This window comes from Azospirillum sp. VT-I1 (assembly GCF_055698305.1).
In genome coordinates, this window is sequence record NZ_CP168803.1 from 698,657 (window position 1) to 755,430 (window position 56,774).

Sequence of the window (56,774 nt, forward strand, 5' to 3'; positions counted from 1 at the left end):
AGAGGCGCCATGAGCATGTCCGCGCAAGCCGATCCCGGCTCCATCCCCGGCCTGCGCACCGGCCGAGGCGCTGCGCCCGAGGTGGTGTTCTACCAGCTGAACGCCAAGGTTCTGGAGCGGAAGGAAGACATTCCGGAGGATGCCAAGCAGGTGGTCTACTACTCGCTCGCCATCGGGCATCACATCGGTGTGTTCGACTGCTTCAAGCCGGCCTTCCGCTGCACCACCGCGGTGTTCGACCGCGTGCTGGAGACGCTGAAGGACAATGAGGAGGCGCACCGCAAGTTGTCCGGCCTGCTGCGCTTCGGCGAGATCACGGTGGACAGCACCCACACCCGGCCGCTGATGACGGCCATCGAGGCGGTGCTGCCGACCGCCCCGCCCGACGTGGCGGCATGGCTGGACCGGCTGCGCACGGCGCTGGACGCCATCCGGCGCGAACCCGCGATCTATCTGATGGGGAGACGGCTGTCATGACCGATGTCGTATTCACGGTGGGGAACGTCCTGCGCGGCGACGACGGGGCCGGCCCGCTGCTGGCCCAGCTGCTCGACGAGCAACCCGCCCCCGGCTGGACCGTGGTGGACGGGGAGGATGTCCCGGAAAACCACACCCACCACATCCGCTCGCTGGCACCAAAGCGGGTGCTGATCGTCGATGCCGCCGACATGGAGCTGCCGCCGGGCGAGGTCCGCCTGATCGGGCAGGACAGCGTCGCCGAGCAGTTCATGGTCACCACCCACGCCATCCCGCTGAACTTCCTGATCGACAGCCTGCGCGAGACCGTGCCGGAGATCCTGTTCCTCGGCATCCAGCCGCAGGACACCAGCTTCTTCGCGCCCGTGACCAGCACCGTCCGCCATTCCGTGGAGGCCGTTCACGACCGGCTCGTCCGCGGCGAGGGCTTCGAGGTTTACGAGACGGTGGGCTGACACCAGTACCCCGGAGCGTTCGCGGCATCCCGTTTTCGCAGCGCTCCGGGCATTCAAGCAGACGCCGACGGCGTCACCGATCGGCGCTGAATTGCCGGTCGCCCCTCCCCCTGCACGACGAACCCTTGCACATCCGTCGGCGGGTGCCGGGACAGACCGTGTCCGGACCAACTCCACACACGCGGAGGAACCCCGTCATGGCAACGGATCCTGCATCGAAAGACACACCAGTGCTCGGCATGGACGCCTATTCGCCCGCCGAGATTCAGGACAAAGTCGAAAAGCTGGGGGTGAAGAAGGCGACGATGCCCTTCCTGCCCAGCTTCATGCTGGCGGCGGTCGCCGGCGGCGGCATCGGGCTGGGTGGCATGTTCTTCGTCATCGTGCTGGCCGATCCGGCGCTGAGCTTCGCGGTCCAGCGGGTGCTGGGCGGGCTGGTCTTCTCGCTCGGCCTGTCGCTGGTCATGGTCGGCGGGGCGGAGCTGTTCACCGGCAACTGCCTGATCGTGATGGCGCGGGCCAACGGCCAGATCAGCACGGCGCAGGTGCTGCGCAACTGGGCGACGATCTGGATCGGCAACGCGGTGGGCGCGCTCGGCCTCGTCTTCCTGATCTATATGTCGCATCACACCGAGATGAACAACGGTGCCATCGGCGCCGCCGTCCTGAAGCTCGCCATCGGCAAGATCGCGCCCGACGCGGTGACCATCTTCTTCAAGGGCATCCTGTGCAACCTGCTGGTCTGTCTGGCGGTCTGGCTCGCCTATGCCGGCCGGACGGTGACCGACAAGATCGTGGCACTGACCCTGCCGGTGGCCGCCTTCGTCGCCGCCGGGTTCGAGCACTGCATCGCCAACCTGTATTTCCTGCCGCTGGCCTATGTGCTGAAGCTGACGGGCCATGTGCCGGCGGGGCTGGACGTGTCGATGATCACGGCGGGCGGCATCCTGCACAATTTGCTGTTCGCCACGCTCGGCAACATCGTCGGCGGGTCGGCCTTCGTCGGCGGCGTCTATTGGCTGATCTACCGCAAGGGGCTGGGCGGCCTGACCCCGCTGCCGTCGCACAAGCCGATGCCCGTGATGGGACGGCCTGCAGCGACGCATTGACGGAAGGCGCAGTCCCGGGGGGCCGGCGCGCATGCCGGCCCCCGCGATGTCACGCCGGGGTGGCGACCCGCGACGGCACGGCATAGACGGTGAAGCGGCCGTCGCGCACATAGGCGACCACCCCCACCCCGACCGTCTCGGCGAAGCCGACGCACAGCGAGGTGGGGGCGGAGATGGCGGCGATCAGCGGGATGCCGGCGGCGGCGGTCTTGTGGACCATCTCGAAGGAACAGCGGCTCGACACCACGACGAAGCCGCCGGTCGGGTCGATGCCGTCGCGGGCCAGCGCGCCGACCAGCTTGTCGAGCGCATTGTGCCGGCCGACGTCTTCGCGCACGGCGACCAGCTGCCCGTCGGGACGGGCGAAGCCGGCGGCATGGACGGCCCCGGTCTGCCGGTTCAGCGTCTGCCCCGACGGCAGGGCCGCCACGGCGCGGCGGATCGCGTCGGGCGCGATGCGGGCGGTGGAGCGGATGGGGTCGAGCGGCCGCAGGGTCTCCGCGAAGCTGTCGGTGCCGCAGCGCCCGCAGCCGGACCCGCCCATCAGGTTGCGCTTGCGCCGCAGCAGCGCCGCCAGCCGCTCCACCGGCAGTTCCATGCGGATGCGCACGCCGTCCGTCAGCTCGTCGATGGCGGTGATCGCCAGTTCGTCGGCACTGCCGACGATCCCCTCGCTGAGCGAGAAGCCGGTGGCGAAATCCTCCAGGTCGGTCGGGGTCGCTAGCATGACCGCGAACAGGTCGCCGGCATAGACCAGCCCGACCGGCACCTCGTCGATGATGGTCTCCTCGCGGTCGTCGGTGCCCGATCCGGTGCAGACGGTCGCCGGAACCAGCCGGACGCCGTGACGCGCGGGGGTGCGCCAGGGTGAAGGGCGCGGAGGTCTGGGCCGCGCAGGCGGTTGCATGATCCATGGTGTGGCAGAGCCCCTGGCTGCGATGAAAGGGGGATGAGGACGAGCGCCGGCCGAACGGTCCGCCACAGCGTACCGTTATAACGCCGGACTTGGAGCATTGGTCCCGGCGCCACGGCCGGGCCGGCGCCCGCACCACGATCTTGCGCCGGTGCGCGGCGGAACGACATGCGACATTACGGCTCATCGCCAATATTTATCGCAGAAACCCTGAATAGACGCAGGTTATCGGACGATCCATTATTCTTATCGGACGGATATTCATGTTTATTTTCGTGTATAGATATCGATTTGTGATTTGCCACACTTCATCCATGGTGATATCTGTCTTGATGTCGACCTCAAGACAGATCCGCCATTTCACGGTTACTCCCACCATCGGGATCCCGAATCCACCGGGTGGAGACGGACGATGCATGAGCTTTCATTGTGCGAACGGTTGCTGGAGCTGCTGCAGGAGGAATCCCGGCGGCACGATTTCCGGCGCGTCACGCGGCTCCGGCTGGCGGTGGGGCAGTTCGCCTGCGTCGATCCGGACGCCCTGCGCTTCGCCTTCGACGTGGTCCGCCGCGACACGCTGGCCGAAGGGGCGGCGGTGGACATCGACCGGCCGCCGGGTCTCGTCTGGTGCCAGGACTGCGCCTGCGAGCGGGAGGTGCCGTCGCGGCTGGCTCCCTGCCCGGCCTGCGGCGGCCGGCGCCTCAGCCCGCGCGGCGGCGACGACCTGACCCTGGTCGAACTGGAAGTCGCCTGACCGCCGGGATGCCCGGCGTCGGAAGGAAGGAGCGCCGCCATGTGCCTTGGAGTTCCGGCCCGGATCCTCGCCGTCGCCGATGCCGGACGGATGACCGTCCTCGCCGAGATGCTGGGCGAAGAGCGGGAGGTGAACCTCTCCTGCCTCGCCGGCCCGGATGAGCCGCCGTCCGCCTGGGTGGGCGGCTGGGTGCTGGTCCATCTCGGCTTCGCCCTGTCCCGGATCACCGAGGCCGAGGCGCTGACCACCCTCGACATGCTTCGCCAGCTGGACGAGGCGGAGGACGGGCTGGGGCATCTGAAGGCGTCCCTGATCGGCTGACCCCGGCAAGAGAGCGAAGCCGGCATTCACAGGAGATCTTTCGCGATGAACAGGTTGCTTTCCGCCGGCCTCGCCGGCCTTCTCACGGTGGCGCTGGCCCTGCCGGCGGCGGCACACACCGGCCATGCCGGACATGCGATGTTCCAGGAGGGATTGCTTCACCCGCTGAACGGCATCGACCATCTGCTGGCCATGGTCGCCGTCGGCATCTGGGCGGCGCAGAATGGCGGCAAGGCCGTCTGGCTGCTGCCGGCCTCCTTCATCGCCATGCTGGCGGGCGGCGCCGCGATCGGCATGGCCGGCGTCGAGCTGCCCGCGGTGGAGGCCGGGATCGCCGCCTCCGTCGCGGTGCTGGGCCTGCTGGTGCTGCTGAACAAACGGGTGCCGGTGGCGGCGGGCATGCTGCTGGTCGGCGCTTTCGCCGTCCTGCATGGCCACGCCCATGGGGCGGAGATGCCGCAGGCGGCCGACCCGGTCCTCTACAGCCTGGGCTTCCTGCTGTCGACGGCGATGCTCCACGCCGCGGGCATCGCCATCGGGCTCACCCGCCATATCCCGCGCCTGCTGTCGGCGCGGCGTGCCGTGCGGTAAGACGGCCTGCATAAGCCGGTCCTGCCATGGACCTGCTAGGAAAGCCGGGGGTGGGCGTGCGCCGACCTCCCGGCCTTTTCCGTGCCCGGATAATGAACATCCTGTCGCAAGGGATCGGGAGGCACCAGCCGCCCGCCATTCTCCCGCAGCCCTTCCGCCAGCTCCACCGCATAGGCGGCGCCGTCCAGCAGCATGGCGGCGGCGATGACTGCGAGATGCGCCGGGGGGATGTCGCGGCGGAAGCGGATCGCCGGGTCCGGCTCCATCCCCTCGCGGCGGCGCGCGAGGTAGCAGGCGGCGGCCATGGCGAGGGGCACGGCCGGAACCATGTTCTGGATGCCGTGCATCTTCTGCTCCACCGGCGGGACCGGCCGCCGCGCGATGGCATAGCGCAGGTCGGCCATCATGGTCGCCTCGTGCGACAGCAGGCCGGCGGCCATCAGCGCCAGGCTGCGCGGATTGGTCTCCAGCAGGAGCAGCGCCAGGCCGGGCATCGCCGCCTGCCCGGACATGACGATGTGCATCAGCGATTCCTTGGCCCCGGCCGTGTGCTGGATGTCCATCCGGCGGTGAACGATCCAGTCGGCGAAGCCGGCAAGCGCCCCCACCGGCAGGAGGCCATAGGCGACGACATCGCGCATCGCCCGGTCCAGCGCTTCGGCCGGCAGCGCGGATGTCGGCAGCGCGGGCGCCGGGGGCGCGCGGACGGCCGCGCCCGGCCGGCGGGACGCCGCCCCCGCTTGAGGGCGAGGCCGGCACCGACCGCCGCGGCCGACAGGGCCACCGCGGACAAGGTGGTGGTGAGAAGCCCCTTCATCCGGTCTCCTTTCCCAGAAATGACGGCTTCACGCGCACCGTCACGGGCCGACGTCGCCGTCGGCGTCGTTGCCGACCACGTCGTCCTCCGTCATGCCGAAGGCGGCACCCGGATTGCGGTCCATCTCGGAGGCGATGTCGTCGTCTTCGCCGATGTCCTCCTCCGCATCGCTCAGGGAATCCTCGTCGGCGAGCGAGTTGTCGGTGGTGTGCATCCAGCTGTTCTCGTCGGCCATCAGATCGACGATCTCCTCTTCCGGCTCGTCGGCCTCGACCGCTTTCTGATGACCACGGATCAGGGTGTCGCGCAGCTCCGGCAGCGACAGCTTCTCCTCCGCGATCTCGCGCAGGGCGACCACCGGGTTCTTGTCGTTGTCGCGGTCGATGGCCAGCGGCGCACCACCGGCGAGCTGGCGCGCGCGCTGCGCCGCGACCATGACCAGATCGAAGCGGTTGGGGACCAGGAGGACGCAATCCTCGACGGTGACACGGGCCATTCGACGGACACTCCGGACAGGTGACGGGCTTTGAAAACCGGTGAAAGGGCCGGGATGCCGGCCCCTCCCCCTCAACAGCTCCTCCGGCCCATGGCGCGGCCATTCACTGGTCGTATCGCAAAGGGGGAGTACCGGCCTGCCCCGTCGGGGCAGCGGCCGGCGCGCCCGTCCGGGAGCGGGAGCGGTACCCATCACGCCGTTGCGGACGAATGCCTCCCGCCGCTGTTCTTGTTCCTGTCCTCTCCCCTGTCGCCACGGTTCATGCCCACCGCCCCGATCTCCCTCACCGGCACGTCCCAGCAAGACAATCCCGATGCCGGCCGCCTCGCCGAGGAGCTGGCCCGCAGGGAAAGGCAGCATGATCTGCTGGCCCGCTTCGGCATGGCCACCCTGAAAAGCACCGACATCGGCACGCTGCTGCAGGAGGCCACGCGCCTGTGCGCCGAGGGGCTGGGGACGGAGCTGTGCAAGGCCCTGGAATGGGTGCGGGACACCGACGGCGATGATCCGCCCGACGGAGACCGCCTGCTGGTCCGCGCCGGCGTCGGCTGGCACCCCGGCGTCGTCGGAATCCGGACGGTGGGCGCCGACCTCGCCTCCCCCGCCGGCTATGCGCTGAAGACCGGCGAGCCGGTCATCTCCAACGATCTCGGCACCGAATCCCGCTTCCGCTGCCCGGCCCTGCTGGCCGAGCATGGGGTGAGGAGCGCCATCAACGTCATCATCCGCGGCGAGGGCGAACCCTTCGGCGTGCTGGAGGTCGACAGCCGGCAGGACGGACGTTTCGACGCCGCCGACGCCGCCTTCCTCCAGGGCTTCGCCAACCTGCTGGGCGGCGCCATCGACCGCGCCCGCGACGTGGAGGAGCGCCGCCGCACGGAAGCCCTGCTGCGCGAGAACGAGGAGCAGTTCCGCAGCCTTGCCGACCTGATCCCGCAGCTGACCTGGATGGCGGACGCCGGCGGCGCGATCTATTGGTACAACCAACGCTGGTACGATTTCACCGGCACTGCGCCGGGCGAGACGGAGGGCTGGAACTGGCGCATCGTCCACCACCCCGACCATGTCGAGCGCGCCTCCGACGGCTTCTTCCGCGCGATCCGTGCGGGGGAGCCGTGGGAGGACACCTTCCCGCTGCGCCGGCATGACGGGGAATACCGCTGGTTCCTGTCGCGCGCCGTGCCGGTGCGCGGCCCCGGCGGGCGGATCCAGCGCTGGCTGGGCACCAACACCGACGTGACCGAGCAGCGCCGGGCCGAAGCCCGCGTGGTGGAGGCGGAGCGGCGGCTGCAGCTGGCGCTCAACGCCGCGCGGATCGGCGCATGGTCGTGGAACCTGGACGAGGACCGCATCGAGGCCGACGCCCGGCTGCGCGAGATCTTCGGCTTCACGGCGGAATTCCCGCCCGACCGGCCGCTCTGCGGATCGGACGTGACCGGCCGCGTGCATCCGGACGACCAGCCCCACATCCGGCAGATCATCGAGACCGCCCGGCGGGAACGCGGCGAATATGACGCAGAGTTCCGCATCCTGCAACCGTCGGGCGAAGTGCGCTGGGCGGTGGCGCGCGGCATCGTCACCGACAGCACGCCCGAGCGCAGCCTGAACCTGATCGGCGTCACCTGGGACACCACCGACCGCAAGCGGGCGGAGGAGCGGCTGCGCCTCAGCGAGGAGCGGTTCCGCTCGCTGGTGGAGGCCACCGCCGCCATCGTCTGGAACACGTCGGGAACCGGGCGCTTCGACGTCCCGCAGCCGAGCTGGAGCGCCTTCACCGGCCAGAGCTTCGAGCAGTTGAAGGGCACCGGCTGGACCGACGCGATCCATCCCGACGACCGCCCCCACACGGCGGAGGCCTGGCGCGCGGCGCGGACGGGGCGGACCGTCTACAAGGCCGAACACCGGCTGCGCCGCCATGACGGCGTCTACCGCGACATGCTGGTCCGCGCCGTTCCGCTGCTGGACGGCAGCGGCGCCGTGCAGGAATGGGTCGGCGTCCACACCGACATCACCACCCGCCGCCGCGCCGAGGAGGCGCTGCGCGAGACGGAGGAACGCTACCGGCTGGCGGCACAGGCGACCAACGACGCCATCTGGGACTGGAACCTGTCGTCGGGCCGCATCCACTGGAACGAGGCGGTGCGCACCCTGTTCGGCTATGGCGAGGATGCGGCGGAGACCTCCGCGTCCTGGTGGATGGACCACATCCACCCCGACGACCAGGATCATGTGGTGACCGGCATCCATGCGGTGATCGATGGCGGCGGCACCCGCTGGAACGACGAATACCGCTTCCGCCGCGCCGACGGCAGCTATGCCAGCATCCTCGACCGCGGCTTCGTCCTGCGCAACGCCATCGGAAAGCCGCTGCGCATGATCGGCGCCATGCAGGACATCAGCACCCGCAAGCGGGCGGAGGAGGAGCTGGAGGCCGCCCGCCTCGCCGCGGAGGAGGCCAACCGGGCCAAGAGCCTGTTTATCGCCAACATGAGCCACGAGCTGCGCACGCCGCTCAGCGCCGTCATCGGCTACACCGAAATGCTGGAGGAGGAGCTGTCCGACCTCGGCATTGACAGCATGCTGCCCGACCTGGAGAAGATCGAGGCCAATGCCCGCCACCTGCTGAACCTCATCAACGGCGTCCTCGACATCTCCAAGATCGAGGCCGGCAAGATGGAGGTGCATGGCGAGGACGCCAACATCGCCGAGCTGACCCGGGAGGTCGCCGCGACGGTCGAAGCCCTGGTGTCGAAGAAGGGCAACCGGCTGGCCGTGCAGGTGGCGGACGGGCTGGGGCGCATGCACACCGACGTGGTGAAGGTGCGGCAATGCCTGTTCAACCTGCTGAGCAACGCCGCCAAATTCACTGAGAACGGAACCGTCACCCTGTCGGTGGAGCGCGCCGCGGACGGCGCCGGGGCGGAAGCGGCCGGCATGGTGGTCTTCCGCGTGAGCGACACCGGCATCGGCATGACGCCGGAGCAGGTGCGCCGCCTGTTCGAGCGATTCATGCAGGCTGACAGCTCCACCACCCGCCGTTTCGGCGGCACCGGGCTGGGGCTGGCGATCACCAAGGCCTTCGCCGACATGCTGGGCGGGGAAATCGCCGTCGATACCGCCTCCGGCACGGGCACCAGCTTCACCCTGCGCCTGCCGGCCGACCTGCGGCACGGCCGGGCGCCGGGCCACTCCGATCCTTCGCCGGTAACGGTCGACCAGACAGCACCGGCGCCGTCCGCGCGCGAGACGATCCTCATCATCGACGATGAGCAGGCGATGCGCGAACTGCTCGCCCGCTTCCTGCACCGCGAGGGCTTCGGCGTGGCGCTGGCGGCGGATGGGCCGACCGGCCTGTCCATCGCCCGGCAGATCCGGCCGCGCGCCATCCTGCTGGACGTGATGATGCCGCGGACCGACGGCTGGTCGGTGCTGTCGGTGCTGAAGGCGGAGCCCGATCTGGCCGACATCCCCGTCATCATCATCTCCTCCCGCCGGGAGAAGGGGCTGGCCCTGTCGCTGGGCGCCGCCGACTATTTCACCAAGCCGGTGGACTGGCAGCGCCTGCACCGCGTGCTGAGCGGTCTTCGCGGGCAGGCTCCGGGCACCGCCCTGGTGCTGATGGAGGCCGACGAGACGCGCACCCTGCTGGGGGCGGAGCTGGGCCGCGACGGCTGGGACGTCCGTGACGCGGCGACGGAGGAGGAGGCGTTCCGCCAGCTTGCCGCCGCCCGGCCGACCGTGATCCTGCTGGACCCCTTCATGGAGGCCATGGACGGCTTCGCCTTCCTCAAGGCGCTGTGCCGCAATCCGGACTGGAGCGGCATCCCCGTCATCGTCATGGCCCCCCAGGCGATGGGGCGCGACGAGGCCGAGGAGCTGCGCGGCCGGGTCCGCGACATCATCCCGATGGCGGAGGACGGATCGGAAGGAATGATCGAAGAGCTGAAGGACGCGATCGCGCGCCTGCGGCCGGCCCCCGGCGGGACCGGGGACGCCGCCGGCGCGCCGGGAGGAAGCGGAGGAAGCGATGGCTAAGCTGCTGCTGGTCGAAGACCATGAGGAAATCTGGGACTTCCTGTCGCGCCGCCTGAAGCGGCGGGGCTTCGAGGTGGTGCTGGCCTTCGACGGCCGGCAGGGGGTGGAGATGGCGCGCAGCGAGCGGCCGGACGTGATCCTGCTCGACATGAACTTGCCGGTCATCGACGGCTGGACCGCCGCCCGCGAACTGAAGGCCGGCGGGGAAACCGCATCCATCCCGATCATCGCCCTGACCGCGCATGCCATGTCCGGCGACCGCGAGAAGACTCTGCAGGCCGGCTGCGACGACTACCATCCCAAGCCCGTCGACTTCTCCCGCCTGCTGACGCAGATCGACACGGCGATGCAGCGTCCGGCCGGGGCGGCAGGGGAGTGAAGCGATGACGGACATGCAGAAACCCGGCCTGCTGAAGCGCCTGTTCGGCGGCTCGCCGGACGCTCCCTCCCCCGCCCCGTCTTCCGCCGCCGCATCCGCGGGCGTTCCCACCGCCGAGACCGAGGGGGACGCCAGCCCGCTGGGGTCGCGCCTCGGCCACCGGCCGGTGCTGCACGAGATGCTGGCCCGCCAGATCCTGGACGCCCATCTGCGCAACCGCCATCAGCTGCTAGACCGCGCGCCCTCGGACCTGCGGACCGCCAGCCCGGAGGAGGCGCGCCTGCTGGTCCTGGCCATGGCCGCCGCGGCGCACGCGAACGGCGACCTGGACGGCATGGAGCGTGGCCGGATCAGGGGCAAGCTGCGCAGCAGCCCCCTCGACGACGAGGAGCAGCGCGCGCTCGAACAGTCCATGGAAGAACCGCAATGCCTTGAGGAGCTGGTCCGTCAGGTCGACAGCCCGCGCATGGCCGCCCGCTTCTACGCCGTCTCGCTGGCGGCGGTGGACAAGAACGCGCCGATCAACCGCTCCTACCTGCGCTATCTCGCCCAGCGCCTCGGCCTGCCGGCCGATCTCGTGGTGCGGCTGAACCGGCAGATGGGGCTGCGGCTGTAGCCCCGCCGGTCAGACGTCCTGCCCGCTGGCGCTGAGTTCGCCCAGCGCCTTGCGGATCGTGTCGGTGTCCAGCAGCAGCCGGCGCGACACGTCGCTCAGCGTCAGCCAGCCGACGACCTGCCCGCCCTCGTCCAGCACCGGCAGGCGCCGCACATGATAGGCGCCCATGATGTCCATCGCCGTGGCCAGCGTGTCGGTGTCGCGGCAACTGAAGACGGAGCTGGACATCACCTCGCGCACCCGGACCCGCGTGGTGTCGCCACCCTCCGCCACCACCCGGAACAGGATGTCGCGGTCGGTCAGGATGCCCAGCAGATCGTCGGCCGAACCGACCGGCAGCGCGCCGACGTCCAGCTCGCCCATCAGCGTCGCAGCCTCCTGCACGGTGGCGTCGGGCGAGATGAACTCCAGCGCTTTCGCCATGATCTCGGAAACCAGCACGGTCATGTTCCTCGTTGGTCGGACCAGTCTTCGGGTTAAGGGCCGGTGGGCGATGGGCAACATCCGGCCGCGGGGCGTTGTTCCTCCCTCAGCCTCCTCCCTCAGCCGCCGAGCGGCCAGACCATCACGATCAGCCAAGTCCCCAGCGTCAGGATGAGCAGCGACAACGGAACGCCCAGACGGGGATAGTCGCCGAACCGGTAGCCGCCCGGCCCCATCACCAGCGTGTTGCACTGGTGGCCGATGGGGGTCAGGAAGTCGCTGCCGGCGCCGACGGCGACCGCCATCAGGAAGGGATCGGGGCTGAGCCCCAGCTGCTGGGCGACCCCGGCGCCGATGGGCGCCATGACCAGCACCGTCGCGGCATTGTTGAGGAAGGGCGTGACCGCCATCGCCGCCGCCATCACCAGCGTGACGCAGGCCACCGCCGGCAGGCCACGCGCGGCGTCGGCCAGCAGGGTGGAAATCACCTGGGTCGCCCCGGTGCTCTCCAGCGTGCCGCTGACCGGGATCAGCGCGGCCAGCAGGATGATGATCGGCCACTCCACCGCATGATAGGCATCCTCGACGCTGAGCACCCCGGTGACGACCATCGCCGCCGCCGCCGCCAGGAAGGTGACGGCCAGGGGGGCCAGATGAAGGGCGACGACCAGCATGGTCACGACGACGATCCCGACCGGCACCCACATCGGCCGGCGCCGTCCCAGCTGCAGGCGGCGCTCCGCCAGCGGGATCAGGTTGGCGTCGGCGAGGGCATCGGGATAGCGCTCCGCCGGTACCTGGAGCAGCAGCAGGTCGCCTTCCCGGAACACCACATGGTGCAGGCGCTGGGCGATCCGCTCGCCGGTGCGGCTCACCGCCAGCAGGCTGAGGCCGAAGCGCCGCCGCAGGTCGAGACGGCGGTCGGAATGACCGGCGAGCGGCGAGTCCGGCGTCACCACCGCCTCCACCGCCAGCAATTCGCCGCCCGCCTCCTCCAGAACGCCCAAGGGCTCCAGCGAAGCGGCCTGGACCAGACGCTGCAGGGCGGGCGCATCGCCCTCCAGCACCAGGATATCCTCGGCCAGCAACACCCAATGCTTGTCCGGCACATAGCGGCGGAACCGCTCGCGGATCAGGCCGATCACCTGGGCCTCTCCCTCCACCAGGGCTTCCATGTCGCGGATCGTGCGGCCGACGAAGGCCGATTCCGCCGGCAGCCTCATCTCGCTGGCGTAGTTCTCGACCGCGAAGGTCTCCTCCGCCGACCGCGCCCCGCTGCGGTCCTGGGGCAGCAGGCGCCAGCCGAACATCAGGAAGGCCAGACCGGCCAGCGTGATTCCCAGCCCGACCGGCAGATAGTCGAACATGGCGAAGGGCTTGCCGAGGATTTCCTCCCGCACGCGGGACACGATGATGTTGGGGGAGGTGCCGACCAGCGTCATCAGTCCGCCCATGAGAGAGGCGAAGGCCATCGGCATCAGCACGCGATGCGCTCCGGTGCGGTGCCGCCGCGCCAGCTGCATGGTGATCGGCAGGAAGATGGCGAGCGCGCCGATGTTCTTCATCAGCGCCGACATGAAGGCGACCGTTCCCGACAGGAACGCGATCTGCTTGGTCGGCGTGTTCAGCTTGGCCGCCACCGGACGGACCAGCGCATCGATCACGCCCGACCGGGCGATGCCGGCGCTGACGATCAGGGCGGAGGCGATGATGATGACGATGTCGTCGGCGAAACCGGAGAATGCCTCCTTCGCCGGGATCAGCCCCAGGAAGACGCCGGCCAGCAGGGCCAGCACCGCCACCACGTCGTAACGCAGCCTGTTCCAGACCAGCATCGCCACCACGATGCCCACCAACGCAAAGGCCATGAACTGCTGCAAGGTCATCGAAGATCCGTCTGTCGGTGTCGCCGGGAAGTAACCCCACGACACCCGACGGCGTTCCCGAAGCTCCGGCGGTACGGCGGTTGCGCCGTCCGAGCTTATCCGACGGTCCGGGAAACGGGACCCGGCTACCGTCGCAAGGCCAGTACCACCAGCCCCATCACCGGCTCTCCGCTTTCGTAGCGCAGCCGCTCATGGTCGCAGCGCAGCAGCTCGAATCCGGCGCCGGCCAGCGCGGCGCGCACGTAGGATTCGGCATGGGCGTAGCGGCCGTGGGTGGCGACGCGGTGCGGGCGGCCGTCCTCCGCCGCAAGCTCCTCGACCGTGAAGGCCAGCCGGCCGCCGGGGCGCAGCGCCGCACGGGCCGCCGCGAAGGCCTCGTCCAGAACGCCGAAATAGCAGAAGACGTCCGCCGCCATCACGAGGTCGAAGGCCCCCGGCACGCCGGCGAGGAAACCGACCAGTTCGGCCGCCTGCAGGTCGTCGTAAAGGCCGCGGGCACGGGCGCGCTCCAGCATGCCTTCCGACAGGTCGACGCCCACCAGCCGCCGGGCGCGTGGCCGCAGCGAGGCCGCGCACAGCCCGGTGCCGCAGCCGGCATCCAGCACGTCCAGGCCGCCGTCCGCCGCCTCGCCCGCCAGCAGCCCGGCCAGCAGGGCGGGCGCCCGGTAGTCCAGCTCCGCCAGCTTGCGGTCGAACTCCTCCGCGAACAGGTCGAAGGTCTGGCGCACATAGTCGTCGGGCGCGCGCGGGTCGGCCTCCTCCCCGGCGATGGCGGCGCCGATATGGCGGGCCAGCGGGTTGCTGGGATGGTCGCGCCGCCATCGCCGTGCAAGCTCCGCCGCCTCCTCCGTGCCGCCCTGCTCGTGCAGGAGATAGAGCACGGCGCCGAGATTGTCGTGGGCGTCGGCCCAGTCCGGCCGCAGGGCCAGCGCCCGCCGGTAGCCCACCGCCGCTTCGCCGAACCGGTCGAGGTCGCGCCACAGGTTGCCGCGGTTGTTCCACGCCTCCGCATGGTCAGGCCGCAGGGCCAGCGCCTGCCTGAACGCGTCCTCCGCCTCCGCCTGCCGTTCGGCCTGCCGCAGGACGGAGCCGAGGTTGTAGTGGGCCATGCCCTCGTCCAGGCCATGCGCGACGGCGGCCCGGTAGGCGGCGGCGGCCTCGTCCAGCCGGCCTAGCGCACGCAAGGCGTTGCCGTGGTTGTTGTGGGTTCCCGCCTGCGTCGGGTCGGCGGCGAGCGCGCGGGCGTAGAGCGGCTCCGCCCCCGCCGGGTCGCCGGCCGCCGCCAGCGCATCGGCCTGCCGGCTGAGCCGGACCGCCGGCGGCAGGGCGCCCGCCCCCAGACCGGTCCTCGGACCGCCGCGCAAGGACAAGCGTGACCCGGCCATAGCCTCTTCCCCCGCCATCAGACAATCGTCGATATCAATGGCATCTTTACCGTGATCCACCGATGATGGCACTCCCTTTGAGGGGGCGGACATCTGGGACGGGGCGGAACCGTGGCGAAGGACACCAACAGGCTGGCGCAGGCGGTGGCGCACCATCAGGCCGGGCGCCTCGCCGAGGCGGAGCGCGGCTACCGGCAGGTGCTGTCCGCCGATCCGTGGCACGCCGACGCGCTGCACCTGCTGGGCGTGCTATCCCTGCAATCCGGTCGCGCGGACGAGGCGGTCGGGCTGATCGGCAAGGCGCTGCAGCGCTCCAAGGGCGTTCCCGACTATTGGGACAATCTGGGCAGCGCGCTGATCGCATGCGGGCGCGCGAACGAGGCGGTCCAGGCCCACCGCAACGCGGCGGCGCTCGACCCCGGCGGAGCGCAGCGGCGGCACAATCTGGGCAACGCCCTGGCCGCCCTGGGCCGCCGCGAGGAGGCGGAGCGGGCCTTCATGCTGGCGCTGGCGCTGAAGCCCGACTATGCCAAGGCCTGGTACAATCTCGGCAGCTGCCGTGCCGCCGGCCGCCGCCATGCCGATGCGGCCGTCATGCTGGATCGCGCGGTCCGGCTTTCGCCCGGCATGATTGAGGCGCACAACAACCTGGGCGACGCGCTGGCGATGACCGGCCGGCTGGACGAAGCGGTCGCGCAGTTCCGGCTGGTGGCGCAGCTCAGGCCCGACGACGCCACCGCGCACTACAATCTGGGCGCCGTCCTGCAGCAGAAGGGCGCCTATGAAAGCGCAGAGATCGCCTATCGCCAGGCGCTGAAACGCAACCCGCGCCACAGCGCCGCGCTGAACAATCTGGGCAGCGTGCTGAAGCGGCTGGGCCGCCCGGATCAGGCGGAGCTGTGCCACCGGCAGGCCCTGGACCTGCATCCGGACTTCGTCGAGGCGCGCTACAATCTGGGCAATGCCCTGCAGGCGCAGGGGCGCTACGAGGAGGCGGCCGCCTGTTTCGAGGACGCGCTGGCGCAGCAGCCCGAACTTGCCACCGCCACCTGCAGCCTTGCCCTGTTGGCCCTCATGCACGGCGACCTGCCGCGGGGCTGGACAGGGTACGAGCGGCGCTTCGCCGCCGGGGAGGCGGCGCCCGACCGCCGGATCGCCGCCCCGCGCTGGCAGGGCGAGCTGCTGCGCGGCAAGCGCCTGCTGATCTGGCGGGAGCAGGGGGTGGGGCACGAAATCCTGTTCGCCTCCTGCTATCCGGACGTCATCGCCTGGGGGGCGGACCGGTCACCATCGAATGCGACCCGCGTCTGGTGCCGCTGTTCCGCCGCTCCTTCCCCAAGGCGACGGTGCGGGCCGAAAGCTGCACCGGTGACGCTTTCGGCGCCATCCCGCGGGAAACCGTCGAGCCGCCCGACTGCGACCTTCAGGTCCCGGCCGGCGACCTGCCGCACCGGCTGCGCGAAAGCCTGTCCGCCTTCGAGCCGCAAGACCCCTGGCTGGTGCCGGACCCGGCGCTGACGGAAGGCTGGCGCGAGCGGCTGGCGGCATTGGGACCGGGCCTGCGGGTCGGCATCGGCTGGCGCAGTCAGGCGATGACCATCGACCGCAAGGCCGCCTACGTCATGCTGGAGCACTGGGGGCCGGTGTTGGCCATCCCCGGCGTGGTGTTCGTCAACCTGCAGTACGGCGACTGCGAGGCCGAGCTTGCGGCGGCGGAGGAGCGCTTCGGCGTGCGCATCCACCGTTGGGACGACCTCGACCTCAAGGACGATTTCGACGGGGCGGCGGCGCTGACGGCCAACCTGGATCTGGTGATCTCGCCGGCGATGTCGGCGGGCGAGCTGGCGGGTGCGCTGGGGGTGCCGGTCTGGCGCTTCGGCCATCGCGACTGGACGCAGCTCGGCACCGGCGTCCGCCCCTGGTTCCCGACCATGCGGCTGTTCCAGCCCAACCCCGGCGAAGCGCTGGAATCGACGATGCGGGCCATCGCCCAGGCTCTCCGCGCCGCCTTGCCGGAAGGGGCTTCGCCGCAGCCTGTACCTCCCGCCCCGCCGGCGCCAGAGCCAGAGCCAGCGCCCGTGCAGCCTCCACCGGCCGATTTCGACGCCCTGCTGAACCATGCCGTCGCCCTGCACCGCGCCGGCCATGCGGCGGAGGCGGAGTCCGCCTACCGCGCCGCCATCGCCGCCGATCCCGCCCGCGCCAACCCCGGCCATGCCGATGCGCTCCATCTGCTGGGGCTCCTTCTGCACCAATCGGGACACAGCGCCAACGCCCTGGTCCTGATCGGCGAGGCACTGCGCATCGACCCCGTCTTCCCCCATGCCTGGAACCATCTGGGCCTGATCCACGAGGCGGAAAAGCGGCATGACAAGTCCTCGCGCGCCTTCGCCCGCGCGCTGGCGCTGCACCCCGCCTTTCCCGAGGCGCTGACCCATCTGGGCCTCGTCCATCAGAGCGGCGGCCGGGTGGCGGAGGCCATGCGGCTGCACCGCCGCTCCATCGCGCTCCAGCCGGAGAATCCACCCGCCTTCGCCAATCTCGGCCATGCCTGCGAGCTGGAGGGGCGGAGCGGCGAGGCGACCGCCCATTACCGGCGCGCGCTGTCCCTCCAGCCGGACTCCGCCGAAGCCCACAACAACCTCGCCACCCTGGCCATGTACGCCGGACAACCCGAGGAGACGAGGCATCGCCTGCAGCACGCGCTGCGGATCGATCCGGATTTCGCGCTTGCCGCCTGGAATCTCGGGCTGCTGGATTTGGCGGACGGCAGCATCGTGCGGGGCTGGCAAGGCTATGCCCGCCGCTTCTCCGCACGGCAGCTGCAGCGCGCCCGGCGCATCGACCGTCCGCAGTGGGACGGGGGGGCCTAGGCGGACGCCGGCTGCTGGTCTGGTCGGAACAGGGTGTGGGTGACGAGATCCTGTTCGCCTCCTGCTTCGACGTGCTGCGGGGGCTGGACGGTCCGGTGACGGTCGAATGCGACCGGCGGCTGGTCAGCCTGTTCGCCCGCTCCTTCCCCTGGGTGGCCGTGCGGAACGAGACCACCGATGCCGCCGGGCGGGAGACGGTGAATCCGCCCGATTGCGACCTGCAGATGCCGGCCGGCAGCCTGCCGGCGCTGTTCCGCGACCGCCTCGACCGCTTCCCGCCCGGTCCCGCCTATCTGCGCCCCGATCCGGAGCGCGTCGCGCTGTGGCGGGACCGGGTCGCCGCCCTGCCCGGCCTGCGGGTTGGACTGGCTTGGCGCAGCCAGATCGTCACGGCGCAGCGCGCCGCCGCCTACACCGGTTTGGCCGACTGGCTGCCGCTGCTCGACTTGCCCGGCGTCAGCGTCGTCTCGCTGCAATATGGCGATTGCGCTGCCGAGCTGGCGCGGGTGGAAACGGCGACGCGCCGGCTGCACCGGTGGGACGACCTGAACCTGAAGGACGATTTCGAAGGGGTGTCGGCCCTGATCGCCAACCTGGATCTGGTGATATCGCCGGCGACGGCGGTGGGCGAACTGGCGGGCGCGCTGGGCGTGCCGGTCTGGCGGCTCGGCACCCGCGACTGGACCCAGCTGGGCACCGGCTCGCGGCCCTGGTACCCGTCGATGCGGCTGATCCAGCCGGGCGCGGGCGAGGGGCTGGCCGACGCGGCCGCGCAGGCGGTGCGCGCGCTGACTGCGCTGGCGCCGGTCTGATGCCCGCCGTCGATACGCTGCTGGCCCGCGCCTTCGACCACCACCAGTCCGGCGGCTTCGACGAGGCGGAAGCGCTTTACCGTCATGTCCTGGCGAAAGATCCGGGGAGCGTCGAAGCTCTGCACCGCTGCGGCCTTCTGGTCGCCCAGCTCGGCCGGCTGGAGGAGGCCGACATGCTGCTGGCCCGTGCCCTGATGCTGGAACCCGCCGCTGCGGAGGCCGCGGTCAACCACGCCAAGATCCTGCGCGCGCTGCGGCGGCCCGACGCTGCGGTCCGCCATTTCCACCGTGCCCTGGCCCTGGCGCCCGCCCTGCTGGCGGCGCAGGAGGGGCTCGGCCATGCGGAGCGGGAGCGCGGGAACGCCGCGGCGGCGGCCGACGCCTATGGGCGGGCGGCATCGCTGGGCGCCGGTGCGGCCCTGCTGCACCAATGGGGCGTGGCGCTCGACGGCCTCGGCCGCGCGGCGGAGGCGGCGGAGGCGCTGCGCCGGTCGGCCCGGCTCGACCCGACCGTTCCATCGGTCGCAGCGCGGCTGGCGGCGATCCTGTACCGGCTCGGCCGTCATGGCGAGTCCGCGTGGTGGTACCGCCGGCTGCTGGTCCTGCAGCCCGGCCATGCCGATGCCCGGCAGGCATTGGACGTCTCCGCCGGCCGCGGAACCCCATCCTCCGGTCATAACCCTTCAGGTCAAAGGGTTGGATGACCTCCGGTTGGTGTTGCGCAAAGTGATTTCAAGATCCCACCCCTGCGACCCGGTGTCATACGACCGAACGGTTGAGGCACTTTTTCGCATGGTTTGCCCGCATAAAACGCAAGATTAGGGTTGTTCTGCGGTTCGGATGGGTGAACACTCATGTCACCGGCCCGTCACATTGCGGCGGGACACGGACTGATCCTATGGAGAGCGACTCATGCACACTGAAGCTCGCCTTTCGTCTCTGCAAGAAAAGCACATGCGCCTTGATCGCGCGATCCTCGACGAGGAAAAGCGGTCCTGGCCGGATGACAGCGCGGTGAAGCGCCTCAAGCTTGAAAAGCTGCACGTCAAGGAAGAGATCGATCGCCTGACGCGCTCCGGCACGATGAATTAATCCCCCCAATCACAGCATCACCCCTGAACGGGGTTTCGAAGGCCGGGTTGAGGCGATTTGCCTCACCCGGCTTTTTTACATTCTGTCCGGTGCTTATTGAAGCACCGGACAGAATGTAAGCTTATCGTTTTCCGTGTGATTCACGCTTCAAGCGCTTCCGCTTGAAGCGATCACACTCCAATGGCCAGCACTCCCGCCGGAGACCGTTGCGGAGATCCGTTCAGCCGTCCGGCCGCATCAAGCGCGACAGCTCCGACGCGACCGCCGGCAGCAGATCGCCCACCTGTTGTTCGGGGCGGGTCCGGAACAGCCGCATCGACGGGAACCAGGGCCGCACCGCCGTGCCCAATGCCGTCCAGTCCCCCGTGCGCGCCAGCCGCCAGACCGGCACGCCCAGCGCCGCCGCCAGCTCGCCGGTCGAGGTCGCCGGCGCTATCACCAGATCCAGTGCCGACATCAGCGCCGCCGTGCCGTCCAGGTCGTCGCGCAGGTCGAGATCAGCGAAGCTCAGCGGCGCCCGGCCGAAGATCCCGGCCGCCGCCTCCAGCTCCGCTCCGCAATCGCCATATTGCAGGGTGACCGGCAAGAGCCCGGGCAGGGTCAGCACCGGCCCCCAATCCTCGATCCGCGTGTAATCCGGCATGCGGTCCGGGTCCAGCTGGCCGCTGCGCCAGGCGATGCCCACCCGCAGCCCCTCCCCCAGCCCGGACAGCCGCCGCTCCCATTGCCTCACCGCCGCCGGATCGGCGCGCAGGGCCGGTTGGACGGCACCGAAGCCGGCCAGCGTACCCCCGGAACGATCGGCAAGCCGGCGCGACAGCGACCCGATCGCGACATGGCAGTCGACATCCGCCGCCGGCTCCTCCGGTGAGGCCGGAAGGGGACGCACCGTCGCCTGCGGGAAGGAGCGGGCGAACAGCGGGACGAAGCGCGGGTCGCATTCCACCACCACATGGCCGGCACGGGCGATCAGCTCCGGCAGGCGCTGCGCGAACATCAGCTCGTCACCGATTCCCTGCTCGCGCCAGACCAGGATCCGCCTGCCCGCCGGATCCCCGCCGTCCCAGGCCGGCACGCCCGGGCGGCGGGCTGCCGTCGCGAGGTCGCGGGTGTCGAAGCGCCGGTCGTAGCCGCCCCACCCCTGCGCCAGCCGCCCGGCGGCCAGATGCAGCACCCCGGCGTTGAAGGCGGCGGAGGCATGACCGGGCTCCACCGCCAGGGCACGGGCGCACCACAGGCCGGCTGCCGCATCCTCCCCCATCTCGCGCAGAAGCCTGCCGCGGTTCGCCATGCCGTCGGCCAATGCCGGTTGCAGCGCCAGCGCCACGCGCCCGGCCCGTTCGGCCGCAACAGGACGCCCGAGACGCCGCAACGCCATCGACAGGTTGACCCAGCCGGCCACCAGTTCCGGAGCCCGCCGCAGCGCGCGGACATGCGCCCGCTCCGCCTCCGCCCAGCGGCCCAGCCGCGCCAGCATGACCCCCTGGTTGTCGTGCGCCTCCGCCAGATCGGGGGCGGCGGCGACCGCCCACCCCTGCACCCGCAGGGCGGCCCCGCTCCGCCCCAGCCCATACAGCGCATTGCCGAGGTTGGTCAGGGTCGCACCGTCGGCCGGCTGGAGGGCGAGCGCCGCCCGGAAGCTCGACGCCGCTCCGGCTGTCCGGCCGAGAGCCAGACGGACATTCCCCAGGCTGACATGCGCCGCTGCATAGCCGGGAGCGGCGGCGACCGCGGCGGCGATGCGCGGCTCGCCCCGCTCCGACGCCCCCAGCTGATGATCGAGCAGGCCGGACAGATGCAAGGCCACCGGATCCTGCGGACGGCGGGCCAGGACGCGCCCGTAGAGGGCGGCGGCCCCGCCCGCATCACCGCCGAGATGGGCGGCGACCGCTTGTTCCAGCAGACTGTCCGGGTCGGGCGCCGGATCGGGAGACGCCGGATCGGGATATGATGGATCCGGATCGGCGGTTTCGCCGCCTCCCGCGTCCATGCCTGCGGCCGGCCGGCTCCCGCTTCGCGGCGAAGTCATGTCGCAAAGCGCCACGGCGATCCGCCCCGGCACCGCCTCCAGCGCCTCGCCGGGATTGGGCTGGAACAGCCGCATGGTCGGGAACCAGGGGCGGACGCCAGTGCCGAGCTGCGTCCAGTCGCGATGGCCGAAGCGCCAGACCGGCACGCCCAGCGCACCCGCCAGCTCGCCCGCCGACATCGCCGGCGAGATCACCAGATCCAGGTTTGCCGTCAGCGCCGCCGCCCCGTCGAAATCATCCTTGAGGTCGAGGTCGTTCCAGCGGTGGATGCGCACGCCGAAGCGCTCCTCCGCCGCCGCAAGCTCGGCTTCGCAGTCGCCATATTGCAGGTTGACGAACACCACGCCGGGGACGGCGAAGACCGGCCCCCAATGCTCCAGCATGACGTAGGCGGCCTTGCGGTCGCTGGTCATCACCTGACTGCGCCAGCCGATGCCGACCCGCAGGCCCGGCCCCAGAACCGCCAGCCGCTCGCGCCAGCCTTCCATCAGCGCCGGGTCCGGCACCAGCCAGGGGCCTTGCGGCTCGAAGGCGGAGAGGCTTTCGCGCAGCCGGTGCGGCAGGTCGCCGGCCGGAATCTGGAGGTCGCAGTCGGGCGGCTCGATCAGTTCGCGGCCGGCCCCGTCGACCGACTGTTCCCGCACGGTCGCCATGGGGAAGGACCGCGCGAACAGCGGCACGAGCCGGCGGTCGCACTCGATGACCACATGGCCGGCCCGCGCGATCAGCGACGGATAGCAGGAGGCAAACAGGATCTCGTCGCCCACCCCCTGCTCCCGCCAGACCAGCAGGCGCTTGCCGACCAGCGGCCCGCCTTCCCAGCGGGGAGCGGCGATCCGGCGGCTCTTGTATCCCTTGGCCCGGAAGCGCCAGCGGTAATCGTCCCAGCCGCCGGGCAGATCCCCCCGGCGAGCCGCAGCAGGCCGCGGTTCAGATGCGCGCTGCCCAATGCCGGATTGATCGAGAGGGCCAGCGACATCCAGGGTTCGGCCGCATCCGCATCCTGACGGTACTGCCAGATCAGCATGCCGAGGTTGCTGGCGGCATCGGCATTGCGGCCGTCTATCGCCAGGGCCTGCCGGTGGGCCGCCTCCGCCTCTTCGATACGACCGCGCATCTGCAGGGCGAGGCCATAGCCGGTCAGCGTCGCCGGTCTGCGCGGGTCTATCGCCAGGGCCCGACGGTACAGCCGCTCCGCTCCCGGCAGGTCGTCGCGGTCCAGCAGCAGGCTGCCCAGGTTGGCATAGGCCTCGGCATTCCTCGGTTCGGCCGCCGCCGCACGGCGATAGAGGTCCTCCGCCGCCTCCGACTGCCGCCTCGCGGCGTGAACCCCGGCGAGGTTGATCAGTGCCTTGCCATAGTCTGGGCGCAGCCGGAGGGCGCGGCCGTACCATCGCTGCGCCGGCCCGAGGTCGGCCTCCGGGTCGTAGCGATTCTCCAGCGCGGTGCCGTGGTTGTTGACCACCATCGCGTCGTCCGGGCTGAGCGCCATCGCCCGGCGCAGGACCGAAGCCGCCGCGTCGATATCCCCGAGGTCGAGCAGCGCCACGCCCAGGTTGTTGCAGGCCCCCTGCATCACCGGTTCTCGCTCCAGCGCATGGCGGAACCGGGCGACGGCCTCCGGCAGCCGGCCTAAGCCCTGCAGCGCGGCACCGAGCGTGAAATGCAGCAGCGCGTTGCCGCCATGGACCGCCGCCGCAGGCGTCAGGACATCGCAGGCCTCCCCGTAACAGCCCCGCGCGTTCAGCAGCACGCCCAGCTCGACCGACAGTTCCTCGTCCGCCGGTGCATCGGCCAGCGCACGCCGCAGGCAGTCCTCGGCATCCGGATGGCCCAGCCCGCGCAGGCAGATCGCCAGATGGCGCCAGGCGTCGGGATGGGAAGGGTTGGCCTGCACCACGGCATAAAAGGCGTTGGCCGCCGGCGCGATCCGGCCCAACTCCCGCTGCAGGATACCGTAATTGAAGCGGGCCGTGATGTTGTCCGGTCCATGGGTCAGCGCGCGGACATAGCTCTCGGCCGCCTCCTCCAGCCGGCCGAGGCGCCGGAGCACCGTTCCACGGTTGTTGTAGGCTTCGACGAAATGGTCGTCCTGCCCGACCGCTAGCGCATAGGCGCCCAGCGCATCGTTCAGCCGGCCCATATCGGCCAGGACATTGCCGAGGCTGTTGTAGGCCGCCGGAAAATGGGGCTGCACCGTCAGCGCGGCCCGCAAGCGCAGCAGCGCCGCGGCGGGCAAGCCGGCCTGGTGGACGACCAACCCCGACAGATGCATCGCATCGGCGTTCGCCGGATCGTCGATCAGGATCCGGCGGTAAAGGGCCAGCGCCTCGGCAAGCCGGCCGGCCCGGTGCAGCGGCAATGCGGCGTCGAAGAGATCGGCGAGGGTCACGGCATCCGTTCGGCGGCCGGTGCGTCGTCGTCGGTACCGCCGTCGCCACTGTCGCCAGCCCCATTGTCGCCGGCCCCATTGTCGCCGGCCCCATTGTCGATGGCTGCGCCATCTCCCGACTTGAACATCTTGCGGCAGAGTTTCAGGGCCCGGTAGTAGTTGCGGGCTTCGACGAGGTGCCCGATCTCGTCCAGCGTCTTGGCGGCGTCGGGGCGCGCTTGGCGTGTTTCGTCGAGAATGGAGGCGAAGCGCTGGAGGTTCAGCGTCGCATCCTCCGGGAAGATGTAGACGAGCTGGATGACGAAGTAGAGCTTCTTCTCGATGCTGTCGATCTGCTCTTCCTTCAGGACCTCGCGCCCCCTCAGGAAATTCGCGGTGTTGTAGAGAAAGAACGAGCCCGGACGGTCGCCGGCACCGATTACGGCGCCGTTGATGATGACCTTTTCGTTGGGGCGAAGAACGAACTTGAGCGGCATGAGTGCGGAACCCGGGGCTTGCGGGCCGTTGCCGTCCGGCCTTTGCCGACGCGGTCTGGCCCAAAAAGAAACGGGCGGCGGCCTGATGCCGCCGCCCGCCGGGCGTGATCCTACCCGAACTTACCGTCCGAACTCCACGCCTTAGAACAGACGCAGGATCGACTGCTGCGACTGGTTGGCCAGCGAGAGGGCGATGGTGCCGAGCTGCTGACGGGTCTGCAGCATCAGCAGGCTGGCGCCTTCCTCGTTCTGGTCGGCCAGCGTCAGCTTGCTGGCGCCTTCAGACAGCACGTCGCTGAACTCCTTGGTGAAGTTCTCACGGGTCGTGATGATGTTCAGGTTGGTCGACAGCGACTGAGACGCGGAGCGGATCGTCGACTTGGCGTTGTCCAGACCGGCCACCGCCTTGTCGATGTCGGCGCGGTCCGTCCAGTCGTTCTGTGCCTCGTCGAGCTTCAGGCCCTGACCGGTGGTGGTCAGGTTGACGGCGTTCACGGTGATCGAGTTGGTGTTCGTCTCGTTCAGCTGGACCGTGATGTCGTTCGACGAGTTGGCGTCGGAGACCTGCTTGGTGACGATGTTGGCAGAACAGTTGCTCGCGGCCGCCTGCTTGATCGTTGCAGCGTCCACATTCAGGCGAACGGTGCCGCTGTCGAAGGAGAACGCCTGTTCGCCGCCGGCCAGCTTGCTGTCGCCCTGCTCGTTCATGCCGTCGCGGGTGACCTGGGCACCGTTGGAGTTGGTGACCTGGATCTGCAGGTCGACCTTCTTCTCGATGGTCGAGATGCCGTTGCCCTGGTTGTTCGCCGCTTCCAGCAGCTTGCGGTCGACGGTGAAGGACACCACCGTGCCCGACGCGAAGCTTTCCGAGATCTTCTTGGTCAGCGCGTTGGTCGTGCTGGCGGTCACGGTGAAGTCGCGGACCACGCCGGCCGTGGTCTCACCGGTCAGAACGATCGTGCCGCTGGCGCCGAGCGAGGCGGTGGCAACGTCCTTGCCCTGCAGGCGCCCGCTGGCGATGGCGGTGCTGATCGACGCCACCAGCTGGGTCGCCACCTGCGTCGAGCCGCTCTGGCCGATGGCGACGTCGCCGGAGGTCGCGGTGTAGCTGAAGGTCTGGCCTTCGACCGTGATGCTGAAGATGTCGCCTTCTTCGATGGTGCCGCTGACGTTCACCCCCGAGACCTGCGGGTTGCCGGCCGTGGCGGCGGTCGCCAGGTTGGTCGACATCGTCTGCGTGTTGTCGAAGTAGGAGATCGTGCGGCTTTCATTGCCGTCCGACACGATGAAGTCGCGGGTGCGGCCGTTGGCGCCGCGGACTTCGATCTGGACGTTGGAGAAGCCGCCCGCGGTGCTGGACATCGTGCCCGACAGCTTCAGGCCGGTCAGGCCGTGCTTGTTCTCGGCCTTGCCGATGTCGGCGGTCTTGCCCTCGATCGAACCGTCGCCCTGGATGCGGATCGAATAGGTGTCGGCCCGCTGGACGTTGGTGACGCGGGCGTTGTCGACGCCGGTGATGGTGTTGACGGCGGCACGGGACTCGCTGGTGCTGTCCATGCTCATGCCGTTGCCGGCGATCAGGTTCTTGCCGCCGTACCCGCTGTCGGCGGCGAGCTTGTCGATCTGCCCGCGCAGCGTGTTGAACTGGGCGGCCAGCGACTTACGGGTGGCCACGGAGGCGGCGTCGTTACCCAGCGCGGCGTAGGCCGCGGTGGTCAGGCCCTTGGCCTGGTCGACCATGGAGTCGATGGCGGTCAGGCCCTTGTCGGCGGCCTGGATCGTGCTGATCGACTGGCCCATCGCGTCCTTCAGCGACGTCAGGTCGCCGGCGCGCTGGTTCAGGCCCTTGGCCGAGAAGAAGGCGGTCGGGCCGTCGAGGGCGGTGTTGACCTTGTTGCCCGTCGACAGGATGTTCTGCTTCTTGTTGATCTGTTCCTGCGTGCTTTGCAGTTGCAGCAGGTTGGTCCGCATGGAAGCGGAGAGGGTAACGTTGCCAGCCATGGTAGCCACTCCTTTGGAGGATCAATGTCCGGAGGCACCCCTCTTTGGAAGTGCCGGTTCCCGGAAGGGGACTAATTCCCCCGCCAAAGGGGTAGGCAAGAAGCGGGCCAGTTCAAATTTGCCGGGTTTCCTTGGTAATCTGTACCGGTGGGCAGAAAGACACCAGGCAAAATTTGCCTATCTCCCGGCAGAATCTGCCGATTGGGCGGCAGGGCTTGCCGGGGCGGCAGATTCTGCCGGGTACTTCCTGCCGGGCAGGACAACCGTTTCGCACATCGCGAGCGGCCCGACGGCGAGTGCTGCACTGCCCCAGGACCAGCCGACGCCGAAGCCCGACAGCAGCAGCCGGCACGTCCCGGCCGCCAGCGGCGGCGCCAGCGTGCCGGAGATCGCCAGCGGGATGGAGGCCGAACTGGTGTTGCCGACATCCCGCAGCGCCACCACCGTGCGCTCCGCCGCCACCCCCAGCTTCTGGCCGAGATGGCGGATCATCTGGGCGTTGGCCTGATGCAGGACGAGATGGTCGACCGTCTCCATCCTCCAGCCTGCGGTATCGAGCACCGACCGCAGACTGCCGGGAACCTCGCGTAGGGTGAAGGCGAAGACCTGGGTCCCGTCCATGAACAGGCGTGCCGGCCGGTCGGGATGGCGCATCGCTCCGCCCTCCGCCGCCAGATAGGGGGCGCCGGCCCCGTCGCTGCCGAGGTCGAAAGCCATCGGCGCCGCCGCGTCGTCCAGTTCCAGGGCGGTCGCCGCCGCCCCGTCGCCGAACAGCGGCGCCACCGCCCGGTCTTCCGGATCGACCAGACGCGACGTGGTGTCGCCGACCAGCAGGAGCGCCCGCCGTCCGGCCGCCTTCAGCATCCCCGCCGCGGTCCACAGCCCATAGACGAAGCCGGAGCAGCCATGGGTGATGTCCAGAACGGCGGCGCCCTTGCGCAGCCCCAGCCGCCGGTGCAGGAGCGATGCGGTGCCGGGAAGGACGTGGTCGTGGGTCTGGGTCACCAGGACCAGCAGGTCGATGCTGCCGGGCTCCCACCCCAGCCCGTCGAGCAGGCGGCGCGCCGCGGCTTCGGCAAGGTCGCTGGTGCACTGGCCGGGGGCGGCGATCCGCCGTTCCTCGATGCCGGTGGCGGCGGCGATCCTGCGCGCCGCCTCCTCGCCGAAGCGGCCAGCCATGTCCCCGACCGTCTCGCGCCCTTCCGGCACGCAGCCGACGATGCCGCGCACGCCCACCCCGTCGATCCGGCTGGCGACCATCTCCGCCTCCCCCTGTTCACATGCGGCCCCGACCGGCGCTGCCTCAGCAGGTGATGCCGCCGTCCACCGTAAGGGTCTGTCCCGTGATGAAGCCGCCGCCGTCGCCCAGCAGGAAACGGACCAGCGGCACCACGTCGGCCGCGGTGCCGAGCCGGCCGAGCGGCGTGCGGCGCACGATCTGGTCGCGCTGCCCGTCCGACAGGGTGCCCGACATTTCGGTGTCGAGATAGCCCGGCGCCACCGAATTGACGGTGATCGCCCTCCGGCCGACCTCGCGCGCCAGCGCCCGCGTCAGCCCGTCCAGCCCGGCCTTCGACGCCGAATAGGCCGCCAGCCCGACATAGCCGCGCTGCCCGATGATGGAGGAGACGTTGACGATGCGGCCCCCCTTGGGACCGGCGCCGCGTTCCACCAGCTTGGCGCGCAGGAAGGCGCGGGCGGCCTGGAGCGCGCCGGTCAGGTTGGTCTGGATCACCGCCTCGGCATCCACCTCCGGGAAGGTCGCCAGCACGCCTTCGCGCGCGATCCCAGCATTGTTGACCAGCCCCCACAGCGGCGAAGCGCCGCCCCAGGCGACCGCGGCGTCGAAGAAGGCGCGCACCTCGCCGCCGTCGCCGATGCGGCAGGGCTGCCAGAACAGGTCGGAACCGGCCAGCCGCTCCAGCGCTTCGGAGGACGAACGGCTGCAGGTGGACACCCGGTAGCCGTCGGCCAGCAGCGCCTCCACCAGCGCAAGGCCAAGGCCGCGGCTGCCCCCGGTGACGACGACGTGGCGCTTCGGTTCGGCGGCAGCCGGTGCGGCTGCGGGTGCGGCTGCGGTCATGCGGCTCCCTTTCGGCTCTTCTTGCCCGCGGCACTCAGCGGGATGTGGTCGGCGAAGGTAAGGGCGCGCGGGCGCGCGGCCGGCGGCAGGTCGGCGGTCGCGGCGCGCAGGGCGGCGCGCAGGGTCTCGCCGTCGGCACCCGGCGCCGGCACGATGGTGGCGGTCAGGAGATGGCCGGTGATCGGGCTCGGCACCGCCGCGACGGCGGCATCCGCCACCCCGGCGACCGCCAGCAGCCGGCGCTCCACTGCCTCCGGCGAGACCTTCACCCCGCCGACATTGACCAGCCCATCCAGCCGGCCGGCGAACAGAACGCGGTCGCCCTGCCGCTCCACCAGATCGCCGGTGGACAGCCAGCCGTCCGCATCGCCGATCCCCGGTGCCGCGCGCGGGCTGCGCACCTCCAGCACGCCGTCGACGATGCGCAGGGCCAGCCCGTCCGGCGCATCGTCCAGCCAGGCCGCCGGGAAGCCGGCGCGGCCGTCGGCGACGGCGAACAGAGCGCCCGCCTCGGTCGAGGCGTAGATGTGGCGCAGGCGCGCGCCGGGGAACCGCTCCGCCAGCCGGTCGAGCAGCGGCTGGTCCGCCGCCTCCCCGCCCAGCGTCATCGCCCGGAGCGGCAGGTCCGCGTCGCCCAGTGCCATCAGGAAGGCGCGCCAGAAGCTCGGCGTGCCGCTGACATGAGTCACGGCATGGCGCCGGGCCGCGTCCGCCAGACCGGCGATGCCGCCGGAAACGCCTTGCGGCGCGGCGACCAGCAGCGCCCCGGCCGCGGCGGCGGTCAGCATCACCTGCAGGCCGGCGAAGGCGCCCGGATCATAGGTCAGCAGCCAGCGCGCCCCCTCCTCCGCCACGCCGCGCAGCCGGCCGCGCAGCCGGTCGAACTCATGGCGCAGGCGCTTGGGCGCGCCCGTGGTCCCGGAGCTTTCCAGCATGACGGAAAAGCCCTGCCCCGGCTGCCAGCCATCGGACCCGGCGCCGCCGCGTGCCAGCAGCAGCCCCTGCCCGGCGGCTTCGGCGGCGGCCAGCGCCGCCAGCACGCGCGACGGCCGGTCGGCCTGCAACACGCCGCCCGCCGGAACCGCCAGCCCGGCAAGCTCCGGCCAGCCGAAGCGCTCCTCCCCCTCGATCAGGCGGAAGTCGGGATGGATCCAGTCGGGGCGGCGGCCGGTCATGCCGGAACGGCGTAGAGCGCCGCCAGCTCTCCGACCGTGGTGAACTGGCGGAAGCCTTCGCGGAAGGGGTCCTGGCCGGTCCGCTGCTCCAGCACCACCAGCAGGGTGGCAAGGTCGAGGGAGTCGATGGGCAGGCCGCCATCCAGGAACCGGCTGTCGGCGGTCAGCGGCGGCAGCACCTCCCCCTTGTCAGCGGCGATGCGGCCGAGTTCCTCGGCGATCAGGGCGAAGATGGGGCTGTCGGCGGGATGATCGGTCATGGAGTGGTCAGCTCTGGCTGAGGGCTTGGTCGCAGCCGTCCAGGAAGGACCGCATGGCGGCGGTCACCGGGCTGGCGGCCTCGATGTGCGGCAGGTGTCCGGCGTTGTCGAAGACCCGCAACGGCGCGGCCGACGGCAGCCGGTCGGCGGGCGGCGGCGGGATGATGCGGTCGGCGCGGCCCCACAGAACCTGGATCGGCATCGGGTAGGCGCTCCAGTCCACCGGCGGTCCGCCGCCGTCGGCATGGGCGGCGAAGGAGACGTCGATGATCCGCTCCAGGCCCGCCCGGCGGACCGGATCGGCGCCCTGGACGTGCAGCACCTCGCCGAAGCGCGGGATCAGCGGCGACGGGCCGGCGAACAGGCGTGCCGCACAGGCCCGCCCCTCCTCCACGTCGGCCGGCGCGATGGCCCGCCTGAGGAAACCGAGGTCGAAGGGCGTGCCCAGGCCGGCGCTGGACAGCAGGGTCAGGCTCACCACCCGGTCCGGCGCCAGCAGGGCCAGTTCGCGCGCCACGTAGCCGCCCATCGAATGGCCGATCACATGCACCCGCGCCAGCTCCAGCGTGTCGAGGAACTCGACCAGCCAGGGGGCGAAGTCGGAAACCAGGCCGCTGCCGACGTCGGGGGTGGAGCCGCCATGACCCGGCAGGTCCACCGCGACCGCAAGGCGCCGGGACGACAGGGCCGACAGGTTGAACTGCCAGGTCAACCGGTCGCCGGCGAAGCCGTGCAGAAGCAGGACGGGCACGCCGCCGCTGCCGACCGACAGGTAGGCGGCCGGGCCGCCGGCGACGGTGGCGACACCGGCGCGCAGGCGGCTGCCTTCCGAAACGGGCTTGGAAACGGGCCGGGGCACCGGTCAGGCCGCGACCGGGGCACCCGCCAGCGCCAGCAGATCGGCGACGGTCTTGGCCTTGGCCAGCTTCTCGCCTTCAACCACCACGCCGGTCTTCTCGTCGACCAGCGCGATGAAGCTGATGACGGCCAGCGAGTCCCAGGCTTCCAGCGATTCCAGGGCCTCGTCGCCGGTCAGCGTGCCGGGATCCAGTTCAAGCATCTCGTCAAGAGCGAGCAGGAAGTCGTTGCGATCCATAAGCTGATCTCCTTGGGTGAGCCTCGTGAAGCCGGATCGGCGGGGTCCGATCGGCCGGCCCCCTTCATTCGGATGGGCGTGTCTCGTCAGTGCAGCGTCTTTTGCCGGACCGAGCGGTTGATGTCCATCCAATCGGGGTGGTCGCGGAGCAAATTGCAACAATCCTGCCAGCCGAAGGCGGGATTGGAGGGCAGCAGGGCCTCCAGCAGGCGGCGCACCAGCTCATAGTCGGCGGGCTCGTCCACGCACCAGCGTTGGCCGGGCGGATCGACCGGCTCGTCGGGCGCCAGCGGGGTTCCCAGCCGGAAACGCTCCGGACAGCAGTAGATATAGGGGGTGACATGCTCCCGCTCGGCCGGATCGGTAGCCTGGGCCGCCGCCTCGTCCAGCAGGGCGCGCGGGAAGATCTCCGCATCCAGGCCGCGCGGATAGCGGGTGCTGTCGATCGACAGATAGTCCAGCGACGGATCGTCGCGGAAGGCGGCGATCAGGCGGCCGACCAGCGCCGGGTCGATCAGCGGGCAGTCGGCGGTGACCCGAACCACCAGATCGGCCCGCGCCAGGGCCGCAGCACCGGCGAATCGGCCCAGTACGTCCTGCTCGTCGCCCCGGAACACCTGGACACCCAGGCTTTCGGCGCAGGCCGCCACCGGATCGTCAGTGGCGTTCACCGTCGTCGCCAGCACCACCGCATCCAGGCCGGGCGTACTCGACAGCCGGTCGAGATGGTGGGCCAGCAGCGGACGCCCGGCCGCCGGCATCAGCACCTTCCCCGGCAGCCGGGTGGAGGTCATGCGGGCCTGCGATATGGCGACGATGCGCGGCTTATCCATGCGGTTCCTCCCGCTGAGGCGCCAGCATGTCCCAGCCCAGCGGCTCCCCCCGCTGCAAGCGGCGGACGGCACGGCGGCCCAGCACGTCGGGCAGATGCTTCGGCGCCATGCCGAAGCCGGGACGGATGGAGCGGACATTGGCGGCGGTCAGCGGCTCCCCCGCCTCGACATCGGCGACGACATAGAGCGAGCGGCGGTAGTCGCGCCCGCCGGCCTCGCTGGGTTTCACCGTGTAATCCACCCGGCCCATCGCGGCGGTCGCCGTGCGCACGGCCTCCGCCATCGCCTTGAACTCCGCCGGCTCCAGGGAGAAGGCGCTGTCGACCCCGCCGTCGGCGCGCGACAGGGTGAAGTGCTTTTCGATCACCGTGGCCCCCATCACCGCGGCGGCGACCGGCACGGCGATGCCCTGGCTGTGGTCCGACAGGCCGGCGGTGACCCCGAAACACTCCGCCAGATGCGGGATCGTCCACAGATTGCAGTCCTCCGGCGGCGTGGGATAGCCGCTGACGCAATGAAGCAGGGCCAGCGGCACGTCGCCGGCCGCGGCCACCGCCTCCTCGATCTCGCCCAGCGTGGCGAGGCCGGTGGACATGATCAGCGGCTTTCCCGACCGCGCGGCGCGGCGGATCAGCGGCAGATCGATCAACTCGAAGGACGCGATCTTGAAGGCCGGGGCGTCCAGCTCCTCCAGCAGTTCGACGGCGGTCTCGTCGAAGGGGGAGCTGAAGATGGTCAGCCCCAGCGCCCGCGCCCGCTCGAACAGCGGGGCGTGCCACTCCCACGGCGTGTGCGCCTCGCGGTAGAGGTCGTGCAGGGTGCGTCCGCCCCACAGCCCGCCCTCCAGCCGGAAGCCGGGCCCGTCATGGGCGATGGTGATGGTGTCGGCGGTGTAGGTTTGCAGCTTCACCGCATCGGCGCCCGCCTCCTTCGCCGCTTCCACCAGCGCCAGGGCGCGGCCAAGGTCGCCATTGTGGTTCCCCGACATCTCCGCGATCAGGTAGGGCGGATGGCCGCGCCCGATCGGACGGCCGGCGATGGTCATGGCGGGACGGGCCACGGGGCTATGGGCGGGAACGGCGTTCGGCAAGGGTCGGCTTTCCAGCGGGATGCGGACTGACCGGATCAGTCTTCCATGAAAACGTGAAGGAAGGTTAATTCGTGCCTGGGCGTTCGGCGCGCAGCAGCGCCCGCGCCTCCTCGCCATAGGCCAGCAGCCGTTCGACGCAGCGGTGGCGGTCGCCGATAGCGGCGAAACGGGCCCTGGCCGCCGCTGCCGCCGCCGCATGGGCGTCGGCATCCGTCGCAAGCGTGGCGGCACGCTCCAGATAGGCGTCGCGGTCCGCCACGCAGAAATCCGGGCCGGAGACGCTGGCGCCGTCGCCCCAACCATAGGTGACCACCGGCACCCCCTCGGCCAGGGCATAGGCGGCGGCGCCGCCGCCGCCCTGCCGCGGCGGGTTGAGGAGAGCCGTGCACCGGCCATAGAGCGCGCGGATATCGGCGACTTCGCCCAGGCAGCGCATGCGGCTGCCGTTGCGCAGGGAGGCGAGCCGAGCGGGCAGTTCCCGCACATGTCCGGCGAAAGCCAGCCCCGCGCCCGGGCAGCGGTCCAGCAGATCGTCGAACAGTCCCAGCACCTCGCCCGTCACTTCCTGATCGAGCCGCGTCCCGACCACGGCGAACACCGCCGTGCCTTCCGCGAAGCCGGTGTCGACGGGCACGCCATCCGCCGGCGGCAGGGTATAGCCGAAGGTAAAGGGCCGGAAGCGGCGGGCGAAGGGCGCACGGTACAACGCCGGGATCGCCTGGGTATGGTCGCGCTCCTCGAACCCCAGCACGACGGGTGCCAGCGACAGGGTGATGCCGGAACTGGTGGGGATCGACACCACAGGACGGGCGTCGACATCGGCGAACAGGTCGGCGACGATGTTCGATCCGCCGAAGGACACGATCAGGTCGGGATCGTAGCCGTCGATGGCCTCCACGATCACGCGCAGCTTGTCCCGGCTGAAGGCCGGCTCGGTGAAGGAGGCGACCTTGACCTGCCGGCCGAACATCCTCATGGCGAAGACCCCCTCCATGTCGGCGGCAGCGTTCGCAAGCATCGGCGGGATGAAGGCGCTCTCCACCCGCATCGGCAGGCCGTTGACGTTGATGATGGCGATGTCCAGCCCGAAATCGTCCTGCATGCGGGCGGCGAAGTCGAAGCAGTCGCGGGTCGGCTGGTGCCCCTGGTTGGTGAACTGGTTGGTGACCACCGCCACGCGGCGGATCGGCCCGTCGCGCAGGAAGGCCCGCGGCGGCGTCACCCAGCGCCGGGCGATCTGCCGGACCATGCTGCGGTAATGGCGGAACAGGTCGCAGGGCACGAAGCTGGCCAGCTTTTCCCCCTGGGCCACCCCCAGGAACAACTGCCGCGACATGCACCAGTGGACGAAATGCAGCAGGGCTGGGTCTGCGCTGTCGCCGCCCAGCATCAGGTAATGCAGGATGCGCTCATAGTGGTACAGGTCGCCGGTCAGCAGGAACAGGGTCGAACGCAGGCGGATCGTGTCGTTCGACGGCGCCTCGCGCTCCAGCCTTTCCGCCAGCGCCAGCCGGCTGTCCAGATCCAGGTCGCGGCGCAGCTTCTCGCAGAGCGCAGTCAGGCCGTCGACCTTGTCGAGGGTGATCTGCCGGTCGGTCAGAAAGGTCATCAGCGCGTCGGCCACCGCGGACAGGCGGTCGGACGGAGCGATTTCCGGCATCGTTTGGACCTTTCCAGTGCGGACAGCCTTCCCGTGTGTAGCGCCGCCGCAAGCAGCCTTGCAAGCGGGCTTTACCGGAACGCGAAGACGCAGGCTCCGATTGTGCGGCGCAACAGAAGACGTTGCGCCGCAAGCGGGAATGCGACACACTCGCGAAAGACCACAATTCAGGAATGGATTTCCAATGGCTGGATTCGACAGCGCCGCCGGCCCGGCCGGCGTGGTGACCGGACTGATCGAGAAGGCGGCGGCGGAGCTGGACGCGATGTCCGACGCGGCGGGCGAGATCGCGCCGGAGGTCGGCGACCTGACCGGCATCCTGGTGGAGGCTCAGCGCATCGCCGACCGCGCAGCGCTGGAGCTGCGCCGGCTGGCCCGCAAGGTGCCGGACGCGGCGGCCTGAAACGGCGGCCTGACGCCGCAACCGGCGCCGTAGCCTAGAGCTTCAGCCCGGCGACGCCGTCCAGGATCGCCCCCTCGGCCAGGGAGCGGCGCTCCAGCTTGGCGCCGAACAGCTTGGCGCCGGTCAGGTCGGTGCGGGCAAGGTCGCAGCCGCGCAAGTTGGCGAAGGACAGGTCGGCATTGCCCAGATTGACCGAGCGCAGGCAGGCGCCGCTGAGGTCGGCGTAACGCAGCTTGGCCCCCGACAGGTCGGCGGGGCGGGAGCGGTGCTCGTCGAACACCAGCGGCCGCAGGTTGACGTTGCGCAGGTTGGCGTTGTTCAGCTTCGCGTGACGCAGACTGATGCCGCGCAGGTCGCCGTCGGCAAGGGTCGCGCCGCGCAGGTCCGCCTTGTCCAGCACCGCCGCCTGCAGCTGCACGCCGGACAGGTCCAGGCCATAGAGCGTCGCCCCCTGCGCCCGCAGCATCGTCAGGCACATATGGGCCAGCGACGGCGCGTGGCGCAGGTCGAAGCCCGACAGGTCCAGCATCGCGCCCTGCGCCCCGCTCGACCCCACCCAGGCCATATGGTCGGACAGCAGATCCTCCAGGCTCCGCCCCAGCTCCGCCACCACGCGGCCGACGGGCTTGTCGGTCAGCGCCTCCTCCACGTCGGCGTCGGTCAGGTCGGTCATCACCATGGTGGCGCCGGTCAGCACCGCCCCGCGCAGGCAGGCGCCGCGCAGGTCGGCGCCGGACAGGTCCGCCCCCTCCATGTTGGAACCGGTGAAGTTGGCACCGCGCATGGTCGCGCGCACCAGCTTGCAGCCGCGCATCACCGCATCGGAGAAGTCGGTGTGGATCGCCATGACGCCCGACATCCGGGCGTTGGTCAGGTTGGCGCCGGACAGGTCGGCCCCGTCGGCCTCCGCCGGGTTGGTGTCGATCTGGACCATGTGCAGATGGCCGGACCGGTCCTTCTCGGCCAGCGACCCGTCGCGCAGGTCGGCCTCGAACAGGTTGGCGCCGACCAGGATCGCGCCGCGCAGGCAGGCGCCGCGCAGGTCGGCCTTGATCAGGCTGGCCCCGTCGAAATTCGCCTGCCGCAGGTCGGCGACGAAGAAGGAGGCGCAGTCCAGCCGCGCCCCCGACAGGTTGGCGCCGCGCAGGCCGGCGCCGACGAAATCGGCATGGGCAAGGTCGCGGCCCGACAGGTCGAGACCGGACAGATCGCAGAAGGACAGGTTGGCCCGCGCGCCGCCCACCCGGGCATTGCGGAACATCTCGTGCCGCCGCACAGCCTGATCGAGCTGCGTCTGGTCGAGACGCTTGAGCGTGCGATTCTGCACCATGGCCCCATGAACTCCCTTTCCGGGGCCAGTTTGGCAGAGCCCGGCTTCAGAAAGGGTTAATTCAGGCCGCCGATTGGTCCTGCAACGCCTGTTCGCCGCCGTCAACCGGCCTGCCCGCCGGCCGTTCCGCCAGGATGGCGGCGATGGCGTCGCGCAGGTCGTCCGGGGTCACCGGCTTGTGCAGGAGGCGGCAGCCGGTCGCCACGGCGTCTCGGATGCGCTCCGGCGCGGTGTCGCCGGTGAGGATCAGGCCCGGCACGGCACGGCCCAGCCTTTCGCCGACCTTCGTCACCGTCTGCACGCCGGTGAGCCGGCCGGGAAGCCGGAAGTCGCTGACGATCATGTCGGGGTTCGGCATATCGGGCTCCCCCGACGCGAACAAGGCGAGCGCCGCCTCGCCGTCGACCGCCTCGATCACGCGATGCCCCCAGCTTTCCAGCAGCAGGCGCACGGCGTCGCGCTGGACCGGGTCGTCCTCCACCACCAGGATCAGCCGCTCGCCGGTCTCGGCCGGGGACGAATCCTGCACCGGAGGCTGCATCTGAAGTCGCTCGGTCCCCACCACCGGCACATTGACGGCGAACACGGAGCCCCGGCCGGGAAGCGACCGCACCTCGACCGCATGGCCCAGCAGCGCCGCCTTGCGCCGCACCTTGGCAAGGCCGAGGCCGAGCCCCTGCCGGCGGTCGCGCTCGGGATTGCCGAGCTGGACGAAGTCCTCGAAGATGTTGTCGAGCTGCTCGGCCGGGATGCCGGCGCCGGTGTCCCACACCTCGATGCGCAGCCAGCGGCCGCGGTGCCGGCAGCCGATGGTGACCCGCCCGGCGTCGGTGAAGCGGATGGCGTTGCGCACCAGATCGCCCAGCATGCGGGTCAGCAGCGTCCGGTCGGTGCGGATCACCATGTGCGCCGGCATGGCGCGCAGGACCAGCCCCTTTTCCGCCGCCATCCCGCGGAACTCGGCGACCAGATCCTCCAGCACGGCGGACACCGGCACGTCGGCCAGCTGCGGCCGCACCACGCCGGCATCCAGCGTCGCCACCTCCAGCAGGGCGTGCAGCAGCTTCTCCCCGGCATCCAGTGCTTCGCCCATCTTCTCGGCGATGCTCCGGTCACGCGGATCGGCCAGACGTTCCATCAGGATGTGATGAAACAGCCGTAACGCCTGGAAAGGCTGGCGCAAATCATGGTTCGCGGCCGACAGGAAGCGGCCCTTGGCCTGGTTCGCCCGCTCCTTCTCCTCCAGCGCCCGGCTCAGCTTCAGATTGGCGGAACTGAGGGCGGCCGTGCGCTCCTCCACCCGCTGTTCGAGCTGCGCGTTCGCCTGCTCCAGCTGGACGTTGGCCTGGGTCAGCGCATGGCGGGCGGCGGCCTCGCGCCGCAGGCTGGCCACCCCCAGCAGCGACAGCCCGGCAAGCGCCGCGACGCCGGCGACGATCACCGCCAGTCCGCGCTCCATCCGGGTGTACCACGGGGCCAGCACCGCCGAGCGCGGGATCGCCACCGCCGACAGAACGGGCAGGCGCGTCATCCGCTTCAGGGCGAGGACCGACCCTTCGCCATCGACCGTCCACTCCGCCTCCACCCGCTCCGCCCCCGGTTCCAGCCGCGGCAGGTTGCCGAGCGACGCGGCGCCATCGCCGGCCAGCTGCACGCCGTCGGGGCGGTACAGGCCGGCGCTGCGTTGCGAGTCGTCGGCAAAGGCGTTCAGCACCGGGGTGAGGGACGATACGGGCACCGCCACCAACAGCGCGCCGTCGAAGCCGCCCGTAGCATCGTGGATGCGGCGGGCGAGGATGATGGAGGGCTGGCCGGCCATGTGGCCGGCGGCCGGCTGGATCGCGTGCTCCTCCTCCGGCGGCAGGGGACGCACCAGCAGGGACAGGCCGTCGCCGGTCTCGGGCTCCGCGAAGGCGACGGAGGGGCCGAACCGCACCGACCCGTCGGCGGCGATCAGGGTCATGCGGCCGAATCGCTCCACCGCCATCGCTTCCGCAAGGCTGCGCTCGGCCCAGGCGGCGATGCCGCGGCCATCCAGGCGGCTGGCGACGCGCTCCAGAAGATTGATGCTCGGCTCCAGCACACCGCGCGCATGGCTGTCGAACAAAACCGCAGCCCGCCGCAGGTCCTGTTCGGACCGTTCCAGCGTATCCCGGTAATCCAGACCCGTGATGGCGCCCCAGGATGCGGTTCCCAGCAGGGCCAGCGTCATGCAAAGGACAGCGACCAGCGCACGGGGAGACGCGGCGATCCGGCTGAAGAGGCTGAAGGAGCGCCGCCGGCTGTCGGCAGAGCCGTCGGACGATGAGATGCGGAGGTCGGACATGCGACGCGATGACCCGGCCCGGTCAGGCCGGCGCGGGAAGGGCCGGCGGGACCTGCCGGTGCTCCGTCCACGGCGACGGCTTCGGGTGCGTTGGGATCATCAGGGAGCGGTCCTCGGCAATGGTTTGGGCGGCAATGGTGTGGGCAAGCTGCGGTGTGGGCAGGCTGCGATCCGTCTGGCCTGCACAATCAAAGGTTCAGATCAAAAACCGCTCCCGCAAGGTAAAGCCTCCGCTCTTCCGAATGTTCGAGCGCCCGATCAGTCAAGCATCATCCGTTGGGCGAAGTCTTTCGGAACAACAGCTTAGCCCTACAGGACAAGGGAACAATATCACACGAAGAAATGTAGTGCGATCCACCTTGGCGACTATGACCATCATCATAACAGCCCCACCCCTTGGGTGAGTGCACGGCCAAGCTTACCCTAATCTTTTGAACAGTTCTGAAACCACTCAATGGGGGTGGACGAAATGCAAGCGGCCGCACGCGCTGGGAAGCGCGGCGGCCGTCGGCAGGTGCAGGCACTGTCGGGAAAGGGAAAAGCCGGGTGACGGATGGACGGCTCGATGAAGGCGCTTCAGGGCGGCGGGGCGCTGGTGGCCGTTTCGCCGCGCACGATCAGGATCAGTCCGTCGTCGGCCGCCTCAAGCTCCTTCCCGGCGTCGCGGGGGATCGGAACCTTCTGGCGGCGGCAGAACAGCAGAAGCAGCGCCAGCGTCTTGCTGGGCGTGAAGACAACCTCCCGCGACCGGGAGGCGCCGCTCTGCTGGATTTGCACGGACAAGCCGCCGTCGGGCTTGGGCGCCACGGCAGTGACGACGCCCAGCGGCAGGTCCGTCTGGTTGGGGGCCTTCTGGTACCAGGCGATGGCTTTCTTCAGGGCGGAATTTGTGAAGAAAAGTTCACGGGTCTCGACGATCATTCCATCCCTGACCAAACACTCAGGCCCGGCCGCCCTCCAGTCCCGGATTCAGCCGGAACGTGATCGCGCGCCCCAGTTTGGATTCCCGCAGAAGGATCTGCTTGGTTTCCAGCAGCTTGATGGCCCGGTTCACATTGGGCCGCTGCATGCCCAGCGCATCAGCCAGCTCGGACTGGAGCACCGGAACGGAGCGATCGAAATGGAGCCTGCGGCTCAGATAGGTGAACACACGAAGCGCCTCCAGAGTGATCTCGCGGTCGGTCGACACAGCTCTGGAGATGACGTCATGATGATGCAGCATCGTGGCCTCGGTACGCAAGGTTGTCAGGTTGCTGGTGCGATAATCGGAAAGCGTGGGCGCACCCTGCAGGCCCGCCGCACGGTGCGAGGGGTGCTGCGATCCGGCATCCGGTTCCGCCATCGTCCCTTTCCTTCCGCTGGGGCCGGCCGGGCCGGCAATTTCAACGATGGTGACCGTACCGCACGATTATTGTCCGCGTATGTCGCCATGATTTCGCGGCTGACATAATTGGTGTCTCTGGAAGCAATCATGAAATCGGATTGAAACCGGCCACGCTCCGGCCATATCGCTGCGACGATCCGTCGCGGGAACCCGTGGGTTGCGGACCCGTTTCAAACCGGATGCGCGCCGAAGCAAGGGAGACCCGCCATGCACCGACTGATCCTGCTGCGCCATGGCCAGAGCGTCTGGAATGCCGAAGATCGCTTCACCGGATGGACCGACGTCGGGCTGACCAACCGCGGCATCGCCGAGACCCGTCAGGCGGCGGACCTGCTGAAGGCAGCCGGCATCGACGTGGATGTCGCCTTCACCTCGGTGCTGAGCCGCGCCATCGAGACGCTGCATCTCGTGCTGCGCGACATGGACCGACTGTGGCTGCCCGTGCACAAGCATTGGCGCCTGAACGAACGGCATTACGGCGCGTTGCAGGGATTGAACAAGGCGGAGACGGCGGAACGCCACGGGGCGGAGCAGGTGTTCCAGTGGCGGCGCAGCTGGGACATCCCGCCGCCGCCGGTCGAGCCGGACGACCCCCGTTCCGCCGTCACCGACCGCCGCTATGCCGGGATCGCCCGGTCGAACCTGCCGCGCGGCGAAAGCCTAAAGGACACCACCGCCCGCGTCGTCCCCTTCTGGACCGAGGCGATCAGCCCGGCGCTGCGGCTGGGCGCCCGCGTCCTGATATCGGCGCACGGCAACAGCCTGCGCGGGCTGGTCAAGCATCTGGACAATGTCGCCGACCACGACATCCCGCTGTTCGAGATCCCCACCAGCCGCCCCCTGGTCTATGAGCTGGGCGCCGACCTGACGCCGCTGCGCCGCTATTTCCTGGGCGAGAACGGAGCGGTGGAGGAGATCAGCTGGCCCAACCGCGAAGGGGCCGGCGGGAGCAGCAGCGCGGCGGCTTGAGCCTCCCTCTCCCCCCGGGGAGAGGGTCGGGGTGAGGGGGAGACACTGCGTGGGTTCTTGATGGAGGGCCGCCGCGCGTCCCCTCACCCTAACCCTCTCCCCGGGGGGAGAGGGGACTCCGCTTCGCCGCCTGGGACCGCCGCGGCCAACGCGGGGAGCATCCCGGCCGCCCTCCTTCACCGGATGGTGGAAGTGGTGCTGGTAGCCCGGGGCCTTCTCGCCGTTGCCGCGCTCCGGCCCGCCGCGACGGCCGCCGCGGCGTTCCTCGACGCGGCTGCTGTAGCAGTTGTCGCAGACGCGGAAGCGGTGGTTGGCCTTCAGCCGCGTGCCGCAGACCGGACAGGCGCGGGCGAGCGAGCGCTCGGCGAGCGTCCGCTCGATGAAGGCGTTCAGGTGCGCCCGCCGCTCCTGGCACAGATCCATCTCGGGATAGGCGTCGGGGAAGCGGTAGGCCAGCCACGCGTAGGCCGTCAGTTCCTTCACCGCCCGCTCGGCCTTCTCCAGTTCCACATCCGTGCCGACATGGTGGCGGAACCGCTCGGCCGCGTCGGGGGCGGCGTTGGGGATGCCCTTGCCCTGGTTGATCGCCCAGCCGCCCAGCAGGCGCAGGTTGTTCTGGTCGCGGGTGTCGATCGGGCAGCGGGCCAGCATGTCGCGGACGGCCAGCGGCAGCTTGGCGCGGTCCACCGCCGATGCCGCCTGGATGCGCTGCTCCAGGTCGGTCATGCGGAAGGTCTGGTTGGCGCGCAGCAGCTCCTGACCCGCGGTGCGCAGCACCTTGGCGAGGCTGTCGGTGTCCAGCTCCTGCGCGATGGCCTCGACATGGCTGAGGTTGGGCGAAATCCACGAGCGCGGGTCTTCCGGCGGCACCGGCGGCGAGGTCAGTGCCCGGCGCACCGGGTTGATGTTCTCGCCGTCCAGAACGGCGACGCGGCCTTCCTCATGCATGCCGAAGCGGCCGGCACGCCCGCCGATCTGGCGGATCTCCGACGCGGTCAGCTCGCGCTCCTCCCGCCCGTCATATTTGCGGGTGGTGGACAGCACGACGCGGGCGACCGGCAGGTTCAGACCCATGCCGATGGCGTCGGTCGCCACCAGCACGTCGGCGGTGCCCTCGCGGAAGCGGCGCGCCTCGGCCCGGCGGACCTCCGGCGACAGGGCGCCGTAGATCACCGCGACATTGTGGTTGCGGCCCAGCAGGTCGTGGCGCAGAGCCATGACGTCCTTGCGCGAGAAGGCGATCAGCGCATCGCCGGACTTCACCTCCGTCAGCTTGACCCGCTCCTCCTGGACGCGCAGCGGCGACTTGCGTGTGAACTCGATGACCTCCAGCTCCTCACCCATCGCGTCGGCCAGACGCTTGACGTAGGGGATGGCGTCGGCGGAACCGGTCATCAGGATTTCCGGTGCCGCGACGCCGGCCACCGCCTGGGTCCAGGCCCAGCCGCGGTCGGGGTCGCCGATCATCTGGATCTCGTCGATGACGCAGGCGCCCCACACCTTGCTGGTGTTCACCATCTCGATGGTGGAGGAAGTGAAGGCCGCCCCCGGCCGCACGTCGCGCTCCTCGCCGGTGACGAGGCTGCAGGGCCGGCCGCGCGTCTCCAGCGCCTCCTGCCCTTCCAGCGCCAGCAGGCGCAGGGGGGCGAGATAGCAGCCGCTCTCCGCCTCGGCCAGCCGGTCCATCGCCGCGTGGGTCTTGCCCGAATTGGTCGGGCCGACGAACAGCCGCAGCTTGCGGATCATCGCGCGGGCGGTGGTGAAGCTGTCCAGATAGACGCCCATGCCGGAGGCGTTCTCCAGCCTCTCCCGCCGCACCTTCAGGCCGGCGCGGGATGCTGCGGTGGAGAAGGCCTCCTCCATCGCGTCGAGCAGGGTCTGCAGGCGCGGGATGCGGCCGCCGAAGCCGACGACGCGGCCCAGCTCGTCGGCGAAGCCCTTCGGCCGCCAGGACTCGCCGAAGCCCGCTGCCCGCTGTTCCATCGACGCGAACCATCCGTCGACGCGGTCCTTCGCCTTGGCGATGGCGGGAGCGGACAGGCAGGCGCCCTTGACCCGCTTGCCCAGCGCCTTGGCCTGCGGACGGCCGAACCCCTCGTCGGTGGTCAGCAGGCCCCACAGGTCGGCCTCGATATCCGGCAGGGGGCCGAGCGCCACCTTGAAGCGCAGCTTCAGCTTCCGGTCGGTGCCGGGGATCTGGACGATGTGGTTGACCGCGACCGACCAGCGCGCCGGGGTGCTGTCCGCATCCACCTCGATCCCGTCGCCGCGCACAACGGCGGCCACCGCGCGCAGGGCGTCGCGGCGGTCGAATTCATCGGCGGTGCCGGGGGTGCGGCCCGGGCGGGTGTTGTCGGAAGTGTCGTCGGTCATGATCGTCTTTTCTTGGAATTGCCCCGGTCATGCAAGCGCCTTGGCCGGTCGCATCGGCCGGGCGGCCAGTCCGGACGGGCCGATATGGCTTGCCCTCAGACAACAGCCATAGGGCCCCGGGGTCTCTCTTTATGGCCGGGGTCTCACTTTATGGGTCTGACCGGTCGATTCGGCAAGCCGAATCCCCCGATGGGAGCAAGCCCGGGCTAATTCGAATCCGTCGCCGTTTCGCCGATCTCGCCCGTGCGAAAAGGGGGAGCACCGGCCACATAGAGCCACGCAGGTTTGGTGGTCCGCCCCCAACGGGTTAGCCGCCGCCGCCCGGCGGACGGATCAGGCCGCATCGGCCGCCGAACCTGTCGAAAACGGCCAACGCCTTGCTCTGATTAATTTTTTGGGAGATGCGCATGCCGAACCCTCGTGAGGTCCTGGAACTGATCGAGCGCATGCGGTGCATTTCGAACGACGGCGAGCGCCGGGCCCTGGTCGATCGGCTGGGCGCGGTGGACCGTCCGACGGTGCTGTCCTTCCTGAACGCGCACGGGCTGAACGTCTGCATGGGGTCGGACGAGGCGCTGGCCGCCTTCGGCGCCTCGGACGTCCTGCTGCGCGACGGGATCGGGCTGCAGGCGGTCCTGCCCGTGCTGGGCATGCCGGCCGGCCTGAACATGAACGGCACCGATTTCATCCCGCTGCTGCTGAAATCGCTGTCCGCCCGCAGCGTCGCCATCTACGGCACCGCCACCCCGTGGCTGGACCGCGCCCGCCTCGTGCTGGAGGGGGCGACGCCGCACCGCTACGCCGACCTGCAGCACGGCTTCCACCCGGTGGAGCATTACATCGCCCAGGCGCGGGAAACCCGCCCCGACGTGATCCTGCTCGCCATGGGCATGCCCAAGCAGGAGCAGGTCGCGGCGGAGCTGAAGCGCGCGCTCGACCACCCGGTGCTGATCGTCAACGGCGGCGCCATCGTCGATTTCCTGGCCGGCCGCTTCAAGCGCGCCCCGGAGGCGGTCCAGCGCTCCGGCCTGGAATGGGCCTTCCGGCTGGCGCAGGAGCCGCGCCGCCTGTTCCGCCGCTATTGCATCGGTGCCTTCGGCTTCGGCTGGAGCACCCTTCGCCTTCGTCGTGCCGCATCCCTCCGCACCCGCGAAACGGGCGCCGCAGCGCCCGCATCCACCCGGATCCCTCCGTCACCGATCCGGCGGTCGCCCATCCAGAAGGAGCTTTGAGACGTGGAAAACCTTCCCCAGATCAATAACGGTGGCCACGGGGGCCCGCCGGCTCCGGCATGGCCCACGCAGGTCGGCCACCACATGCCGCGCGAGTTCGACGGCCCCGCTCCGGCCATGGGCCCCGACTTCCGCTTCATCCTGCGGGTGCTGGCGGCGCACAAGACGCTGATCGTCGTCATCGTGCTGGCGCTGACGGCGCTGTCGGCCTTCGCCGTCTCGCTGATGAAGGACAAATACACCTCCGAAGCCCTTCTGCTGGTCGACAACCGTCAGGTCCGCGTCGTCCGGGCGGAAGACCAGGCGCTGAACGCCATCACGCCGGAGGACGGCGCGATCCTCAGCGAGATCGAAATCCTGAAATCCACCGCCGTGCTGAGCCAGGCCGTCGCCGACCTGAAGCTGGCGTCGAACATGGAGTTCAATCCGCCGGTCCAGGCCGACGAGACGAAGCCCTTCGTCGAACGCGCCACCGCCTGGACGCGCGAGCAGGCCCATGCCGTGTTCGGTCCCGAGCTGCCGGGCGTCGTCCAGGCGGTGCTGGCCCACGGCGACGACATGACCAAGGACACCCAGCTGCGCGAGACCCGCGCCGCCGACAGCATCGACGGCGTCCTGGACCGCGTCCGCCGCAACCTTGAAGTCGCCGTGGTCGGCCGGTCGCGCGTGATCCAGGTCCGCTACACCGCCCGCGATCCGGAGATAGCCCAGAAGGTGGTGGACACGGTTGTCCGCCGCTACATGGAAACCCGCCAGCAGATGGACCGCGACCTGTCCACCAGCGCCGTCGCCTGGCTGGAAGACCGCATCGCCACCCTGCGCAAGGAAGTGGCCGAGGCCGACACCAAGGTCGACGCCGTCCGCTTCAAGGCCGGTCTGGTCAAGAACGGCAACAACGGCCTGATGGCCACCACCGAGCTGGAACAGGCCCGCCTGCGCCTTGCCGAGGCCACGGCGCTCCGCGCCCGCGCCGTCGCCCAGGCCCAGACCCTGGAACGCAGCGCCGGCAACGGCGGCAGCCTCGCCTCCCCGGTCGTGGCGCAGCTGCGCGCCACCGTCGCCTCGATCTCGACCGAGCTGGCCCAGCTGTCGCGCCAGTATGGTCCGAAGCACCCGCGCATCCAGGAACTGCAGGCCCGCCTGAACGAGGCCAACTCCTCGCTGCAGCAGGAGGTCCGCCACGAGATCGCCGGCGTCCGCGAGGCGGCCAACGTCGCCATCGAGCAGGAAAACGCCCTGAAGGGCATGATCGCCAAGCTCGAATCCGGCTACCAGACCATGGCTGAGGAAGCCGTGCCGCTGCGCACGCTGGAGGCCGAGGCCCAGGCCAAGCGCCAGCTGCTGGACAGCCTGCTCGGCCGTCTGGAAGAGGTGCAGGCCCAGCAGGACAACCGTGCCTTCCCGACCGCCGTCAAGCTGGTGTCGGCGCCGCAGGTCCCGCATGAGCCGTCGGGTCCGTTCCGCATGCTCCTGCTGCTGGCCGGCTTCGTCGCCTCGCTCGCGGTTGCCATCTTCATCGTCTTCGGCATCGAGCTGTTCCAGCGCCGCATCCGCACCCCGGACGCCGTCCGCCGCATCCTGGGCGTGGGCACGGTCCACATCGTTCCGCACCACTCCACCCGCGGCACCCGCGGCCGGCTGGACCAGATCTTCCAGAACCATCCCTTCTCGCTGTTCTCGGAATCGATGCGCGCCCTGTTCCGCAACCACCTGTCGGATCTGGGTCCGGTCGGCTCCATCGCCGTCACCTCGGCCCGCCCGCAGGACGGCAAGACCTCGATGAGCCTCGCCGTCGCCCAGGTCGCAGCGCAAGCCGGCCGCCGGGTGGTGGTGGTCGACACCGACTTCCGCCGCTCGCGCATCGACGGCCTGTTCAACCTGTCGGCCAAGAAGGGCCTGTCGGACTGGATCGCCGGCACCGCCACGCTCGACGAGATCGTGCACAGCAGCGACGAGGCGCCCTATGCCATGATCCCGGCCGGTCGCCTGATGCCGGAGACGCTGGACCGCTTCAACGTCGATGGCCTGATCCACCTGATGGCCGGCCTGTCCCCGCACTTCGACCTGGTGGTGTTCGACACCGCCCCGGCGCTGGCCGTGTCGGATGCCCGCATCGTCTGCGGCGCCGCCTCCAAGGTGCTGTTCGTCAGCCGCTGGGGCCACACTACGGCCAGCGACCTGCAGGCGGTCGCCGACCTGGGTCCGATCGACCACAGCAAGTTCGTCGCGGTGATGACCGACGTGAACCTGAAGAAGGCGGCGTCGCGCGGCTACCAGGGTCCCTACAACAGCTACATGGCGACCCGGAAATACTACGGCGACACCACCCTGCGGACCGCCCCGTAAGCGGCCCGAGCACCGGGCGACCTGAAGCTCCTTCGACCCCGAGGCCCTTTTCCTCCGGACGCTGCGGCGCCCGGAGGGAGGGGCCTCTTCATGACCGGCTACCGCGACCAGAGGAGAAGCCCCTCCCCATGATCACGCTTCCCAAGCCCGGCCTTCCCAAATGGCGCCCCTCCCGGCGCGAGCTGCTGTGGACCGCCGCCGCCGGCGCCGTGCTGGCCAGCTGCCGCGGCGCCACGGGACCGGCACCGGCCGAAGCCGCCGCCTCCCAAGCCGCCGGGGCTGCGGAGCCTGCGGTGACTCTGCGCGACGCCTGCCGGGCGCTGGGCATCCGCCATGGCGCGGCGCGCGACCACTACATCGACCCGGAAGACCCGATGCTGGACCGGCTGATGGCGCGGGAATGCGACGTCGTCACCCCGGAGAATGGCGGCAAATGGGGCGTCTTCCAGCACACCGAAGGCAATTACGACTGGCGCCGCTTCGACGCGGCGGTGGAGCTGGCGCGCTCCATCGGCGCAACGCCGAACTGGCACACGATCATCTGGCAGCATATGGGCATGCCGCCCTACATGAAGCTTCCGGTAGCCCGGCAGGCGGAGCTGGGCATTTCGGAAAGCGCCTATTTCTCGCCCGAAGGCACGCTGAGCGAGGAGAATGTCTGGCCCCGCTTCACCGGCGTGGTGGAGGCGGTCCGCCAGCGCTACGGCGACATCTTCTACCGCATCGACGTCGCCAACGAGGTCTTCTTCTGGGAGACGGTGGAGAGCCACCCGCGCCAGCAGGACCGCTACGGCTTCCGCCGCGGCATGTGGTGGGTGGCGGCCGGCGGCGCGGAGAAGGGGCCGGAATGGCTCGACCCCTTCTTCCACCATGTGCACAAGGCCTTCCCCAAGGCGAAGCTGGTGCTGAACGAGTTCGGCATCGAGATCGACGAGGGGTGGCAGCAGCGCAAGCGCGCCTATCTGCTGGACTGGCTGACCGGGGCGGTGAAGCGCGGCGTGCCGATTCACGGCATCGGGCTGCAGAGCCACCTGATCGGCGGCAAGCCCTATGACAGCGCCGGCATGCGCAAGTTCCTGCGGGCGGTCGACCGGCTGGGGCTGTCGGTCCATCTGACGGAGATGGACGTGGATGAGACGCGCCTGCCGGGCTCCTGGTCGCGGGCCGAGAAGGACCGCAGCCTCGCCCTGCTGGCCCGCAACTATCTGGCCGACGTGCTGGACAATTCGCGGCTGGAGGAGCTGTGCTGGTGGCACCTGCGCTCCGACCTGAACTTCATCGCCAGGGAGCATGCGTGGTTGAAGCCCCACCCCTCCCCCTATGACACCAATTCCCGGCCGCTGCCCCTCTACGCGGCGGTGGTGGACACGCTGCAGGACAAGGCGCGGACCGGCAAGGCCCGGTCGGGCTGACGCGTCGCGGCCCGGACATTGCGCGGCGCACGTCGGGGGTAAGCCCTTGTCGGCCCGCACCCCCTCCGATAGGTCCGCGCCCCTGGCCCTTCGCTCACGCGCATCCGCCAGCGCTCCCGTTTAGAGTCCCTCAAAGCGTCCGGCACCCCCTGAATGGAGAGGTCGATCGTGCAGAACACAGCCGACACATTGCCGATGGATCACCTGCCCGCCGACCAAGCCGGCGGAGACGCCCTCGTCGAGCGCTACCGGCGGAAGTTCCACCTCTCGCCCTCCTATCCGCTGACGGCGGAGATGGTCCAGAGGCACTGGGACCTCGAACGGCGCCTTGCCCGCGAGCTGCTGGCGACCAAGCCGGAGGAGCGCTGGGATGCGTTCGAGCAGGCCTACACCACGCTCTACAGCAGCTGCCCCTGGCTGAACGAGGCGGAGACCGACGCCACCACCCGCGACGACGACCTGGACTTCCGCCACTTCCTGACCCTGCTGGGCGGGCCGCAGGATGTCTACGAGGTGGGCTCGGGCAAGGCTCGGCTGTTGCGCTATCTCGCCCGCCACGGCTACCGCTGCGTCGCGACCGAGGTGACGCGCGAGCGCGGCGCCAGCTGGATCGAGCAGGATTCCAACATCACCTGGAAGAACAGCGACGGCGTCCATCTGGCCCGCTTCGAGCCGGCCGACCGCTATGACAGCGTGATCTCCACCCATGTGGTCGAACACATGCACCCCGAGGACGTCGTCACCCACATGGCGAATGTCCGGACCATCCTGAAGCCGGGCGGAAAATACGTCCTGAGCATGCCGCACAAATACACCGGTCCGGCCGACCTGTCGGAGGTGTTCGGTTTGCACGAGCCGGTCTGCATGCATCTGCGCGAATACCGCTGGGACGAGACGGCGGCGATGCTGCGCGAGGCCGGCTTCGACCGCGTTGAGGCGGTCTATGTCGTGCCGATGGCGGTGCGCCGCCGGCTGAACCTGCATTTCGCCAGCCGCGCCTATTTCGGCTATGTGCGGCTGGTCGAGGCATTTTTGGGACGGCTGCCATTAACCCTTAATCGCAAGCTCGGAAGGGTTGGACAGCTCTTCATGTTCCGTCCCGAGGTGTTCGTGGTCGCCCACAAGCCCCGTTAACACCTAATCGCGCGCCTGGAAAAACAATAGCAATCAGGTATTTAGGGACACGATCTACCCCTTTGTTGCAGCGATGCATCGGCAAAGGGGTTTTTCGTGTCCCTTTCTTTTCACAGGAGACAGTGGCATTAGAGCCGCATTTCCCTAAAATTTGAAATAGCTCGTTAACCTTTTCCGGCCAGTCTGGGCTCCAGCGAAAACACGGAAAAGAAGGATTACTTCCAATGGCAACGAGCCCCGTCGATATGACCTTCGTCGTCAATGCCTCGGGTGTGGCTGCCGGAGGAGTCTGGCCGCACTTCAAGTTCCTCGTCGACGGCGTCTCCGTCGGCCAGGCGACGGTCAATTCCACCAGCGCCGGCAAGTACAGCTTCACCACCAAGGTGGCGCCCGACGCCGCGCACAAGGTTCAGGTCGTGTATGACAACGACTGGCTGTCGACCGACAAGGCCGGCATGTACCGCGACCTGATCGTCAAGTCGATTGAAGTCAACGGCAAGACCATCGCTTCCAACAGCTCGACGGTCTCCTACGTTGCCGACGGCCAGGGCACGCTGTCTGGCCGCGAAGTCCTGTCCTGGAGCGGCTCGCTCGACTTCAACATGTCCAAGGACGTGTTCGCCGGCGCCGCCGGGACCCCGACGACCCCCACCACCCCGACCACGCCCACCACCGGCGGCACGCCGATCGTCGTGAACGCCTACGGCAATGCGGCCGGCGGCGTGAACGCCCACTTCAAGGTCCTCGTCGACGGCAAGGTGATCGGCGAGGCCACCGCGGGCACTGCCGCGAAGGACTTCACCTTCAACGCCAACGTCAGCGCCGACGTGGCCCACAAGGTCCAGATCCAGTACGACAACGACGCCGTCGTCAACGGTGCCGACCGCAACCTGTACATCAACAAGATCACCATCGGCGGCCACGCCGTCGCCCCGACCGACAGCATCGTGTCGATCGACAAGGGTGCCCTGGACGGCAAGGACGTCGTCGCCGGCCAGAAGGCGATGTGGTGGAACGGCACGATGGAGGTGAAGGCCGACAAGTCCTGGTTCGGCGGCACCACCACGCCGACCCCGTCCAACCCGTCGCAGCCGAGCCTGTCGGTCAGCGACGTGTCGGTGGCCGAGCCCACCGGCAGCACCACCTCGGGCGGCATCCAGGGCTTCCTGAGCACCAAGGGCAACCAGATCGTCGACGAGGCCGGCAACACCGTTCGCCTCACCGGCATCAACTGGTTCGGCGGCGAGGGCTACAACTACGTGCCCGCCGGCCTGTGGGCCGACAGCTACCAGGGCCACCTGGAGAAGATGAAGTCGGTCGGCTTCAACACCATCCGCCTGACCATGTCGGACGAGATGTTCACCAGCTCGGCGGTGACCAACGGCATCGACTATTCGAAGAACCCGGACCTCGTCGGCCTGACCCGTCTGCAGGTCTATGACAAGGTCATCGACCATGCCGGCAAGCTCGGCATGAAGGTGATCCTCGACCATCACCGCAACGACGGCGGCGCCGGCACCAACGAGCACGGGCTGTGGTACACCAGCCGCTTCCCGGAATCGAAGGTCATCGAAAACTGGAAGATGCTGGCCAAGCATTATGCCGGCAATGAGACCGTCATCGGCGCCGACCTGCACAACGAGCCGAGCGTCACGGCCACCTGGGGCGGCAGCGCCGCCACCGACTGGGCCTCGGCCGCCGAGCGCATCGGCAACGCCATCCAGACCGTGAACAAGGACTGGCTGCTGTTCGTCGAAGGCACGGAGTGGAGCAGCACGCTGGCCGGCGCGCAGTCCCGCCCGATCGTGTTCGACACCCCCAACAAGCTCGTCTACTCGCCGCATGCCTACGGCCACAGCGTCGGCAACTTCAGCTGGCTGAACGACCCGGCCTATCCGAACAACCTGCCGGCCCAGTACGACAAGATGTGGGGCTACCTGTACAAGAACGACACCGCGCCGATCCTGCTCGGCGAATGGGGTGGCCTGTTCAACAGCTCGGCCGAACAGACCTGGGCCCGGACCATGGGCAAGTACCTGAACGGCGACTGGAACCTGGACGGCAAGAGCGACATCGCCGCCGGCGACAAGGGCATGAGCTGGACCTTCTGGGCCTGGACGCCGGAATCGGGTGACGTGGGCGGCATCCTGATGGACGACTACAAGACCATCAACCAGTCCAAGATCAACCTGATCAAGCCGGCCATGGAAGGCTCGATCTTCGATACCGCCGGCGGCACCAGCACCCCGAACACCGCCAACGCCACCTTCACGGTGAAGCTGTCGGCGGCCTCCAGCACCCCGGTCACGGTGGATTACGCCACGGTCGACGGCACGGCCAAGGCCGGTTCGGACTACACCGCCACCAGCGGCAAGCTGACCTTCGCCGCCGGCGAGACCACCAAGACCGTCACGGTCAAGGTGCTGAGCGACAGCGTGACGGAAGGCAACGAGACCTTCAGCCTGAAGATCTCCAACTCGACCGCCGCGACCATCGCCGACGCCACCGGCACCGGCACGATCACCTCGGCCGCCGCCAAGGCCGCCGCCGCGTCGCTCGACTCGGCCGACCTGCTGGCCCACTCGCTGACCACCGCGAGCAGCACCGCCGCCGACCTGCCGACCGCGTCGGTCGCCAGCATCGACAGCGCGGCCACCGACCTGTCGCATGCCGCCTACGACACCGGCTACAATGGCATGGAGTGGCACGACCCGATGGCGCACGCCGCCTAAGGATCGGTCAGTCCGGACATCGGACGTCACGGAAAAGGGCCGGCAGCCACGCTGCCGGCCCTTTTTCCGTTCCTGAAATCTGACGACGCTTCAGCCAGGAACCGGCGTGGCGGCGGCGGTCGCCGCCATGGCGGACGGGCCGCCGACCGGCGCCGGATGCGGGATGTCGGGGATGGTGACCTCGGCCACCGCCTTGCCGGGATTGCCGGCGACGACGGTGCGCCGCGGCATCGGCTTGGTGACGACGGAGGAGGCGGCGACGATGCACTCGTCGCCGATGGACACACCGATCACCACCGCATGCGGCCCGACCCAGACGCCGTCGCCCAGCGCCGGATAATGGGTGACCCGGCCGGTGGGAAGCAGGTCGTCCTTCTGGCCCAGCGTGACGCCGTGGAACAGGGTGACGTTGGCACCGATGCGGGCGTTGGCGTTCACCACCAGCCCCCAGCCGTGCAGGATGCGCAGGCCGGGCCCTACCTCGGTCTCCCACGGCAGGTCCATGGCGGCGGAATGCTGGGTCCAGCGGTGCAGCAGCCGGCAGGCGGCCAGCAGCGGCTTGCGCAGCGGCCCGCCCATCCGGTTCGCCGCCTGGCAGCTGCGCAGGGTGAAGGTCACCCGGAACATGCGGTTGCCGGCCAGCAGTTTCAGCACCGCCCCAAGGCCGGAGCCGCCGCCGTAGCGGACGGCATCCGCCGCGACGGTCTGCCGATAGGTGTAGCGGGGAGCGTCCTGCATCGCGGTGTGATCCTCCCGGTTTTCAAGGGTTGTCACGCCGTCTGCGGACGGCGGAGAAATCGGCCGGCCATGCGGAACAGCATCGCGCGGTCGGCCTTGCCGAAGCTCGGCCCGAACAGGACGACGATGGCGAACAGCATGGTCAGTCCGACCTTGGCGGCGGTATAGGTCGGGTTCACCTCGAACCCGAACAGGGCCAGCCCGGCCAGATAGGCGACGGCGCCGGGCGCCAGGATGCCCAGGATGCGCAGCACGCCGAGCGGCGGCTCCTTGGGGCTGAGGCGGCGGCACAGCACTTCGGTGGCGACGAGCATCACCAGTTCGCGACCCAGCACGCCGATTGCCCCGCCCATCAGGCCGAGCGGCCCCAGCGTTACCGCCATGATGAGCGTGCCGACCGCCAGCCCGCCCAGCGAGATCGCCGGCAGCACGCCGACCTTCTTGGTCTTCACCAGCCCGACCTCGGCATGCATGCGCACCCCGTGCACCACATAGGCCAGCACCAGCAGCGGCATGCAGGGCAGCACCGTGTCGTACTCGCTGGACGCGATCAACCACAGCACCTCCGGCGCGGTCAGCGCCATGCCCAGCGCCGCGGCGGACAGCAGGACGACGAACAGGTAGAAGACGAATTCCGACTGTTCCCGCCCGGCGGTGCTGTCCTGCGCCTCGATCCGGCTCACCGACCAGATCTGCAGGAAGGAGGCGGTCAGGAACATGTAGAGCATGGTGGCGAGCCGCAGGCCGAAGGACAGCACGCCGACCGCCGCCACGCCCATCAGCAAATTGACCAGATAGCGCATGGCGAACTGGTTGCCCATGTCCAGCATGGTCTGCGGCATGAAAGGCAGGCCAAGCACCGCCACCCGCTTCAGCAGCCCGAAGGAGAAACCGAGGCCGTTCGCCGCCAGGATCGCCACGGTCAGCCCGACGCCCAGCCCGACGAAGGTAATGGCGTTGGCAAGGAAGATGCCGGTGACGCCCAGGTCCATCCACAGCAGGAAGCTGAGGTTGAGGCCGATCAGCCCGACCGCCTTGCCGACGGAGATCAGCAGGCAGGTCCCCGACCGCTTGTGGACGCGGTAATAGGCGAGCGCCAATTCGAACACCGCGCTGAAGGCGATGCCGGCGAAGGCGAAGGCGATGATCGGTCCCTGGTCCCTGCTGCCGAACAGCAGCTCGCTGGCGCCCCAGCCGGCCGGCAGCGCCACCGCCAGCAGCGCCAGCGAGGCGGCCCACAGGCCGATCATCGTCGTGCTGACCACGCGGGACCGGCCGCGGTCGTCCGGATGTTCGAAATAGACGACGGTGAAGGCGTTGATCATTCCGATCATCAGCATAACGGCGACGATGTCGCCCACCACGCTGATCAGGGCATAGACGCCGAACTCCGCCGGTGACAGGACCTTGGCATAGAGCGGCAGCAGAAGCAGTCCCGCGGCGCGGTTGACCACATTCGCCACCATGAACATCCAGCCATGCTTGATGATTGTACCAGCTTCGAGAGCCATCCGGTTTCCTTCGCCCCCTGTTACCCACCGTCCCTTCCCGGCCCCGCCCCGGTCCCGCTCGGGATAGGGGGTGCGGCGTCCGGTGCATTACGCAGGCGCAAAATGGGAAAGGACCGGCCAAATCTCGGCGGCGGTCCGGAAAGCGTCAATTCGGCCTTGAAGCGACGGCGGCACTCTTCGGTGCTAGTCACCACGGCTTCGGCAAGTGGAACCGGCAGAGGAACCGGCCCTTCAGATTAGGCTTTCCGGTGGACTGGCACGCTGCCTCCTACGCCCTGCAACAGGCAAGGGTGCGTTCGCGCCACGCCTTCGCTCGGAATTGCCGGCCGGCCTCCTTCGGGAAAACCGGGAAGTCACCCCTCCCCGCAAGTTTGGCGATCGTCCCCTTCCGCGCCCCGCCGATCCGACCGGTCGGGGGAGGTTCCGGAGCATCGCTACCCACAATTCGCGGTGAGATCCGGTGTCGCCGGGGGTGCGACACCACCTTGCCCTTACCCCGAAACGCTATCCCGGCCGGGTGAAGCATCCAAAAGTATCCCCATTAATATTCGGGCGTCCGCACCCTTTGAAACTCCGGTGGTATCGCGGACGCGAAATCAACGTCCGTATGCACTGTTGCTGCCTGCGCCTCCTCATCCTAATTCGTCCTCAACGAACCGCGGATCGGCTGACAAAAATCATGAAAGAGCGATCTTTACACAAATGCACCGCTGCAGAATTCGCGGCGCAGCAAAGTAAAGACGGGCCGTTTCCCAAGAGACGCTGATGACGAGCGACCACCCGCACGAATGGCCGTGCGGTGGCTGGCATTCCCTTCAACCACGGGACCTGCGATGAGCAAACTGGACCCAGAAGCGGTCATCGATCTGACCTCGGCAAAGAAGGCGACGTTCCCGACGATCGCCCCCGGGCTGTTGCTGGCACTCTCCGATGGCCTCGTTCTCGCCCTGGTGGGTTGGACGCTCAACCACTTCCTCGGCACCGATCCGCTGACCGACCCGATAGAGGCCGCCGCGTGGCAGCGGTCGCTGGTGACCGGCCTGATGCTGGTGCCGCTGGTGAAGTCGGTGTTCGGCATCTACACCCTCGGCCGCTTCGACTACATGGAACGGACGCGGCGGACCTTCCAGGCGGCCTTCCTGTGCTGCGCCGTGCTGGCCGTGCCCTTCATCGTGATGGAAGGCTTCCGCTCCTTCTTCGTGGAGGCGCTGTCGATCGCGCTGCTCGGCTTCGCCGTCACCTATGTGGCCGACCTGCTGCTGATCCAGGGGCTGTTGTCCAGCGCGCTGGACTGGCGCACGCCGGTGATGATCGTCGGCGCCGGCCCGCAGGGTGCCGCCATCGCCGAGAAGCTGCAGCGCCTGCCGTGGCTCGGCATGCGTCCGGTCGGCTTCGTCGACGACGACGACAGCCTGTGGCAGACCCGCGTCGCCGGCCTGCCGGTGATGGGCCCGGTCGAGCTGCTGGCCAAGTCGCCCGCGGTCGCCGGCCAGGCCAGCGCCGCCATCGTCGCCGACATGGCACGCCACGGCAGCGACCTGACCGGCCTCGTGCGCACCCTGCCCTTCCGTCAGGTCTATTGCGTGCTGGGCGAGGGCAACGTCAGCGCCGTCGATGCGACCTATCACAACCTGCACGGCTCGCTGGCCCTGCGCGTCAGCGTCCGTCCGCCGACCGGCTACCTGCGCATCCGCCGCGCCATGGACATCGTCCTGTCGGCGATCCTGCTGGTCGCGGTGGCGCCGCTGATGCTGGGCCTCGCCGTCGCCATCAAGCTGGACAGCCCCGGCCCGGTGATGTTCCGCCAGAAGCGCTGGGCCGGCGGCAAGCAGACCTTCGACCTGCTGAAGTTCCGCTCCATGCATGTCGATGCGGAGGAGCAACTGCAGCACCTGCTGGCGAACGACCCGGTCGCCCGCGAAGAATACATGACCTACCACAAGCTGACGGTCGATCCGCGCATCACCCCGCTCGGCCGCTTCCTGCGCAAGACCTCGCTCGACGAGCTGCCGCAGCTGTGGAACATCCTGATGGGCGACATGAGCCTGATCGGCCCGCGCGCCTACATGCCCAAGGAACTGCCGGAGGTGGGTGACTCCGCCGCGGTGATCGGCACCGTCCGTCCGGGCCTGACCGGCTACTGGCAGGTATCCGGCCGCCACCGCACCACCTTCCAGGAGCGGGTCGCCATGGACGTCTTCTATGTCCGCAACTGCGGCCTGCTGTTCGACTTCTTCATCCTGTGCAAGACCGCGGTGATGGTGCTGAAGGGCGACGGTTCGTAACGCCGCCATCGTCTCGGACCGAATGCCAGCCGGACCCCCGCGCCGCCCGCGCGGGGGTCTTTTTTCGTC

At 69.6% G+C, this 56,774-nt stretch carries 48 protein-coding genes and 1 pseudogene (1 of these 49 cut by a window edge); 23 read left to right on the plus strand and 26 right to left on the minus strand.

What is annotated here, in order from left to right; translation table 11 throughout:
• From AB8P05_RS21670 to AB8P05_RS21685, 4 genes are all read left to right on the plus strand, one after another.
• Positions 1–13: the end of an NADH-quinone oxidoreductase subunit B family protein gene (locus AB8P05_RS21670; protein WP_472760306.1), read on the plus strand. It extends 791 nt beyond the left edge of the window; 13 of the gene's 804 nt are visible here — the last part of the coding sequence; the start codon falls outside the window, past its left edge; it ends in the stop codon at positions 11–13.
• Entirely contained in the window at positions 10–477 is a 468-nt protein-coding gene (locus AB8P05_RS21675) for a formate hydrogenlyase maturation HycH family protein (RefSeq protein ID WP_472760307.1), read from the plus strand. Before AB8P05_RS21670 ends, AB8P05_RS21675 begins: the two co-directional genes overlap by 4 nt.
• On the plus strand, positions 474–932 hold the full coding sequence (gene hycI / locus AB8P05_RS21680) for a hydrogenase maturation peptidase HycI (RefSeq protein ID WP_472760308.1): 459 nt from the start codon (positions 474–476) through the stop codon (positions 930–932). Before AB8P05_RS21675 ends, hycI begins: the two co-directional genes overlap by 4 nt.
• Before the next feature lie 197 nt (positions 933–1,129).
• Positions 1,130–2,041: a formate/nitrite transporter family protein gene (locus AB8P05_RS21685; RefSeq protein WP_472760309.1), complete on the plus strand. Its 912-nt coding sequence runs from the start codon at positions 1,130–1,132 to the stop codon at positions 2,039–2,041.
• 49 nt (positions 2,042–2,090) lie between these two features.
• On the opposite strand, the gene fdhD is transcribed toward AB8P05_RS21685, so the two are convergent.
• Positions 2,091–2,948: a formate dehydrogenase accessory sulfurtransferase FdhD gene (gene fdhD, locus AB8P05_RS21690; protein WP_472760310.1), complete on the minus strand. Its 858-nt coding sequence runs from the start codon at positions 2,946–2,948 to the stop codon at positions 2,091–2,093.
• Positions 2,949–3,366: 418 nt separating this feature from the next.
• Here fdhD and hypA point away from each other — a divergent pair, with 418 nt between their 5' ends.
• The 3 genes from hypA to AB8P05_RS21705 are packed head-to-tail and all read left to right on the plus strand — an operon-like array spanning position 3,367 to position 4,620.
• Positions 3,367–3,708 (plus strand): hydrogenase maturation nickel metallochaperone HypA, encoded by a 342-nt coding sequence (hypA, locus tag AB8P05_RS21695; protein WP_472760311.1) that lies wholly within the window; start codon positions 3,367–3,369, stop codon positions 3,706–3,708.
• A 39-nt stretch (positions 3,709–3,747) separates the two neighbouring features.
• A complete protein-coding gene (locus tag AB8P05_RS21700; RefSeq protein WP_472760312.1) occupies positions 3,748–4,029 on the plus strand; it encodes a HypC/HybG/HupF family hydrogenase formation chaperone in 282 nt (93 codons plus the stop codon).
• Positions 4,030–4,074: 45 nt separating this feature from the next.
• Positions 4,075–4,620 (plus strand): HupE/UreJ family protein, encoded by a 546-nt coding sequence (locus tag AB8P05_RS21705; protein WP_472760313.1) that lies wholly within the window; start codon positions 4,075–4,077, stop codon positions 4,618–4,620.
• Positions 4,621–4,655: 35 nt separating this feature from the next.
• On the opposite strand, the gene AB8P05_RS21710 is transcribed toward AB8P05_RS21705, so the two are convergent.
• Complete coding sequence (locus tag AB8P05_RS21710) at positions 4,656–5,261, minus strand: hypothetical protein (protein ID WP_472760314.1); 606 nt, start codon at positions 5,259–5,261, stop codon at positions 4,656–4,658.
• Positions 5,262–5,477: 216 nt separating this feature from the next.
• The gene (gene rpoZ / locus AB8P05_RS21715; RefSeq protein WP_472760315.1) at positions 5,478–5,933 is read right to left on the minus strand and encodes a DNA-directed RNA polymerase subunit omega; all 456 of its coding nucleotides are present in this window, start codon (positions 5,931–5,933) and stop codon (positions 5,478–5,480) included.
• Positions 5,934–6,194: 261 nt separating this feature from the next.
• On the opposite strand from rpoZ, the gene AB8P05_RS21720 reads away from it, so the two are divergent.
• From AB8P05_RS21720 to AB8P05_RS21730, 3 genes are read left to right on the plus strand one after another with little or no spacing between them, the layout of a single operon-like run.
• Complete coding sequence (locus AB8P05_RS21720) at positions 6,195–9,968, plus strand: PAS domain-containing protein (RefSeq protein ID WP_472760316.1); 3,774 nt, start codon at positions 6,195–6,197, stop codon at positions 9,966–9,968.
• On the plus strand, positions 9,961–10,347 hold the full coding sequence (locus AB8P05_RS21725) for a response regulator (protein WP_472760317.1): 387 nt from the start codon (positions 9,961–9,963) through the stop codon (positions 10,345–10,347). Before AB8P05_RS21720 ends, AB8P05_RS21725 begins: the two co-directional genes overlap by 8 nt.
• Positions 10,348–10,351: 4 nt before the next feature.
• Positions 10,352–10,963, plus strand: coding sequence for a DUF533 domain-containing protein (locus AB8P05_RS21730; RefSeq protein WP_472760318.1), 612 nt, complete (start codon positions 10,352–10,354; stop codon positions 10,961–10,963).
• Positions 10,964–10,972: 9 nt separating this feature from the next.
• On the opposite strand, the gene AB8P05_RS21735 is transcribed toward AB8P05_RS21730, so the two are convergent.
• The 3 genes from AB8P05_RS21735 to AB8P05_RS21745 form a co-directional block, all read right to left on the minus strand.
• Positions 10,973–11,404 (minus strand): CBS domain-containing protein, encoded by a 432-nt coding sequence (locus AB8P05_RS21735; protein ID WP_472760319.1) that lies wholly within the window; start codon positions 11,402–11,404, stop codon positions 10,973–10,975.
• A 101-nt stretch (positions 11,405–11,505) separates the two neighbouring features.
• A complete protein-coding gene (locus AB8P05_RS21740) occupies positions 11,506–13,272 on the minus strand; it encodes an SLC13 family permease (protein ID WP_472760320.1) in 1,767 nt (588 codons plus the stop codon).
• A gap of 125 nt (positions 13,273–13,397) precedes the next feature.
• Complete coding sequence (locus AB8P05_RS21745; RefSeq protein ID WP_472760321.1) at positions 13,398–14,657, minus strand: class I SAM-dependent DNA methyltransferase; 1,260 nt, start codon at positions 14,655–14,657, stop codon at positions 13,398–13,400.
• Positions 14,658–14,768: 111 nt separating this feature from the next.
• Between AB8P05_RS21745 and AB8P05_RS21750 the strand changes: the two genes are divergently transcribed.
• From AB8P05_RS21750 to AB8P05_RS21770, 5 genes are all read left to right on the plus strand, one after another.
• Positions 14,769–16,175 carry a tetratricopeptide repeat protein gene (locus AB8P05_RS21750; RefSeq protein WP_472760322.1) on the plus strand — a complete coding sequence of 469 codons (1,407 nt, stop codon included), beginning with the start codon at positions 14,769–14,771 and terminating at the stop codon, positions 16,173–16,175.
• Between the two features lie 962 nt (positions 16,176–17,137).
• Positions 17,138–17,530 (plus strand): tetratricopeptide repeat protein, encoded by a 393-nt coding sequence (locus tag AB8P05_RS21755; RefSeq protein ID WP_472760687.1) that lies wholly within the window; start codon positions 17,138–17,140, stop codon positions 17,528–17,530.
• Positions 17,531–17,565: 35 nt separating this feature from the next.
• Positions 17,566–18,342, plus strand: a complete 777-nt coding sequence (locus AB8P05_RS21760) for a hypothetical protein (RefSeq protein ID WP_472760323.1) — start codon at positions 17,566–17,568, stop codon at positions 18,340–18,342.
• A complete protein-coding gene (locus AB8P05_RS21765; RefSeq protein ID WP_472760324.1) occupies positions 18,342–19,046 on the plus strand; it encodes a tetratricopeptide repeat protein in 705 nt (234 codons plus the stop codon). Before AB8P05_RS21760 ends, AB8P05_RS21765 begins: the two co-directional genes overlap by 1 nt.
• A 208-nt stretch (positions 19,047–19,254) precedes the next feature.
• Positions 19,255–19,434, plus strand: coding sequence for a YdcH family protein (locus AB8P05_RS21770; RefSeq protein WP_108547700.1), 180 nt, complete (start codon positions 19,255–19,257; stop codon positions 19,432–19,434).
• A gap of 220 nt (positions 19,435–19,654) precedes the next feature.
• Here AB8P05_RS21770 and AB8P05_RS21775 read toward each other — a convergent pair whose 3' ends face one another.
• The 13 genes from AB8P05_RS21775 to AB8P05_RS21835 form a co-directional block, all read right to left on the minus strand.
• Entirely contained in the window at positions 19,655–22,231 is a 2,577-nt protein-coding gene (locus AB8P05_RS21775) for a tetratricopeptide repeat protein (protein ID WP_472760325.1), read from the minus strand.
• The gene (locus tag AB8P05_RS21780) at positions 22,189–23,856 is read right to left on the minus strand and encodes a tetratricopeptide repeat protein (protein WP_472760326.1); all 1,668 of its coding nucleotides are present in this window, start codon (positions 23,854–23,856) and stop codon (positions 22,189–22,191) included. The genes AB8P05_RS21775 and AB8P05_RS21780 overlap by 43 nt, the downstream gene beginning before the upstream one ends.
• On the minus strand, positions 23,853–24,332 hold the full coding sequence (locus AB8P05_RS21785; protein WP_472760327.1) for a flagellar biosynthesis repressor FlbT: 480 nt from the start codon (positions 24,330–24,332) through the stop codon (positions 23,853–23,855). Before AB8P05_RS21785 ends, AB8P05_RS21780 begins: the two co-directional genes overlap by 4 nt.
• A gap of 141 nt (positions 24,333–24,473) precedes the next feature.
• On the minus strand, positions 24,474–26,333 hold the full coding sequence (locus AB8P05_RS21790; protein WP_472760328.1) for a flagellin N-terminal helical domain-containing protein: 1,860 nt from the start codon (positions 26,331–26,333) through the stop codon (positions 24,474–24,476).
• Positions 26,334–26,510: 177 nt separating this feature from the next.
• A complete protein-coding gene (locus AB8P05_RS21795; RefSeq protein ID WP_472760329.1) occupies positions 26,511–27,593 on the minus strand; it encodes a ketoacyl-ACP synthase III in 1,083 nt (360 codons plus the stop codon).
• Between the two features lie 43 nt (positions 27,594–27,636).
• The gene (locus tag AB8P05_RS21800) at positions 27,637–28,416 is read right to left on the minus strand and encodes an SDR family NAD(P)-dependent oxidoreductase (RefSeq protein ID WP_455174274.1); all 780 of its coding nucleotides are present in this window, start codon (positions 28,414–28,416) and stop codon (positions 27,637–27,639) included.
• On the minus strand, positions 28,413–29,591 hold the full coding sequence (locus AB8P05_RS21805) for an AMP-binding protein (protein WP_472760330.1): 1,179 nt from the start codon (positions 29,589–29,591) through the stop codon (positions 28,413–28,415). The genes AB8P05_RS21800 and AB8P05_RS21805 overlap by 4 nt, the downstream gene beginning before the upstream one ends.
• Positions 29,588–29,851 (minus strand): phosphopantetheine-binding protein, encoded by a 264-nt coding sequence (locus AB8P05_RS21810; protein WP_472760331.1) that lies wholly within the window; start codon positions 29,849–29,851, stop codon positions 29,588–29,590. Before AB8P05_RS21810 ends, AB8P05_RS21805 begins: the two co-directional genes overlap by 4 nt.
• 7 nt (positions 29,852–29,858) lie before the next feature.
• Positions 29,859–30,710, minus strand: coding sequence for an alpha/beta fold hydrolase (locus tag AB8P05_RS21815; protein WP_472760332.1), 852 nt, complete (start codon positions 30,708–30,710; stop codon positions 29,859–29,861).
• Positions 30,711–30,713: 3 nt separating this feature from the next.
• A complete protein-coding gene (locus AB8P05_RS21820; RefSeq protein ID WP_310116799.1) occupies positions 30,714–30,947 on the minus strand; it encodes an acyl carrier protein in 234 nt (77 codons plus the stop codon).
• Positions 30,948–31,033: 86 nt separating this feature from the next.
• The gene (locus tag AB8P05_RS21825; protein WP_472760333.1) at positions 31,034–31,780 is read right to left on the minus strand and encodes a cytidylyltransferase domain-containing protein; all 747 of its coding nucleotides are present in this window, start codon (positions 31,778–31,780) and stop codon (positions 31,034–31,036) included.
• Positions 31,773–32,825: a pseudaminic acid synthase gene (gene pseI, locus AB8P05_RS21830; RefSeq protein ID WP_472760688.1), complete on the minus strand. Its 1,053-nt coding sequence runs from the start codon at positions 32,823–32,825 to the stop codon at positions 31,773–31,775. Before pseI ends, AB8P05_RS21825 begins: the two co-directional genes overlap by 8 nt.
• Before the next feature lie 109 nt (positions 32,826–32,934).
• Positions 32,935–34,530, minus strand: a complete 1,596-nt coding sequence (locus tag AB8P05_RS21835; protein ID WP_472760334.1) for a glycosyltransferase — start codon at positions 34,528–34,530, stop codon at positions 32,935–32,937.
• Positions 34,531–34,714: 184 nt separating this feature from the next.
• Between AB8P05_RS21835 and AB8P05_RS21840 the strand changes: the two genes are divergently transcribed.
• Positions 34,715–34,933, plus strand: coding sequence for a hypothetical protein (locus AB8P05_RS21840; RefSeq protein ID WP_472760335.1), 219 nt, complete (start codon positions 34,715–34,717; stop codon positions 34,931–34,933).
• Between the two features lie 34 nt (positions 34,934–34,967).
• Here AB8P05_RS21840 and AB8P05_RS21845 read toward each other — a convergent pair whose 3' ends face one another.
• The 4 genes from AB8P05_RS21845 to AB8P05_RS21860 form a co-directional block, all read right to left on the minus strand.
• The gene (locus tag AB8P05_RS21845) at positions 34,968–36,263 is read right to left on the minus strand and encodes a pentapeptide repeat-containing protein (RefSeq protein ID WP_472760336.1); all 1,296 of its coding nucleotides are present in this window, start codon (positions 36,261–36,263) and stop codon (positions 34,968–34,970) included.
• Between the two features lie 61 nt (positions 36,264–36,324).
• On the minus strand, positions 36,325–38,589 hold the full coding sequence (locus tag AB8P05_RS21850) for a hybrid sensor histidine kinase/response regulator (protein ID WP_472760337.1): 2,265 nt from the start codon (positions 38,587–38,589) through the stop codon (positions 36,325–36,327).
• 576 nt (positions 38,590–39,165) lie between these two features.
• On the minus strand, positions 39,166–39,510 hold the full coding sequence (locus AB8P05_RS21855; protein ID WP_472760338.1) for a hypothetical protein: 345 nt from the start codon (positions 39,508–39,510) through the stop codon (positions 39,166–39,168).
• A gap of 19 nt (positions 39,511–39,529) precedes the next feature.
• On the minus strand, positions 39,530–39,931 hold the full coding sequence (locus AB8P05_RS21860) for a MarR family transcriptional regulator (protein WP_472760339.1): 402 nt from the start codon (positions 39,929–39,931) through the stop codon (positions 39,530–39,532).
• A 249-nt stretch (positions 39,932–40,180) separates the two neighbouring features.
• Between AB8P05_RS21860 and gpmA the strand changes: the two genes are divergently transcribed.
• Positions 40,181–40,942, plus strand: a complete 762-nt coding sequence (gpmA, locus tag AB8P05_RS21865; protein WP_472760340.1) for a 2,3-diphosphoglycerate-dependent phosphoglycerate mutase — start codon at positions 40,181–40,183, stop codon at positions 40,940–40,942.
• 375 nt (positions 40,943–41,317) lie between these two features.
• Here the strand turns inward: gpmA and AB8P05_RS21870 are convergent.
• A pseudogene (locus tag AB8P05_RS21870) lies at positions 41,318–43,315 on the minus strand (helicase-related protein); the annotation flags it as partial.
• Between the two features lie 407 nt (positions 43,316–43,722).
• Between AB8P05_RS21870 and AB8P05_RS21875 the strand changes: the two are divergent.
• From AB8P05_RS21875 to AB8P05_RS21895, 5 genes are all read left to right on the plus strand, one after another.
• Positions 43,723–44,547, plus strand: coding sequence for a WecB/TagA/CpsF family glycosyltransferase (locus AB8P05_RS21875; RefSeq protein WP_472760341.1), 825 nt, complete (start codon positions 43,723–43,725; stop codon positions 44,545–44,547).
• Between the two features lie 84 nt (positions 44,548–44,631).
• Positions 44,632–46,893: a GumC family protein gene (locus AB8P05_RS21880; RefSeq protein WP_472760342.1), complete on the plus strand. Its 2,262-nt coding sequence runs from the start codon at positions 44,632–44,634 to the stop codon at positions 46,891–46,893.
• 128 nt (positions 46,894–47,021) lie between these two features.
• Complete coding sequence (locus AB8P05_RS21885; protein ID WP_472760343.1) at positions 47,022–48,305, plus strand: endo-1,4-beta-xylanase; 1,284 nt, start codon at positions 47,022–47,024, stop codon at positions 48,303–48,305.
• Positions 48,306–48,473: 168 nt separating this feature from the next.
• Entirely contained in the window at positions 48,474–49,439 is a 966-nt protein-coding gene (locus AB8P05_RS21890; RefSeq protein WP_472760344.1) for a class I SAM-dependent methyltransferase, read from the plus strand.
• Positions 49,440–49,663: 224 nt separating this feature from the next.
• Positions 49,664–52,171, plus strand: a complete 2,508-nt coding sequence (locus AB8P05_RS21895; RefSeq protein WP_472760345.1) for a cellulase family glycosylhydrolase — start codon at positions 49,664–49,666, stop codon at positions 52,169–52,171.
• Between the two features lie 90 nt (positions 52,172–52,261).
• Here AB8P05_RS21895 and AB8P05_RS21900 read toward each other — a convergent pair whose 3' ends face one another.
• The gene (locus tag AB8P05_RS21900; protein WP_472760346.1) at positions 52,262–52,909 is read right to left on the minus strand and encodes a serine acetyltransferase; all 648 of its coding nucleotides are present in this window, start codon (positions 52,907–52,909) and stop codon (positions 52,262–52,264) included.
• Positions 52,910–52,941: 32 nt separating this feature from the next.
• Entirely contained in the window at positions 52,942–54,420 is a 1,479-nt protein-coding gene (locus tag AB8P05_RS21905; protein WP_472760347.1) for a lipopolysaccharide biosynthesis protein, read from the minus strand.
• A gap of 833 nt (positions 54,421–55,253) precedes the next feature.
• On the opposite strand from AB8P05_RS21905, the gene AB8P05_RS21910 reads away from it, so the two are divergent.
• Positions 55,254–56,705, plus strand: a complete 1,452-nt coding sequence (locus AB8P05_RS21910; RefSeq protein WP_455174255.1) for an exopolysaccharide biosynthesis polyprenyl glycosylphosphotransferase — start codon at positions 55,254–55,256, stop codon at positions 56,703–56,705.
• Positions 56,706–56,774 lie beyond the last annotated feature (69 nt).

What these genes read in the sequence shown, in the direction of transcription:
- AB8P05_RS21800 (WP_455174274.1), bottom strand. Translation starts at nt 28,416, where the DNA reads ATGACCGCAGCCGCACCCGCAGCCGCACCGGCTGCCGCCGAACCGAAG.
- AB8P05_RS21875 (WP_472760341.1), top strand. Translation starts at nt 43,723, where the DNA reads ATGCCGAACCCTCGTGAGGTCCTGGAACTGATCGAGCGCATGCGGTGC.
- AB8P05_RS21745 (WP_472760321.1), bottom strand. Translation starts at nt 14,657, where the DNA reads ATGGCCGGGTCACGCTTGTCCTTGCGCGGCGGTCCGAGGACCGGTCTG.
- AB8P05_RS21685 (WP_472760309.1), top strand. Translation starts at nt 1,130, where the DNA reads ATGGCAACGGATCCTGCATCGAAAGACACACCAGTGCTCGGCATGGAC.
- fdhD (WP_472760310.1), bottom strand. Translation starts at nt 2,948, where the DNA reads ATGCAACCGCCTGCGCGGCCCAGACCTCCGCGCCCTTCACCCTGGCGC.
- AB8P05_RS21910 (WP_455174255.1), top strand. Translation starts at nt 55,254, where the DNA reads ATGAGCAAACTGGACCCAGAAGCGGTCATCGATCTGACCTCGGCAAAG.
- AB8P05_RS21725 (WP_472760317.1), top strand. Translation starts at nt 9,961, where the DNA reads ATGGCTAAGCTGCTGCTGGTCGAAGACCATGAGGAAATCTGGGACTTC.
- AB8P05_RS21700 (WP_472760312.1), top strand. Translation starts at nt 3,748, where the DNA reads ATGTGCCTTGGAGTTCCGGCCCGGATCCTCGCCGTCGCCGATGCCGGA.
- AB8P05_RS21825 (WP_472760333.1), bottom strand. Translation starts at nt 31,780, where the DNA reads ATGGATAAGCCGCGCATCGTCGCCATATCGCAGGCCCGCATGACCTCC.
- AB8P05_RS21705 (WP_472760313.1), top strand. Translation starts at nt 4,075, where the DNA reads ATGAACAGGTTGCTTTCCGCCGGCCTCGCCGGCCTTCTCACGGTGGCG.
- AB8P05_RS21770 (WP_108547700.1), top strand. Translation starts at nt 19,255, where the DNA reads ATGCACACTGAAGCTCGCCTTTCGTCTCTGCAAGAAAAGCACATGCGC.
- AB8P05_RS21785 (WP_472760327.1), bottom strand. Translation starts at nt 24,332, where the DNA reads ATGCCGCTCAAGTTCGTTCTTCGCCCCAACGAAAAGGTCATCATCAAC.
- AB8P05_RS21895 (WP_472760345.1), top strand. Translation starts at nt 49,664, where the DNA reads ATGGCAACGAGCCCCGTCGATATGACCTTCGTCGTCAATGCCTCGGGT.
- hypA (WP_472760311.1), top strand. Translation starts at nt 3,367, where the DNA reads ATGCATGAGCTTTCATTGTGCGAACGGTTGCTGGAGCTGCTGCAGGAG.
- AB8P05_RS21790 (WP_472760328.1), bottom strand. Translation starts at nt 26,333, where the DNA reads ATGGCTGGCAACGTTACCCTCTCCGCTTCCATGCGGACCAACCTGCTG.
- AB8P05_RS21730 (WP_472760318.1), top strand. Translation starts at nt 10,352, where the DNA reads ATGACGGACATGCAGAAACCCGGCCTGCTGAAGCGCCTGTTCGGCGGC.
- AB8P05_RS21900 (WP_472760346.1), bottom strand. Translation starts at nt 52,909, where the DNA reads ATGCAGGACGCTCCCCGCTACACCTATCGGCAGACCGTCGCGGCGGAT.
- AB8P05_RS21720 (WP_472760316.1), top strand. Translation starts at nt 6,195, where the DNA reads ATGCCCACCGCCCCGATCTCCCTCACCGGCACGTCCCAGCAAGACAAT.
- AB8P05_RS21795 (WP_472760329.1), bottom strand. Translation starts at nt 27,593, where the DNA reads ATGGTCGCCAGCCGGATCGACGGGGTGGGCGTGCGCGGCATCGTCGGC.
- hycI (WP_472760308.1), top strand. Translation starts at nt 474, where the DNA reads ATGACCGATGTCGTATTCACGGTGGGGAACGTCCTGCGCGGCGACGAC.
- AB8P05_RS21710 (WP_472760314.1), bottom strand. Translation starts at nt 5,261, where the DNA reads ATGCGCGATGTCGTCGCCTATGGCCTCCTGCCGGTGGGGGCGCTTGCC.
- AB8P05_RS21765 (WP_472760324.1), top strand. Translation starts at nt 18,342, where the DNA reads ATGCCCGCCGTCGATACGCTGCTGGCCCGCGCCTTCGACCACCACCAG.
- AB8P05_RS21880 (WP_472760342.1), top strand. Translation starts at nt 44,632, where the DNA reads ATGCCGCGCGAGTTCGACGGCCCCGCTCCGGCCATGGGCCCCGACTTC.
- AB8P05_RS21845 (WP_472760336.1), bottom strand. Translation starts at nt 36,263, where the DNA reads ATGGTGCAGAATCGCACGCTCAAGCGTCTCGACCAGACGCAGCTCGAT.
- AB8P05_RS21860 (WP_472760339.1), bottom strand. Translation starts at nt 39,931, where the DNA reads ATGGCGGAACCGGATGCCGGATCGCAGCACCCCTCGCACCGTGCGGCG.
- AB8P05_RS21805 (WP_472760330.1), bottom strand. Translation starts at nt 29,591, where the DNA reads ATGACCGGCCGCCGCCCCGACTGGATCCATCCCGACTTCCGCCTGATC.
- AB8P05_RS21905 (WP_472760347.1), bottom strand. Translation starts at nt 54,420, where the DNA reads ATGGCTCTCGAAGCTGGTACAATCATCAAGCATGGCTGGATGTTCATG.
- pseI (WP_472760688.1), bottom strand. Translation starts at nt 32,825, where the DNA reads ATGACCATCGCCGGCCGTCCGATCGGGCGCGGCCATCCGCCCTACCTG.
- AB8P05_RS21755 (WP_472760687.1), top strand. Translation starts at nt 17,138, where the DNA reads ATGCGGCTGCACCGCCGCTCCATCGCGCTCCAGCCGGAGAATCCACCC.
- AB8P05_RS21850 (WP_472760337.1), bottom strand. Translation starts at nt 38,589, where the DNA reads ATGTCCGACCTCCGCATCTCATCGTCCGACGGCTCTGCCGACAGCCGG.
- AB8P05_RS21855 (WP_472760338.1), bottom strand. Translation starts at nt 39,510, where the DNA reads ATGATCGTCGAGACCCGTGAACTTTTCTTCACAAATTCCGCCCTGAAG.
- AB8P05_RS21675 (WP_472760307.1), top strand. Translation starts at nt 10, where the DNA reads ATGAGCATGTCCGCGCAAGCCGATCCCGGCTCCATCCCCGGCCTGCGC.
- rpoZ (WP_472760315.1), bottom strand. Translation starts at nt 5,933, where the DNA reads ATGGCCCGTGTCACCGTCGAGGATTGCGTCCTCCTGGTCCCCAACCGC.
- AB8P05_RS21740 (WP_472760320.1), bottom strand. Translation starts at nt 13,272, where the DNA reads ATGACCTTGCAGCAGTTCATGGCCTTTGCGTTGGTGGGCATCGTGGTG.
- AB8P05_RS21820 (WP_310116799.1), bottom strand. Translation starts at nt 30,947, where the DNA reads ATGGATCGCAACGACTTCCTGCTCGCTCTTGACGAGATGCTTGAACTG.
- AB8P05_RS21810 (WP_472760331.1), bottom strand. Translation starts at nt 29,851, where the DNA reads ATGACCGATCATCCCGCCGACAGCCCCATCTTCGCCCTGATCGCCGAG.
- AB8P05_RS21885 (WP_472760343.1), top strand. Translation starts at nt 47,022, where the DNA reads ATGATCACGCTTCCCAAGCCCGGCCTTCCCAAATGGCGCCCCTCCCGG.
- gpmA (WP_472760340.1), top strand. Translation starts at nt 40,181, where the DNA reads ATGCACCGACTGATCCTGCTGCGCCATGGCCAGAGCGTCTGGAATGCC.
- AB8P05_RS21835 (WP_472760334.1), bottom strand. Translation starts at nt 34,530, where the DNA reads ATGCCGGAAATCGCTCCGTCCGACCGCCTGTCCGCGGTGGCCGACGCG.
- AB8P05_RS21840 (WP_472760335.1), top strand. Translation starts at nt 34,715, where the DNA reads ATGGCTGGATTCGACAGCGCCGCCGGCCCGGCCGGCGTGGTGACCGGA.